Genomic DNA, 57671 nt, shown 5'->3' with positions numbered 1-57671 from the left:
TACGACGGCCAGGAGCGGGAGCCGGTGGCGCTGCCCGCCGCCTTCCCGAACCTCCTGGTCAACGGCTCCTCGGGCATCGCGGTCGGCATGGCGACGAACATGCCGCCGCACAACCTGCGCGAGGTCATCGCGGCCGCCCGCCACCTGATCAAGTACCCGAACGCGGACCTGGACGCGCTGATGAAGCACGTCCCGGGCCCGGACCTGCCCACCGGCGGCCGGATCGTCGGCCTGGACGGCATCCGGGACGCGTACGCGACGGGCCGCGGCACGTTCAAGATGCGCGCGACGGTCTCGATCGAGACCGTGACCGCCCGCCGCAAGGGCCTCGTCATCACCGAACTGCCCTTCGCGGTGGGACCCGAGAAGGTCATCGCGAAGATCAAGGACCTGGTCAACGCGAAGAAGGTCCAGGGCATCGCCGACGTCAAGGACCTCACCGACCGTGAGCACGGCCTGCGCCTGGTCATCGAGATCAAGAACGGCTTCGTGCCCGAGGCGATCCTGGAGCAGCTGTACAAGCTGACCCCGCTGGAGGAGTCCTTCGGCATCAACAACGTCGCCCTGGTCGACGGCCAGCCGCTCACGCTGGGTCTGAAGGAGCTGCTGGAGGTCTACCTCGACCACCGCTTCGACGTGGTCCGGCGGCGCAGCGAGTTCCGCCGCGGCAAGAAGAGCGACCGGCTGCACCTGGTCGAGGGGCTGCTGACCGCGCTGGTCGACATCGACGAGGTCATCCGGCTGATCCGGTCCAGCGAGAACTCCGCGCAGGCCAAGGAGCGCCTGATGGAGCGCTTCTCGCTCAGCGAGGTGCAGACGCAGTACATCCTCGACACGCCGCTGCGCCGGCTCACCAAGTACGACCGCATCGAGCTGGAGGCGGAGAAGGACAAGCTCACCGCGGAGATCGCGGAGCTGACCCGGATCCTGGATTCCGACGCGGAGCTGCGCAAGCTGGTGTCGGCCGAACTGGCCGCCGTGGTGAAGAAGTTCGGCACCGACCGGCGCACGGTCCTGCTGGAGTCCGCCGGCGCCCCGGTGGCGGCCGTGCCGCTGCAGGTGGCCGACGACCCGTGCCGGGTGCTGCTGTCGTCGACGGGACTGCTGGCCCGTACGGCGTCCGTCGAGCCGTTCCCGGAGCAGGCGGGCGCCAGGCGCGTCAAGCACGACGTGATCGTCTCGGCGGTCCCTGCGACCCAGCGCGGCGAGATCGGCGCGGTGACCTCGGCGGGCCGCCTGCTGCGGATCAATGTCGTCGACCTGCCCCAGCTGCCGGAGACAGCGGCGGCGCCGAACCTCTCCGGGGGTGCGCCACTGGCGGAGTTCGTCTCCCTGGAGGACGACGAGACGGTGGTCTGCCTGATCACGCTGGACGAGTCGTCGCCGGGCCTCGCACTCGGCACCGAACAGGGTGTCGTCAAGCGTGTGGTGCCCGACTACCCCTCCAACAAGGACGAGTTGGAGGTCATCACCCTCAAGGAGGGCGACCGGATCGTCGGCGCGGTGGAGCTGCGCACCGGCGAGGAGGACCTGATCTTCATCACCGACGACGCACAGCTGCTGCGCTTCCAGGCGTCCATCGTGCGCCCGCAGGGCCGCCCGGCGGGTGGTATGGCGGGCATCAAGCTCGCCGCGGGCGCGAAGGTCATCTCCTTCACGGCCGTCGACCCGGCAGCCGACGCGGTGGTGTTCACGGTGGCGGGCTCGCGCGGCACGCTGGACGACTCGGTGCAGACGACGGCCAAGCTGACCCCGTTCGACCAGTACCCGCGCAAGGGCCGGGCCACGGGCGGTGTGCGCTGCCAGCGGTTCCTGAAGGGCGAGGACTGCCTGGCGCTGGCCTGGGCGGGACCGGCTCCCGCGCGCGCGGCGCAGAAGAACGGCAGCCCGGCGGAGCTGCCGGAGCTGGACCCGCGCCGGGACGGCTCGGGCACGTCGCTGCCGAAGACGGTGTCGGTGGTCGCGGGGCCGGTGCTCTAGGTGTGCTGACCGGCGGATCAGGCCGGCTCCAGGCAACGCCGCAGATGGGCGTGCCATGCCCCGCGACTCCGGCATGATCCGCCGGACAGGCCCTTGGCCCTAGGACTCGCCGGTCTCCGCGCCGGGTTCCTCCTCGGAGCCCTGGACATAGCGCAGGACGCCCCACATGCCGTGCTCGTCGGCGTGTGGGGCGTCGTTCACGCACCCCTGGAGCTCCTTCTCGAGGGCTTCGGTGTCGATGCCGGAGCCGATGAGCACGAGCTGGGTCAGCCGGGCCTCGGCGGCGGGCCGGGGCTCGGGGTAGAAGCGCAGGAACCGGCCGACGGCGTGCACGGCGTACCGGTTGAGGGCGTCGTACGCTCCGAAGTCGACGTGTCCCTTGATCCGGTACAGCCCCTCGGGGCGACTGTCCAGGAACCGCATGAGCCGGCGGGGTTCCAGGGGCGTCTCGGAGGTGTAGGACAGGCTGTCGTAGCCGGTGTGCAGATGACCGGCGTGCGCGTCGTCGTCCTCGGCGTGCTGGTGCAGGTCGTCGAAGGACAGCTGCCCGATCCGCTCCTCGCTCGGCCTGCAGTCGAAGAGGAACTCCGGGTCGATTCGGCCGTAGGTGGCGGGGACCACGGCGGCACGGTCCGTGAGCGACCGCACCAGAGCGAGCACCCGTTCAGCGTCCGCGGCCCGGTCGAGCTTGTTGACGACGACCAGGTCGGCGAGGCCCAGGTGCCGGTCGATCTCGGGGTGCCTGGCACGGGTGTCGTCGAACTCGGCGGCGTCCACGACCTCGACAAGACCGCCGTAGACGACCCTGGGGTGCTCGCTGGCCAGCACCATCCGCACCAGTTCCTGGGGTTCGGCGAGCCCGCTGGCCTCGATGACGATCACGTCGATGCCGGTGCCCGGGTCGGCGAGCCGGTCCAGGTACAGGTCGAGTTCGCCGGCGTCGACGGCACAGCACAGGCAGCCGTTGCCGAGCGAGACGGTCGAGTCGCCGAGGGCGCCCGCGACGGCCATCGCGTCGATCTCGATGGCCCCGAAGTCATTGACGATCGCCCCGATACGGCTGCCTCCGGCGCGGTGCAGGAGGTGGTTGAGGAGCGTGGTCTTCCCGGAGCCCAGAAATCCGGCGAGCACGACGACCGGGATCTGCGGACCGCTGCTGTTCCCCAACGGGTGACCTCTCTCCTGTGGACCGGGTGGACCGTGTGGCCGGCTGCCGGACCAGCATAAGAGGGCGCTGCTGACGGGCCGACGCGGTCGACGGGCGCTGCTGAGGGCCCGCCGCGGTCAGCGGGCCGCCGGTACCGCGACCGGCGGCTGCGGCCCCACGTACCGCGCCACCGGCCGGATGATCTTCGAGTCGGCCGCCTGTTCCAGGAGGTTGGCGCCCCAGCCCACCACCCGTGCCGCGGCGAAGGTCGGGGTGAACATCTCGCGGGGCAGACCGCAGAGTTCCATGACCACGCCGGCGTAGAACTCCACGTTGGTGTGGAGTTCACGGCCGGGCTTCAGCTCCGCGAGGATCGCCTCGACCCGGCGCTCGACCTCCACCGCGAAGTCCACCCGCGGGCCGCCGAAACCGAGGGCGATCTCCCGCAGCATCCGTGAACGGGGGTCCTCCGTGCGGTAGACGGCGTGTCCGAAGCCCATGATCCGGTCGCCGGCGAGCACCCGCTCCCGGATCCAGGGGTCGATCCGGTCCGGGGTGCCGATGGCGTCCAGGGTGTCCAGGGCCCGGCTCGGCGCACCGCCGTGCAACGGCCCCGACAGGGCGCCCACGGCCCCGGTCAGACAGGCCGCCACGTCGGCGCCGGTGGAGGCGATGACGCGAGCCGTGAAGGTTGACGCATTGAATCCATGATCAATGGTTGAGATCAAGTATTGCTCGACGGCCCGCGCCCGCCGCGGCTCCGGCTCCTCGCCGTGCAGCATGTACAGGTAGTTGGCGGCGTACGGGAGGTCCTCGCGCGGCTCGACCGGGACGAGTCCCTGTCCGAGCCGGTACAGCGCGGTGAGCAGCGTGGGAACGGCCGCGCAGACCGCCACGGTGTCGGCGCGGCGCCGGTCCGCGTCGATGTCGTACACAGGTCGCAGCCCCTGTGCGGAACCCAGCAGCGACAGGGCCGTGCGCAGCCCGGCCAGCGGGCCGGGGACGCGGCTCGCCGCGGCGATCGCGGGCAGTGCCGCAGCGACCTCCTCGGGCAGCCGCCGCAGTGCCGCGGTCTCGGCGGTGAAGGCGGCGCGGCGCTCCGCGTCCGGGAGCGTGCCGTACACCAGGAGATGCCAGACGTCCTCGAAGCCCCGGCTCTGCGCGAGTTCGACGGCCGAGTACTGGCGGTAGTGGTAGAAGCCCTCCCGCCCCCGGACGTCACCGATCTCGGTCTCGGTGACGACGACGCCGGCGAGTCCGCGCGGTGCGTCGATGAGCGGGGTTGCGATCCTGTTGATGGCCATGGTTCTCCTCCCCTGGACTTGATCCGACTGTCCATGCTTGACTGAGTTCCTGTCAATATTGATTAGATCAATGTAAGCCGATCAAGTTGTGCAGAGGCGGCTACGGTGACCCCCATGCGCGATCACGAACCCGCTCCCGGCCGTCCCGGGCGAAGGCTGACCACGAAGGAGACCGCCGAACTGCTCGGCGTGAAACCCGAGACGGTGTACGCGTACGTGAGCCGGGGGCTGCTCAGCAGCCGACGCGAGCCCGGCAGCCGCGCCAGCACCTTCGAGGCGAAGGAGGTCGAGGCCCTGGCCCGGCGCCACCGGCGCGAGGCGGCCGCGAACCCGGTCTCGGGCGGAGACCTCTCCGTCCGGACCCGCATCACGCTGATCGAACAGGACCGGTACTTCTTCCGGGGCGTGGATGCCGTGGAACTGGCCACCCGCCACTCCTACGAAGAGGTCGCGGAATGGCTGTGGACGGGCCGGCTGACCCCGGGCATCACCTTGTCCGCGCCCGGCCCCACCGTCGAGGTCGCACGGCGCGCGGTGAACGCGCTGAGCGAGCACGCCTCCCCCACCGACCGGCTGCGCGTGGCGGCGATCGCCGCGGCGGCCGAGGATCCGCTGCGCTTCGACCTGTCGGAGGACGCCGTGCTGAACACCGCGCGGATCCTCATCCCGACGCTCGTCGACGCGCTGCCGCCGGTCCGGCACCCCCACACGGACGGCGGCCCCCTCGCCCACCGGCTGTGGGCCCGGCTGACCGGCCTCCCCGCGGACGAGGCGTCGCTTCGCGTCCTGGACACCGCCCTCGCCCTGCTCGCCGACCACGACCTGGCCGCGTCCACCCTCGCGGTCCGGGTCGCCGCCTCGGCCCGCGCACACGCCTACGCGGCCGTCTCGGCGGGGCTCGGCGTCCTGGAGGGCCCGCTGCACGGCGCCGCGAGCGGCATGGCCCACCGCATGCTGCTCGACGTGCTCGACCAGGGCACGGCGGTCCCGGTGATCGCCGACGAACTGCGCGCGGGCCGCCGCGTCCCCGGGCTCGGCCACCGGCTGTACAGCGGCGAGGATCCTCGCGCGCGCGTGCTGTTCGGCCTCCTGGAGCAGGTCCCGCGCGCGGAGTCCGCACTGCTCGCCGCCCGCGACGTCGTCGCCACGACCGCGCGGCACACCCCGCTGCACGCCAACGTCGACCTGGCCCTGGCGGTGTTCACCGCGTCCAGCGGCATGTCCGCCGCGGCAGGCGAGACGATCTTCGCCGTCGCGCGGACGGCGGGCTGGATCGCGCACGCCCTGGAGGAGTACGGCGAGCGCCCCCTGCGCATGCGCCCCGTCGGCCACTACGTCGGCCTCCGGCCTCCGCAGCCCCTCCCGGAGTAGGACACAACGGCGGCCGGAAGTCGCCCCGGGGAGAGTCAGGTTAGGCTCACCTCTGTGAGTAGGTGTGCGACCGTCTCCCGGAGCCTCGACGAGCCCGTTTCCGGTACGGCGGCCACGGCGACGACGTGGCTCCTGCTGGAACAGCCCGGGCCGTGGGGTGCCAAGGCGCTCACTTCGAGCCACCTGGACCCCGCACTGGGCCGGGCGCTGGAGGCGGCCGCCGAGGGAACGGGCGTACGCGTCGCGCTCATCCGGCGCCCCGGGCGCCACGCCGACCCCGGCAGGCCCGCCGTCCGGCAGCTGTACGCCGCCCACACCGTGCCGGGCCGTGTGTGGCTGCACAGCGCCAGGACCCGCGATCCGCGGCGGCTGCTCGGCCTCGACTTCGCCGCCCTCGGAGCGGGTGACCCCCGTTCCTTCGGCACCGCGCTCGGCGGGCGGCCGCACCGCGGCGATCCGCTCGCGCTCGTGTGCACCAACGGCAAACGCGACCGCTGCTGCGCTCTCCTGGGCCGCCCGCTGGCCGCCGAGCTGGCCTCATCGGGAGTGCGCGGCGTCTGGGAGGTCACCCATCTGGGTGGACATCGCTTCGCACCGACGGTGCTCGTCCTGCCGTACGGCTACGCCTACGGCCGCGCCGGGGCGCACACCATCAAGGAGGCGCTGCACGGCGTCCAGGAAGGGCGCGTGGTGGTCGAGGGGTGCCGCGGCTGCTCGGCCTGGGAACGGCCCGGTCAGGCGGCCGAGCTGGCCGTCCGGTCGGCCGTGGGCGAGTACCGGGCGGGGGTGCTGAGCGTCGTACGGACCGACGGTCAGGCTCCGCGCCGGGAGGTCACCGTCGCGCACGCCGACGGCCGCCGCTGGCGGGTGACCGTGGCGCTGGGCGCGTCGCTGCCGCCCCGTCCGGAGAGCTGTGGCGCGGCGGTCCTGGGGACGCCCGCGCGGATGGACGTGGTGGGCCTGCGCGAGCTGCGGCCGACGGCGCTGGCGAGCTGAGCGGCCGCCTCGTTCAAGAAGCGGTCAAGAGATCCCCACCACACCGCCTGGGGCGCGTCGGGCGCTCCCACGTACGGTCATGGGTATGAGCCCCACTCCCCCCGCACGCCGTCTGCGCCTCGGTATGCCACGCCGGGTGTTCTCACAGGTGTTGCTGATGCAGGTGGCGATCGCCGCGGGGGTCGCCGTGCTCGCGACCGGACTGTTCCTGGCGCCGCTGAGCAAGCAGCTGGACCAGGAGGCGGAGCGCCGGGCGCTGGCGATCGCGCAGACCACGGCACAGGATCCGCAGATCGCCGAGGGCGTGCTCACCACCCCGCCGACCGCGAACGGCCCGGTGCAGAGGGAGGCCGAAAGGATCCGTAAGGCCACGCAGGCCGAGTACATCGTGGTGCTGGACACCCACAAGGTGCGCTGGTCGCACCCCACCGTCGCGAACATCGGCCATGAGGTCTCCACCAGTCCCAAGGACGCCCTCGAGGGCAAGGAGGTCATGGAGATCGACAAGGGCACCCTGGGCCGCTCGGCCCGGGGAAAGGTACCGCTGTACGACGCCCGCCACCGGATCGTCGGGGCGGTCTCGGTGGGCATCGCCTACGACAGCGTGCGGGCGCGGCTGCTCAGTGCGATCCCGGGGCTGTTGGCCTACGCCGGCGGGGCGCTCGCGGTGGGTGCCCTGGCGGCCTGGCTGATCTCCCGCCGGGTCCAGCGGCAGACCCGGGACCTGGCCTTCTCCGACATCTCCGCGCTGCTGGCGGAGCGCGAGGCGATGCTGCACGGCATCCGCGAGGGCGTGGTCGCCCTCGACCGTGGTGGCCGTGTCCGGCTGTTCAACGACGAGGCGCGGCGGCTGCTGGGCATCGGTGACGAGGCCGTCGGGCAGACCCCCGACGAGGCGCTCGGCGCGGGCCGTACGACGGACGTCCTGGCCGGCCGGGTCACCGGCACCGACCTGCTCACCGTGCGGGGCCAGCGGGTGCTGGTCGCCAACCGCATGCCCACCGACGACGGCGGCGCCGTGGCCACCCTGCGCGACCGCACCGAACTGGAGCGGCTGGGGCGCGAACTCGACTCCACGCGCGGGCTGATCGACGCCCTGCGCGCCCAGGACCACGAGCACGCCAACCGCATGCACACCCTGCTCGGACTGCTGGAACTGGAGATGTACGACGACGCCGTGGAGTTCGTCGGCGAGGTGGTCGGCGACCACCGGGCCACGGCCGAGCAGGTCACCGAGAAGATCCAGGATCCCCTGCTCGCCGCCCTGCTCGTGGGCAAGGCGACCGTCGCGGCCGAGCGCGGGGTGGCGCTGTGGGTGTCCGAGCGCACCCGACTGCCGGACCGGCTGATCGATCCGCGGGGTGTGGTGACGGTGGTGGGCAACCTGGTGGACAACGCCCTCGACGCGGTCGCCGGCACTCTGCACGCGCGCGTGGAGGTCGAGTTGCGCACCGAGGGCCGTACGGTCGTCCTCAGGGTGCGCGACACGGGCCCCGGGATCCCCGCCGACCAGCGGGAGTTGATCTTCACGGAGGGCTGGTCGACCAAGAAGCCGCCCGCGCACGGCAAACGGGGCATCGGGCTCTCGCTGGTGCGCCGGCTCGCCGAACGGCAGGGCGGGAGCGCGACGGTGGGCGCCGCGGACGGTGGCGGGGCGCAGTTCACCGTGGTGCTGCCGGAGGCGCTGACCGAGCCGGGGGTGGAATCCGCGGGATCCGAGGGAACCGCCGAGGCCGCCGCCTCCCACACTGTCGCCGCTGTCGCCGATGAGGAGGCGAGATGATCGAGGTCCTGGTCGTGGACGACGACACCCACGTCGCCCGGGTCAACGCCGCGTACGTGGAGAAGGTGCCCGGGTTCCACGTCGCCGGCGAGGCGCATAGCGCGGCGGAGGCGCTGTGTCAGGTCGAGACGCTTCCCCGGCTGGACCTGGTCCTCATGGACCACTACCTGCCCGACGACACCGGTCTCTCGGTCGTGGGGGAGATGCGCCGGCGCGGCCACCAGACCGATGTGATCATGGTGACGGCGGCGCGGGACGTGTCGACCGTCCAGGCAGCGATGCGGCAGGGAGCGCTGCAGTACCTGGTGAAACCGTTCGCCTTCGCGGGCCTGCGAGCCAAGCTGGAGGCGTACGCCCAGCTGCGGCGCACCCTGGACGGCGGCGGCGAGGCCGAACAGGCGCAGGTGGACCGCATCTTCGGCGCCCTGTCCGCGCCGTCCGAGCCCCAGCTGCCCAAGGGGCACTCGCCCACGACGGCCGAGCTGGTGCGCCAGGCACTGATGAACGCCGAAGGACCGCTGTCCGCCCAGGAGATCGCCGAGCGGACGGGGGTGAGCCGGCAGACGGCCCAGCGGTATCTGAAGGTCCTGGAACGCACCGGACGGGCACGGCTGACCCTCAGGTACGGCGACGCGGGCCGCCCGGAACACCGTTACGTGTGGGCGGCCCGCGGCTGAGCGGACTCTTCTACTTGGCAGCGTTGACGAACTCGGTCGTGTAGGTCTTGCTCAAGTCGACCTTGGCGTTCTTGATGTCGGAGTTGAACGCCTTGAGGACCTTCTCGACGGTCTCGGGACCGTTCTGGGGCATCACCCCGTCGTCGGTGAACATCGGCAGGCTGCTCTTGATGGCCTGCGCGTAGAGCTCCTTGTTGCCCTGGGAGTAGTCGGCGGGCATCTTCGCGGCGATCTCGTCGGCGCTGTGGGTGGACATCCACTTGAGCGTCTTGACGAATGCGTTGACCAACTTCTGGACGGTGTCCTTGTGTCCGTTCACCCAGTCCGTCTGCATGTACAGACTTGACGACGGGTACGGCCCGCCCAGCGCCTTCTGCGAACCCTCGGGGGTGCGCATGTCGAGGAGGACCTTCCCGGCCTTCTTGTCCAGGATCGTGGCGACGGTCGGATCCGTCGTCATACCGGCGTCGATCGAGCCCTGCTGCAGCGCGGAGATGAAGGTCGGGCCCGCCCCGACGGCGACGGGGGTGAAATCACTGACCTTCAGGCCGTTCTTGACCGCCAGGTACTTGGTGAGGAAGTCGGTCGACGAGCCGAGGCCGGTGATGCCGAGCTTCTTGCCCTTGAAGTCCTTCGCCGAGGTGACGTCCTTCGCCTGCTTGGTGGAGACGACCTCCACCTCACCGGGCGCGTGCGAGAACTGCACGACGGACTCCACCGACTTGCCCTTGGTCTGCAGGTCGAGAGTGTGGTCGTAGAAGCCGACGGCGCCCTGGACCTGGCCGGAGACGAGCGCTGTCTCGGCCTGGACACCGGCGGGCTCACTGAGGAGTTCCACGTCGAGGCCCTCGGAGCCGAAGTAGCCGAGCCGCTGGGTCAGCATCGCCGGCAGATAGATGACCTTGTCCAGGCCGCCGACCATGATCTTGACCTTCGTCCCCTTGCCGTCGCCCTTGCTGCCGGCGTCGGCAGACGTGCTGCTCGCCGCGTCGTTGGCGCAGGCGGTGAGGGAGGAGAGGGCCAGCAGGCCGGAGGCGGCGAGGGCGACGTATCTGGCGGTCTTGCGCATGGCGGTTCACGTCCTTGTGAGAGGGCGGTACGGGGTGGGTGAAAGTCCAGGAGCGCTGGGCCTCGGGGCGGCGCCCGATGGGCCGGGCTCAGTCGGAGTGCGCCGGCTTCCACCGGAAGATGCGGCGCTCGGCGAAGGTCAGCAGGCCCTCGGCGGCGAGGGCGACGACGGCGAGGATGACCATCGCGGCGTAGACGCCGGCGGCGTTGAAGGTCCCCTGGGACGCGGCGACGAGCAGGCCGATGCCCTTGGTGGCGCCGATGTACTCGCCGACGATGGCACCGATGAGGGCGAAGCCGAAGCTGACGTGGAGGCTGGTGAAGATCCAGGAGGTCGCCGACGGGATGACCACCTGGAGCGTCACCCTGCGATTGCTCGCGCCGAGGATCCGGGCGTTGGCGACCAGGTTGCGGTCGACTTCGCGGGCGCCCTGGAAGGCGTTGAAGAACACCGGGAAGAACACCAGCACCACGGCCGACGCGACCTTGGAGGCGGGGCCCAGGCCGAACCAGATCAGGAAGATCGGGGCCAGCACGATCCTCGGGATGGAGTTGAGCACCTTGACGTACGGACCGAGGACGTCGGCGAGGAAGGCGATCCGCCCCAGAGCGATGCCGAAGAGCACACCGGCGACGACACCGATGATCCAGCCGAGCAGCGCTTCCTGAAGCGTGGCCCAGATCTGCTCGCCCAGCGAGCCCTGAGCCGTCCCGTGCATCACCCAGGTCCAGATCTGGTCCCAGATCTTCGACGGCATGGAGAAGTTGAACGAGTCGATGATCTTGGCCCGGGACAGTCCCTCCCAGAGCCCGAGGACGGCCACCAGCAGCAGCACGCGCGCGGCTGCGACGAGAGCCTTGCGGCGGCGGGCGGCCTGGGCGCGGGTCTGCGCGCGGTCGGGGGCCTTGGCCGTGTCGACGACCGGAGTGCTGAGAACCTCAGGCGACATGAGCGGCACCTCTTTCGCGCGTGATGCGGACCTCTTCACCGAGGGACTCCCAGATCTCGCGGTAGATCTCGATGAACCGCGGCTCCAGGCGCACCGACTCGACCTTGCGCGGCCGGGGCAGGTCGATGTCGAAGACCTGCTTCACGGTCGCGGGCCCCGCGGTCATCACGACGACCTTGTCGGCGAGCGCGATGGACTCCTCCAGGTCGTGGGTGACGAAGACGACGGAGGCGCCCGTCCCCGACCACAGCTCCAGCAGTTCGTCCGACATCAGGGCCCGGGTCTGCACGTCCAGCGCCGAGAACGGCTCGTCCATCAGCAGGATCTCGGGGTCGTTGACGAAGGTGGCGGCGAGGGCGACACGCTTGCGCTGACCGCCGGACAGCTGGTGCGGGTAGCGGTCCTCGAAGGCGGCGAGTCCGACGCGGGCCAGCCACTCCCGGGCCTTCTCCTTGGCCTCGGCCTTCGGTACGCCGCGGAAGCGGGGGCCGGCCATGACGTTGGACAGGACCGTGCGCCAGGGGAACGTGGCGTCCTGCTGGAAGACGAAGCCGACCTTGTCGCCGACGCCGTCGACCGGCTCCCCGGCCACCAGCACCTCGCCCTCGGTGGGCTCCTCCAGGCCGCTGACCAGGGTCAGCGTGGTGGACTTGCCGCAGCCGGTCGGGCCTACGACGGCCACGAACTCGCCGCGCTCGACGGTGAGGTCCAGACCGCGCACGGCCGTGTGCAGTCCCCCGGACGGGGTTCTGAAGGTCTTGCTCGCGCCCCGCAGCTCGATGGCGGGGCTGGTGTGTGCGCTCATGGCCCGGGACGGTAGGTGTGGTCCCGGCCACGGCAGGAGTCTTGTGAGCACAAGCCGTTCTTTTGCTCGCAAGCACCTGTTGTGCTCATTTTGCTCGCGCTACAACTGCGGAGCCGAAACACGGGCGTAACGCCCGTCGGCCTTGAAGGAGAGGCCTGATGATTGACGTCCTGGTCGTGGACGACGACTTCCGCGTCGCTGAGATAAACGCCAAGTACGTGGGAAAGGTTCCCGGTTTCCGGGTGGCCGCCCGCGCGCACAGCGCCGCCCAGGCCCTGGCCGCCGTCGAACGCGGCGGTGTCGACCTGGTCCTGCTCGACCACTATCTGCCGGACGAGACCGGCCTCGACCTGGTGCACCGCATGCGGGAGCAGGGTCATGGCACGGACGTCATCATGATCACCGCCGCCAGTGATGTGACGACCGTCCAGCAGGCCATGCGCCTGGGCGCCCTGCACTACCTGGTCAAGCCCTTCACCTTCGCCGCCCTGCGCACCCGCCTGGACTCCTACGCGGCTCTGCGTCGCACGGTGGACCGCGTCGGCGGCCGGGGACTGACCGGCCAGGAGCAGGTCGACCGGATCTTCGGAGCCCTGCGGGCGGCTCCCGCACCGTCCGCGCCCGGCCTGCCGAGCGGCCACTCCGAGCCGACGACCGATCTGATCTGCGGCGTCCTGCACCGCGCCGGCCAGCCGCTGTCCGCCCACGAGGTGGCCGCCAGGACCGGCCTGAGCCGCTCCACCGCCCAGCGCTATCTGCGCCACCTGGAACAGGCCGGCCGCCTCCGCCTCTCCCTCAAGTACGGCGACACCGGCCGTCCCGAGCACCGGTACGCCTGGGTGGCGCCGTAGGAACCGTGTCGCCCGTGCGGACCGGGTGCCGGCTACACGGCTCCGGCGCCGGTCAGCGACCGCACCTCCGTCTCGGCGTACTCGGCCTCGTCCGCCACCTCGTCCGAGGTGACCGTCCCGAGCCAGCCGGCGAGGAATCCGAGCGGGATGGAGACGATGCCCGGGTTCTGCAGCGGGAAGTACTGGAAGTCGACGTCCGGGAAGAGCGACGACGGGCTGCCCGAGACCACCGGCGAGAGCAGTACGAGTCCCAGCGCCGGGATCAGGCCGCCGTAGACGGCCCACACCGCGCCACGGGTGGTGAAGCCGCGCCAGAACAGCGAGTACAGCAGCACCGGAAGGTTCGCCGACGCGGCGACGGCGAAGGCGAGCCCCACGAGGAAGGCGACGTTGAGGTCACGGGCCAGCAGACCGAGCGCGATCGCCACGACGCCGATGCCGACCGCCGCCCCCCGTGCCACCGTCACCTCACTGCGCCCCCTGCCGCGCGACCGCCGCAGTGACGCGTACAGATCGTGCGCCACCGAGGCCGACGAGGCGAGCGTGATACCGGCGACCACGGCGAGGATCGTGGCGAACGCGACGGCGGCGACAACCGCGAAGAGAACCGTTCCGCCGGTGGAACCCGCGCCGCCGCCCAGTTCGAGAGCGAGCAGGGGCACCGCCGTGTTCCCCGCCGCGTTCGAACCGCGCACCGCCTCCGTCCCGACGACAGCGGCCGCCCCGAAGCCGAGCACGATCGTCATCAGGTAGAAGCCGCCGATCAGGCCGATGGCCCAGACCGCCGAACGGCGGGCGGCCCGCGCTGTGGGCACGGTGTAGAAGCGGGACAGGATGTGCGGCAGACCCGCCGTGCCCAGCAGCAGGGCGAGTCCCAGGCTGATGAAGTCGAGACGGGCGGTCCAGGTGCCGCCGTACTTGAGGCCCGGCGCCAGGAACGCGCTTCCGTGACCGCTGCGCTCCGCGGCCGTGACCAGCAGCCGGTCGAGGTCGCCATGGAAACGCAGCAGGAGGAGCGCGGTCAGCGCGATCGTGCCGCTCAGCAGCAGGACCGCCTTCACGATCTGGATCCAGGTGGTCGCCCGCATCCCTCCCAACGACACATAGATCACCATGAGCGCACCGACCCCGATGACCGCCCAGGCCTGGGCTGCCCCGCTCGTCCGCCCGAGCAGCAGCGCCACCAGGCTGCCCGCCCCGACCATCTGGGCCACCAGATACAGAACGGACACCGTCACCGAGGAAGTTCCCGCCGCGATCCGCACCGGACGCTCACTCATCCGCGCGGCCACCACGTCGGCCAGCGTGAACCGCCCGCAGTTGCGCACCAGTTCGGCCACCAGGAACAGCACGACCAGCCAGGCCACCAGGAAGCCCACGACATACAGCATCCCGTCGTACCCGTACAGCGCGATCAGCCCGGTGACCCCGAGGAACGAGGCGGCCGACATGTAGTCACCCGCGATGGCAAAACCATTCTCCATGGGAGAGAACAGTCGCCCTCCCGCGTAGAACTCCTCCGCCGAACCGTGCCGCCGACGGCTCACCCATGTCGTGATCCCGAGGGTGACGGCCACAAAGGCGCTGAACAGCAGCAGCGCCAAGGTCTGATGGTGACCGGTCACGAGGCGCCTCCCCGTGCTCCGCGGGTCAGTTCCTGGGTGTCCCAGCGCAGCTCCAGCGCCGCCCGGTCCCGGCGCAGCCGCGCATGCCGGGCGTAGGCCCAGGCGAGCAGGAACGTGGTCAGGAACTGTCCGAGCCCGGCCAGCATGCCCACGTTCACCGCTCCTGCCACGGGCCGCGCCATGAGTCCTGGAGCGGTCGTGGCGGTCACCAGATAGCCCACGTACCAGAGGAAGAAGACGGCGACGCCGGGCACGACGAACCGCCGGTACCTGGTGCGCACCTCCCGAAAGGCGGCGCTGCGCTGCACCTCGACGTACACGTCGCGGGCACGGACAGCCGCTCCGCTCCGCTCCCCGCGAGCGGGCGGCACGGCAGGCGCCGGCCCACCGGTGCCGTACAGCTCGCCCCAGCCGGAGGCCGACGCGTCGTACCAGGGGTCCTCGTACCTCACCTCGCGGGAGGGCGGCACACCGTGGTCTTCCTGGCCCCCGGCCGAACTCTCGGGATCGTCCCCGGCTCCCCGGGCACGATCATTGCTTGACTGCATGCCCAAGGATGGACAGACCGGGAAGATCCCTGACTCTTCTTCCCTCGGCTCTTCACCCCATCAGGTGACTCACCGCGTGGGCGGCCGCACCAGCCCCTTGCTGTAGGCGTAACGCACCGCCTGCGCCCGGTCCTTGAGGCCCGTTTTCGTGAAGAGGTTGTTGATGTGTGTCTTCACGGTCGCGGTCGACACATGCAGCCTGCGGGCGATCTCCTGGTTGCTGAGTCCATCGGCGATCAGCAGCAGGACCTCGGTCTCCCGGGCGGTCAGTCCGTCGGGGGCCGGCTCAGCGGTGGGCGGCGGAGGGCTGGGCTCCGGCTGCGACAGCCGCTCCAGCAACCGGCGTTGCACACTCGGCGACAGACCGGCGTCCCCCGACAGCACGCTCTCCACGGCACGCACGATCTCGTCACCGCCCGCGTCCTTGGTCAGATAGCCCCGAGCACCGGCGCGCAGCGCGGGGAACAACGACTCGTCGTCCGCGTATGTGGTGAGCACCACGACCTGAGTGGCCGGATACTGCGACCGGATCCGCCGGGTGGCCTCCACGCCGTCGCAGCGGGGCATCCTGAGATCCATCAGGACGACGTCCGGGGCCAGTTCCGCGACCAGTCGCACCGCCTCCTCGCCGTCTCCCGCGGCACCCACGACCTCCACGCCGGGCAGCAGCCCGAGCAGCATCACGATGCCCTCCCGGACCACGGTCTGGTCGTCGGCGACCACCACCCGCGCGGGCTTCCTCTCCCCCTCCGTCTCCGTCATACAGGCACCTTCAGCGTCACCACGAACCCCTCCTCACCCTGCCCCGCGTCCAGGGAGCCGCCCAGCAGCTCGGCACGCTCCCGCATACCCAGCAGACCGTACCCGGCGCCGGACCCCGTGAGTTCGCCCGGCCGGCCGCCCGAATCCCGTACGTCCAGCGTCACTTCGTGCTCGCTGTAGTCGAGTCTCAGCTGCACCTTGGCGCCCTGTGCGTGCTTGCGGACGTTGGTCAGCGCCTCCTGGGCGACCCTGCGCACGGCCTGCGAGGCCTCGGCCGACAGGGGCCTGCGCTCACCCGTCACGGTGACCTCGGCACCGTCGGCACCGCTGACGAGTTCGCTCAGGAAGTCCTCCAGCGGGGTCAGCTCACCCCGCAGCGCGGACAGGGCCTGCCGGGTCTCGGCGAGACCGTCGCAGGCCATGCCCCGGGCCGCCACGACCCGCTCCAGGATCCGCTCACGGTCCGCGCCGTTCTCGATCAGCAACCGGGCCGCCTCCAGGTGGACCAGCTGCGCCGAGAGGCTGTGGGCCAGCACGTCGTGGATCTCGCGTGCGATCCGGGCTCGCTCGCCCAGTGCCGCGGACTCCGCCTCGGCAGCCCGGGCGGCCCGCTCCTGAGCGAGCAGCCGCTGGGCGTTGCCACGGGCCTCCGCGTCCAGCCGCAGGACGTATCCGGCGAGGGCCATGCCCGTTACCGTGGCGGCGGTGGTCAGCCAGACGTCGTTGTTGAACGCGGAGAACGAGGCCAGCCCCACGCTCGCCACGGGTACGGCCGCGGCGAGCGGAAGCCGCTCGAGGGCGCTGATCCCGCACCCGCACCACAGCACCAGGGCCGGTCCTCTGAACCCCGTGACCTCGGCGACTACCGCGAGGCCCAGGAGCACGCTCATCAGCGCGAGGGAGGACACCAGCCGGTGCTCGTAGGTGGTGCGGAAGAAGGCCCAGGAGACAAACGCGGCAAGGAGGACCCCGGCGGCTGCCACGAGCGCCCCACCGATGCCGACATGCCTCTGGCTGAACGCGCTCCACAGGAGCAGCGCGAGCACGAGCAGCCTCACGGCCCAGGCGAGCATGCGCCGGGGCCGCGAGATTCCCGCACGACCGAGCGCCTCCCGCGACGGCCAGCGGATCCAGACGTTGTCCGTCACACGCGCTCCTTCCGGGCCGACCGCATGCCGCCACCGTACGCCGGGGCGGCACCGCTCGTGGCGCCGAGCGACTGCGCCCGCCAGACCAGGATCCCGCCGCGGACCAGCAGGGTGCCGGCGAGGCCCAGCATCAGGGCCGAGCTGTCCTGGTGCAGACCGAGCGCGGCGCCGACGCCGTAGATACCGATGCGCAGGGCTATGCCCACGATCCACACGGCGATGCTCGCCCTGGTGCTCTTGGTCCACACGGCGCCGTCCGCTTCCGTCCAGACGCGGGTCGTCCAGGCCCAGCCGGCGCCCGTGGCGGCACCGATGAGTATCTCCACCACGAGCAGTACGGCGGATTCCGTGCGGTGGTGGGCGTCGAGTACGCCGGGTTCGCGCAGCGCGACGACGGCGAGGATCACCGGGATGAGCCACCAGCGCCGGTCGGTGTTGATCGCGCGGGCGCGGAACTGCCGCGCGATCACTATGGCGGCGACGGCCACGATCACCAGCGCGTTGACGAGCCCGGACATCAGAGCCTCCGTGAGCGAGTACGTGGTGCCGGGAGCGGGTGCTTCCGACACCTACGAAGCTACGGAAAATCGCAGGTCGGGAGATCGGCGCCGGGGTGGATCACGGGTGGAAACCTGCGGCGGCTCGTCTCCACCCACGGGTGTAGACACCGGGCAGGTCGAAGGCGGTGGACGGGCGAAGGGGACGGACCAAAGGGAGCGGACGGACGGGCGAAGGGGACGGACCAAAGGGAGCGGACGGATGAAGGGAGTGGACGGATGAAGGCGGCGGTTGGAGAGAGCTGGGCACGGGCCGACCGGTGGCGCGGCGGATCGACGGCCGCCGGCCTGTGCCCGGGGCGCGCCTCCTGCCCGACCGGCCGAGCGGCGTGGGCATGCGGCCGCCGGCCGTGGCCGGGGCACCGATTCCCGCCCGGTCGGCGGCCGCAGGGCCACGTCGGCAGGCGGAGCTGGGCCGGGCCCCCGCCGCCCACCAGCGCCGGGGGCGCGCCCGGCCGGCACAGCGGCGCCGACCGATGCCGGAGGGGTGCCGACTCCCGCGTGACCGTGCCTGCGGCGCACATCCCGCTCGCCCACGCCCAACGGGTGAGTGGGGAGCCGGCGGACGCGGAAAGCCGTCGCGACGACCACGACCGGCCCCGGACCCCGCCCCCGACCCCGCCGGGACTCTGCCACCGCCGTCTGACCGGCGAGGATGACCAGTACACCGGTGAGGAACGACCAGCCGTCGCCCTCGACCGGCCCCAAAACCCCCTCGGCCCCGCGCGGACCCGCGCTGAGCCACCTCGGCCGGCCCCGTCGGGCCGCCCGAGGCAAGACCGGCTCAGGCCGCCGAGGAGACCCCCCTCGACCGAAGCCCGGCGCAGCGGCTACGCGTCGATGCGCGACCGGTCCAGCGTCGCCGCCGAGCTGGAGATGAACTCCTTGCGCGGCGCCACGTCGTTGCCCATGAGCAGGTCGAAGACCTGTTCGGCGGCCTCCAGGTCGGAGAGGTTGATCCGGCGCAGGGTTCGGTGACGGGGGTCCATCGTGGTCTCGGCCAGCTGGTCGGCGTCCATCTCACCCAGACCCTTGTAGCGCTGGATGGAGTCCTTGTACCGGACGCCCTTGCTCTGGAACTCCATGAGCTTGTCGCGCAGCTCGCGGTCCGAGTACGTGTAGACGTACTTGTCCTGGCCCTTCTTCGGCTGGACGATCTCGATGCGGTGCAGCGGCGGCACGGCGGCGAAGACCCGGCCGGCCTCGACCATCGGCCGCATGTAGCGCTGGAACAGCGTGAGCAGCAGGCAGCGGATGTGGGAGCCGTCCACATCGGCGTCGGTCATCATGATGATCTTGCCGTAGCGCGCCTGGTCGATGTCGAAGGTACGGCCCGAGCCCGCCCCTATGACCTGGATGATCGCGCCGCACTCGGCGTTCTTGAGCATGTCGGTCACCGAGGACCGCTGCACGTTGAGGATCTTGCCGCGGATCGGCAGCAGGGCCTGGAACTCGGAGTTCCGTGCCAGCTTGGCCGTACCGAGTGCGGAGTCGCCCTCGACGATGAACAGCTCACTGCGGTCGACGTCGTCGCTGCGGCAGTCGGCGAGCTTCGCCGGCAACGACGAGGACTCCAGGGCGGTCTTACGCCGCTGGGCGTCCTTGTGCTGCCGGGCCGCGACGCGCGTACGAGCGGCGGCCACCACCTTCTCCATGACGACCCGGGCCTGCGCGGCAGCATCCCGCTTGGTGGCGGTCAGGAACGCCTTCAGCTCCTTGGTGACCACGTTGTTCACGATGCGACGGGCCGCCGAGGTGCCGAGGACCTCCTTGGTCTGCCCCTCGAACTGCGGCTCGGCCAGGCGCACGGTGACGACGGCGGTGAGGCCCTCCAGGGCGTCGTCCTTGACGATGTTGTCCTCGGCCACCCGCAGCATCTTCTTGGCCCGCAGCACGTCGTTCATCGTCTGCGTGAGGGCCTGCTCGAAGCCGGCGACATGGGTGCCGCCCTTGGGCGTGGCGATGATGTTGACGAAGGACCGGACCGTGGTGTCGTAGCCCGTGCCCCAGCGCATCGCGACGTCGACGCCCAGCTCACGGGTGACCTCGGTGGGGGTCATCTGACCGTGCTCGTCGAGGACCGGGACGGTCTCCTTGAAGGTGCCCTGGCCCGAGAAGCGCAGCACGTCGCAGACCGGCTTGTCGGCCGCCAGGTACTCGCAGAACTCGCTGATGCCGCCGTCGAAGCGGAAGGACTCCTCGCCCTTGCTGCCGCCCTCACCGAGGCCGTACTCGTCGCGGACGACGATGGTCAGGCCCGGCACCAGGAAGGCGGTCTGGCGGGCGCGCTGGTGCAGGGTCTCCAGGGCGAGCTTGGCGTCCTTGAGGAAGATCTGCCGGTCGGCCCAGTACCGCACGCGCGTGCCGGTGCGGGTCCTGGGGATCTTCCTGGCCTTGCGCAGGCCGCTCCTGGCCTCGAACTTCGCCTCGGCGCCGTCGGCCGCGAAGGCGCCCGGCACGCCGCGCCGGAAGCTGATGGCGTGCGTGTGGCCGCCGCGGTCCACCTCGACGTCGAGACGGGCGGACAGGGCGTTGACGACGGAGGCGCCGACGCCGTGCAGACCGCCGGAGGCGGCGTACGAGCCGCCGCCGAACTTGCCGCCCGCGTGCAGCTTGGTCATGACGACCTCGACGCCGGACAGGCCGGTCTTGGGCTCCACGTCCACGGGGATGCCGCGGCCGTTGTCCCGCACCTCGACGGAGCCGTCGTCGTGGAGGACCACCTCGATGTGGTCGCAGTAGCCACCGAGGGCCTCGTCCACGGAGTTGTCGATGATCTCCCACAGGCAGTGCATCAGACCGCGGCTGTCGGTCGAGCCGATGTACATGCCCGGGCGCTTGCGCACGGCCTCGAGGCCCTCGAGGACGAGCAGGTGCCGCGCGGTGTAGTTGGAGCCGTCCCGGTCTGCTCCTGCCAGCAGCGCTGTGGACGGCACGGACGTATCGGCGGTCACGCGGTTCGCTCCTCGCTGAATTTCAGTTGGCCCCCTACTGGGTAAGGGGACGGCTTCGGTCGCCGCTCAGAGGGTACCGAGGCCTGGTAGAGCCGGTGTAACGCCACCCTCGTCGAGAACTCAGACTAGTCCAGACTCGTATGCATGTTCGATCCCTCGATGGAGTGAAGTACACATCACGTTCCCTTGGAGGCATGAACCATTTAGGCTCCGGGCACGTCCTCATGAACAACCGGCAACCCCGCCGGGAGGACCGAGACACAACACTGCGCGAAACCGTAAGCACACAAGAGACGCACTACGGCACATTCGCCGCCAACCGGCAGCAGACAGCCGCCCCTGAAGAATTTTTTCGAGGGAAAGCCACGAGCGGGAACGTTTTCGGGCTGGTTGGATGTTGACCCTGGTACGACAGCTCGTCGAGCTAGAGAAGAGGCGACGTGACTACTGTTCTGACCCCCGCGAGCCCGCTGACGGCCGCCGATCGCTGCGACCGCTGCGGCGCCCAGGCATACCTGCGCGTCGTCCTGCTGAGCGGCGGAGAACTGCTCTTCTGCGCCCACCACGGTCGCAAGTTCGAGCCGGAACTCAAGAAGATCGCCGCTGAGATACAGGACGAGACGGAGCGGCTGACGTCCGTTCCGAACACCGCTTCCGAAGAAGAGCGCTGAATCTCGCAACCACGACGAGCCAGCGCCGGCACAGGCCGGTGAACGGGCGGCCGCTCCCGTCGAGGAGCGGCCGCCCGCGCTCATGCCTTCAACCGTTCTCAGGAGCCCCCGTTCCTTCTCAGGAGCCCCCGTCCCGCTTCTGGATCCCGGAGGCCACCTTCAGGTCTCCTACGACGTCGGATATGCGCGTGTAAACGCCGGGATTGCCGGCCTTGCCGCAGCCGCTGCCCCAGGACACGAGCCCGACCAGCCGCCCCGCGGCCACCAGCGGGCCGCCGCTGTCGCCCTGGCAGGCGTCCGGGCCGCCGGCGGTTTCCCCCGCGCACAGCATGCTGTCTGCCCGGTAGGTGCCGTCCGGACCGCCCGGGTAGGCGCGGGTGCACAGGTCATCGGCCAGCACGCGCACGTGTGCGGCGTGCAGCTTGGTCGGGTAGGCGCCCGCCCCGGTGATGTCCCCCCATCCGGTGACCAGCGCCTGGGTGCCCGGGGTGTAGGCCGGGTCGCCCGCGCTCGCCATGGCGACGACCGCGCTCTGCGGCAGCTCCTGGGCGAGGGTGATGACGGCGAAGTCACCGGCGTGGGTCTCACTGTCGTACCCCGGGTTGATCCGGGCGTCCCGTACGGCGATCTCCTGGCCCTCGCCCGACAGCAGGTCGGTGCGGCCGGTGATGACCCTCAGGTCGCGCATGCGACTGGGAGGGGCTCCGAGGACATCCTCGCCGAGGCAGTGGGCCGCGGTGAGCACCGTCGTCCGCGCGACCGCCACACCCCCGCAGAACTGGCCTGCCCGCGTACCGCCGAACCGGTCACGACTGGACAGCGCGACTGTCCACGGGGCCTGGGAGACATCTATGGGAAAGCCCCCGACCACCACGCTGTCGGCGGCCACGGGTGTCGCGTTGACCAGGGGTATGACGGTCATGGTGGCCGCCAGGGCAAGCGGCCGGATCACTGACCGGGCAACGGAACGACGCATGCAGGCTCCTCACTCCGGGTGCTGCTGGGACACCCAGAGTGATCCACGAAGCGGCCGCGCGCAGCACGAAGGCCCGGCTCCCGCGGGGGAGCCGGGCCTTCGCCGTCGTACGACCGCGACCTAGTCGAGGTAGTCGCGCAGCACCTGGGAACGCGACGGGTGGCGCAGCTTCGACATGGTCTTGGACTCGATCTGGCGGATGCGCTCACGCGTCACGCCGTACACCTTGCCGATCTCGTCGAGGGTCTTCGGCTGACCGTCGGTGAGACCGAACCGCATGGAGACCACGCCGGCCTCGCGCTCGGACAGGGTGTCCAGAACGGAGTGCAGCTGCTCCTGCAGGAGCGTGAAGCTGACGGCGTCGGCGGGGACGACGGCCTCGGAGTCCTCGATGAGGTCACCGAACTCGCTGTCGCCGTCCTCACCCAGCGGGGTGTGCAGCGAGATGGGCTCACGGCCGTACTTCTGGACCTCGATGACCTTCTCGGGGGTCATGTCGAGTTCCTTGGCCAGCTCCTCCGGGGTGGGCTCGCGGCCCAGGTCCTGGAGCATCTGGCGCTGCACGCGCGCGAGCTTGTTGATGACCTCGACCATGTGCACCGGGATACGGATGGTGCGGGCCTGGTCGGCCATGGCGCGGGTGATGGCCTGACGGATCCACCAGGTGGCGTACGTGGAGAACTTGTAGCCCTTGGTGTAGTCGAACTTCTCGACCGCGCGGATCAGACCGAGGTTGCCCTCCTGGATGAGGTCCAGGAAGAGCATGCCGCGGCCGGTGTAGCGCTTGGCCAGGGAGACCACCAGACGGAGGTTGGCCTCCAGCAGGTGGTTCTTGGCCCGGCGGCCGTCCTCGGCGATGATCTCCAGCTCGCGCTTGAGCTTCGGCGCCAGCTTGTCGGCGTTGGACAGCTTGTCCTCGGCGAACAGACCCGCCTCGATGCGCTTGGCCAGCTCGACCTCCTGCTCGGCGTTGAGCAGGGGGACCTTGCCGATCTGCTTCAGGTAGTCCTTGACCGGGTCGGCGGTCGCGCCGGCCGCGGCCACCTGCTGCGCGGGCGCGTCGTCCTCGTCCTCGTCGGACAGGACGAAACCGGCGCTCTCGGTACCCTCGGGCTCGTCGGCGACCTTGGTGTCCTCGAGTACCTCGTCCTCGAGAAGCTCGACGTCGTCCTTCTTGGCCGTGGTCTTCTTCGCTGCCGTCTTCTTCGCGACGGTCTTCTTGGTGGCGGTCGCCTTCTTGGCGACGGTCTTCTTGGCGGCGGCCGCCTTCTTGGCGGGTGCGGCTTCCTCGGCGGAATCGGCCGTGACCGGAGCGGCGGGCGCCGCGGGGGCGGCCGTGGTGGCGGTGGCCTTCCTGGTCGTCACCGTCTTGGCCGCGACCGTCTTGGTGGCGGTGCGCTTCGCCGGGCTCTTCGCTGCGACGCTCTTGCGGGTGCGCTTGGGCTCTGCGGCACTGACCATCAGCGTCACACCCTCTTCCTCAAGAATCTGGTTGAGGCTGCGCAGTACGTTCTTCCACTGAGTGGCCGGAATCTGGTCAGCTTCGAAGGCCCGACGCACATCGTCGCCGGCGATCTGCCCCTCAGCCTTTCCCCGCTCAATGAGCGCCATGACAGAGACGGACTCGGCGATCTCCGGCGGGAGCGTACGGGATGTGCTGGCCGACACGAACAACCTCTCGGAACGTTGGAAAACGGCTTCCGGCACCGTCCACTGCGGACAGGAGCCGACCACCGGCCTGGGGATGGGCCGACGGCGCGGGCGGGGGCCGGGAAGATGCACAGCGCCTGTCATGGCGTCCGTATTCCCTCCGCGGCTGTCACCTCTTAGGTCATCGCGCTGTTCCCACAAGCGTTACGCCCAATCTGCGTGGCCCGAGTCACACCCCGTAAGCGAGCAAAAGCGTTCAGATGCGGACAGATGAGATCAACCTCGGCGTCACGCCCAGTCGCGCGCGGGTTCCCGGGGCCCATCGCACCGCTGGACCCCGCCGGACCGCACAGGGTCCGGCGGGGTCCGGCGACGGCCGGCATCCGAGCCCGGCGCCGCCACGAGCACCACGAGGACGCCACGCACCGGCGACCGCACCGCCTCGGCCAGCGGGGGTCAGTGCTCGCGCGGGGCGGGCACCACGCGCTCGACCTCGGGGTGCACCGTGAGCAGTTGCCGCATGGCGGCCTCGGCCGCCGCGCCGTCGCCGGTGCCGAGCGCGTCCACGATCCGGGCGTGCTGCGCCAAGCACGCCTCGTTCGGCCGGTCACACGACGTGACCGGGCCGCCGGAGACCTGCAGGGCCGCCGAGACGATGCCGGAGAGATGCTCCAGCATGCGGTTGCCGGCGATCTGGATGAGCAGGGCGTGGAACTCGCCGTCGGCGCGCGAGTACGTCAGCGCGTCGCCCTGCGCCATGGCGTGACTCATGATCTCGACCATGTCGCAGAGGCGCTGCTGCACCTCCTCGCGCCCGTGCCCGGCGGCGAGTCGGGCGGCGAGCGGCTCGATCGTCCAGCGCAGCTCGCTCAGCTCGCGGCGCTGGTCGTCGCGCTGGGGGCCGAAGGCCCGCCACTCGATGATGTCCGGATCGAGCAGGTTCCAGTCGCTGACGGGACGCACGCGCGTGCCGACGTTCGGGCGGGCGCTGACCAGGCCCTTGGCTTCGAGGACGCGGAGGGACTCACGGACGACGGTGCGGGAGACCTCGAAGCGCTGGCCGATCTCCTCGGGCACCAGCGGACGGTCCGCGCCGAGGTCGCCGGAGACGATCATCTGGCCCAGCTGCTGAACGAGTTGGCCGTGCAGTCCACGTCCGCGGCTGCCCGCGGCACGCCGGCCGACGCGGCCCAGTTCGGGGTCCGCGCCCTCCCAGGAGGGCGAGGGCGCCGCGACGCGATCACCCACCTGGGACTCTGCGAAGGGGTAGCGGTCGAGGTCGCCCGGGCCGGCCAGACCGGAGTCGGTGGAGCGGGCGGCGGTCATCATGGTGTGCGCAAGGGTACTCACGGATCCTTTGTCGGCGCCGTCTTCAACTCCCTTGAGGTCTTTGGTGAAAAGCACACGAAAGGGTGATCGCTCACCCCGTCGCAATTGACGCCTTATCGGAAAGAAATGGGCTTTCCACGGGGAGTTGTGCACAGGCCGGGATCGGAAGTGTGCTCATGCCCGTCACCGGAGCCGGGCGCGCAGCGTCGTGAACAGATATGCGCACAGCAGTGCCGACAGCGACAACACGAGTGCCCCGCCCACGGGTTGGGCGAGCACGCGCGCGAACCCGATCAGGTAACGCTCGCCTCCGAAGGGCCACTGCAACAGGTAGACCTGCCGCATCCGCACCGGGAACCCGGCCGCCATGTGCGGGGCCGGCCCCCGCATCACCTTGTGCACGAGGGGAACGACGACAACGGGTACGGCGAGTACGGCCGCCAGACCACCGGTGGTGGACCGGAACACACCGGCCGCCAGTACACCGGCCCAGGCGCAGCCGAGGACAAGACCGAACCAACTCACGCCCAGAGAAAGCCAGTCGGCGGGAACTTGCGTCAGCTCCTGTCCGTAGACGATGTAGAGCGCTTCGGCGTCGCAGCCCACGGTGAGGAAGGCCAGCAGCACCGCGGTGGCTCCGGAGACGAGCAGTTTCGCGGTGAGCAGCCCCAGTCGGCGGGGGACGGTGCCACGGTCCGCAGCGAGGGCGGGGTGGCGGAACTCGTCCCCGAAGGCCAGCGCGCCGAGCAGACCTGCCGCGAGCGCCGCGGGCGGCAGCGGCAGTGCCCGTGGCCACGCGGCGAACAGCCGCGCCTGCGGGGTGTGGCCGAGCCTGGCCAGCAGTACGGCGGTGAGCGCGGACACCACCAGTACGGCGCCGCAGACGAGGAAGCCGACGCCGATCCCGGTGGCGCGGCGGATCTCATAGCGCAGCGGGCGGAGGGGGCTGCGGGCGGGGCGGACGGAGATGGGGGGCGGGAGGGGAGGCAGGGTGTCGAGGCCACTGACGGCGTCGGGGCGCCCGGCATGCGGTTGACGGGTAATGGGGTTCCTGGCGCCGGGGAGGCGGGTGCGAAGGACGGCGGGGATACCTCGTGGCGGGGGGTTCGTGCTGCCGGTCTTCGGTTCCTGGGCGGCCGAGACCGCATCGCGCCCGTCGTTCGCCGCACTCGTCGCTTCGCCGGTCCGGCTGCCGCCGGCTCCTGCGAGCACCTCGACGGGAACTGCCGCGGCTCCCCCTTCGCCGGTCACGCCTTCACGGTCGGGCGCACCGCCGCCGGGCGCGTCTTCTCCGAGGGGTGCGTCTTCTCCGATGAGCCCATCCTCACCGGCGGGCGCATCAACACCGCTGGGCGCGCCCACACCGCCGGACGTGCCCGCGTGGCCGGGCGGGTTCTCGCGGCCGAGCGCGTCGTCACCGTCAGGCCCCGCACCCCGGGGCGCCGACCCGCCGGCCACCGCGAGCGGGCCGGCAGCCGAGGCGTCCCCGGTCGCTACCGGAGGAGTGGCGTCTGGGCACTCGGTAACCGACCGGCCGTCGGTCTTCTCTCCGGACGACGACACCTCACCGCTGTGGGCCTGCGCCCCCTCTCCCGGCGACGGCTGTTCCCCCAGGGAGCCGCTGGGCACAGTACGCTGCGGCGTCGAGGTCTCCACCGCCGTGTCCTCCCAGTTCTCGACCGAGAAGCCGAACGGCACGGCGCCCCGCTCTCTCGCCGCGGGGCCCTCCGCTGACGGGAGGCCGGACACGGTGGCGGCGGCCTGCTCCGACGCGGGCGAGTCGAGCGTCGACGCCCCCGATCCCGCCTCCGGCAGGCCAGACGCCGAAGCCCGTGACACCGACGCCGCCACACCGGCCCCCGAGGCAGCGGACACCACCGCCGGCAATGCGCGCACGGTCGACTCCCGCTCCGCCATCGGCCAGCCAGGCACGGTCGGCTCGAGCTCCACCGACGACGAGCCCGGCACGGCATGCTCCCGCTCCGCCGCCGGCTCCCTGGCCACCGCCGCGCCCGCCTCCCCCGACGAGACGACGTCGGGTCCCGCAGGCACCCCCGCCTCCCCGCCGCCGCCCGAGGGACCCGGCTCCCCCGCCGACACGCCACACACGGCCGGCTCGGACTCGCTCATCGGCGATCCCAACGCGGCATGCTCCCGTTCCCCCGCCGGCTCCCTGGCCACCGCCGCACCCGCTTCCCCGGACGGGACGACGTCGAGTTCGGTACCGGCACCCGGCCCCATGTCACCCACTTCGTCCGCGAGTTGGTGGACGAGGATGCCGTGCCGGTACGCCGCCTCGCCGATGTCGGCGGTCGTGGAGCCGTACACCGAGAGGCGGTTGCCGCCCTCCCGGACGACTTCGACGGAGCGGCGCGCGGTACGGGCCTCCTTGGTGAGCAGAGCCGCGAGACGCGCCGCGTGCGGGCTGCGTACGGCCACGCGCGGCCGCAGCCGCGTGCGGGCGAACTCCCGCGCGCCCTGGTCGGCCACGAGCCTGCCACCGTCGAGGGTGACGACCCGGTCGGCGGTGCGTGCGGCTTCCTTCGGATCGGCGGAGGTGAAGAGCACGGTGCCGCCCTGGTCGGCATGGGCCCGCAGCATCCCGTGCATCCACTGCGCCTCACGGGGCGAGAGCCCGGCGGTGGGTTCGTCCAGGACGAGCGTGTGCGGATCGGGCAGCAGGGCGCATGCCAGGCCGAGTCTGCGGTCCATACCGCGCGAGAGCGTGCCGAGGTGCTCCTCGCGGAGGCTGACGAGGCCGACCACTTCGAGGACCTCGTCGGCCCGTCGCGCGGGAACCCCCGAGGCCGCGCACAACATGCGCAGATGGCCACGGACCGAGCGGGCCGGATGTCCCGGTACGTCGCCGAGGAGCACGCCGACTTCCCGCGCCGGATGGGCGATCCGGTGCAGGGGCCGTCCTCTGAAGTAGGTGATGCCGCGGCCCGGTTGGAGCTCGAGCATCAGTCTGAGCGCCGTCGTCTTGCCCGCGCCGGCGCTTCCGAGGAGCACGGTGACGTCTCCCTCACGCGCTTCGAAGGAGACATCGTCGAGGGCGGGCGGGTGCGCCTTGCGGGGATTGCTGGTCAGTCCGAAGGCATGGATCACCTACAGCAAGATAGCGCGCAATGTCCGGTTTTTCGGGTATAACCCGATCTGCTGTCGCATGCAATGCGGGTTGACCCGGTTCGCGTCCACCGTTCGAGGGAGCGGCTCGGCACGATCGGTCCCTTTGACGGTCCGGGTGCGCCCGGTGCGGTCGGCCGCCCTACTCAGACCTCGGGACGCAGCATCGGCGGATTGAGCAGGGTGGCGCCGCCGGCCCGGAAGAGCTGTGCCGGCCGGCCGCCCTGACGCGTGGTCGTGCCCCCGGTGGGGACGAGGAATCCCGGGGTTCCGGTGACCTTGCGGTGGAAGTTGCGCGGGTCGAGCGCCACCCCCCACACCGCCTCGTACACCCTGCGCAGCTCGCCGACGGTGAACTCGCTCGGGCAGAACGCGGTGGCCAGCGACGAGTACTCGATCTTGGACCGCGCCCGCTCCACCCCGTCGGCGAGGATCTGGGCGTGGTCGAAGGCGAGCGGTGCCACGGGCTCGCCGTCCCGGTCGTAGCCGCCCGGCTGGAGCAGTTCCTCGACCGGGGCCCAGCGTGCGTTGCTGGCGTCACCTCCCGCCCGCGGGGCGGGCAGGTCGGGCGCGAGCGCGAGGTGCGCGACGCTCACCACACGCATGCGCGGGTCCCGCTTGGGGTCGCCATAGGTGGCGAGCTGTTCGAGGTGGGCTCCGTTGTCCTGGGCCGGGGCCGCGGGACCGTGTGCGCACAGCCCCGTCTCCTCGGCGAGCTCACGTGCCGCGGCCTGGGAGAGGTCCTCGTCGGCCCGTACAAAACCGCCGGGGAGCGCCCAGCGCCCCTGGAACGGCGGCTCGCCCCTGCGGACCGCCAGCGCGCACAGGGCATGGCGGCGCACGGTCAGCACGACCAGGTCCACGGTGACGGCGAAGGGCGGAAAGGCTGACGGGTCGTAGGGCATGCGGCGATCATAGTCGTCTTCCTGACGATAAACACTCCCTTCGCCGGGCGCACCGACGGGTGGTTCCGCTTCGTTCTGGTATGGGCGCAGGGCCGGGTCCCCTGCTTCATTTCCGTGCGTCGTACGAGGTCACACTCCCAGTTGCAGGCCGTCCGCGGCCTCCTCGACCATGGCGAGCCCCAGCCGGCTGACCCGCACGGCGAACGGCGCACCAGCGACACGCAGCCCGGTCAGGCCGAGTTCGCCGAGCGGCGCGCTCCGCACGGGGCACAGGGTGACCGTGCGGGCGGGGGTGTCGGGTCGGATGCCCGCGAGCGAGGTGAGCATCATGATCGCGGAGGCTGCGGCGGTGGCCGCGGGCCGGCAGGCAGCGGGGTGCGCAAGGGGAGCGCTGCCGGTGGTGCGCTGCTCGCCCGCGAACATCTCCGGCAGCCGGTGGCCGAAGTGTTCCGCCGCTTCCAGCAGGCCTCTCAGCAGGCCGCCGGCTCCCTTCTCGTAGCCGGCGGCGGCCAGTCCGGCGACGGCGACCGCGGTGTCCTGCACCCGGACCGCCCCGGTCCGGTGGCCGAACGGATTGTGTCCCGCCTCCTTGGTGCCGAGACCGCGCAGCCCCCAGCCCGCGTCCATGGCGGGGGTGCCGAGAAGTCGCGCGAGGTGTTCCGTCTGTACCGGGTCCAGCAGACCCGGGGCGAGCCGGCCCGAGCCGAGCAGGCCGGTGTCGAGGAGATGCACCGCGGTGGAGCCCAGGTGCGGCACGGGGCGGCCGTTCGGTGCCAGGGCCGCGGCTGGACGTCCGCCGCCGCGGTCCTCGACCCAGAAGTCGGCCCGGAAGGCCTCCTGCAGGGCCCGGGCCCACTGGCGTAACTCGATGGCGCCGGGCCTGTCGTACGCGTCCAGAAGATCGGCGCCGAGCAGGGCGGCCCGGTGTGCGTGGGCCTGCGTCTCGCAGCGGGCTGGGCCCCCCGGCTGGGGGTCATGGAGATAGGGGCCGTCGCCGACGGTGGTGAGCAACCAGGTGAGACAGCGTTCTGCCGTGGGCAGCAGTTCCGTCGTCTCCTGCTCGGGCAGTCCCCAGCGGCGGGCCTCGGCCAGCAGGACCGGGAAGAGCAGTGTGGCCTCCGTGCCGGTGCAACCCGGCGGGAGGAACGGGCCGGCGTCGCGTCGTGGCCCGGGGATCATGCCGGACCGTGGGGTGCGGTCCGTGACCTGGGCGCGGGCCAGGGTGCGCAGTGTGCCGGCGGCCAGCCGGGTGCCGAGCGGCAGGACCATGCGGGCGGCGGCCAGAGCCTCGGCGGGGGCCATGCCGCAGCGCCAGGGCGCGCCCGCCGCGAGGTGCGTGTCGGAGGGGTGGGCGGGGTCACGCAGGAGCAGGGCTTGGAGGTCGGCCACCGCCGCGTGCAGCAGCGGGGCCACCCGGGGGTCGTCGCCCGTCGCCCGGGCGGGAGCGAACGGGCTGGTGGTGGCGTGGCCCGCCGCCCGCAGTGGACCCGCGCCGTCGAGCCGCACCCTCAGCTCCACCGTTGCCGCACCGCCCGCGGGCACCTCCAGTTCCCAGCGCAGGAGTCCGGCTGACGCGAGGGCGTCGGCGGGCGGTGGGTCGGCCGTGACCGATGCGGCGGCACCGGTCGTGGCCCAGCGCAGGCCGGAGTCGTGGACGGTGGCCGCGAGTTCGGGCCCCGCCCTGCCGGAGGCGATGGTGCCGAGTTCGGCGAGGTCCGTACCGAGGGCGACCTCGACAGGCAGCCTCAGCGGTCGCGCGGCGGCGTTGCGGAAGGTGAGCCGTTCGGTACCGTCGGCGCGGCGGATCCGCTCGACCACGACGTCCGGATCGGGGCCCGCCGACGGGGAGACGCGCAGTGTTCCCACGAAACGGGCACGGTCGGCACCCGTCATCCTGGCCTGCACGGCAAGGGGCTCCCGGCCGGCCACGCGGACCTGGCACCGTGAGAGCAGCCGCCTGCCACCTCGGTAGAAGCCGTCCAGTCCGCGACCGGCCAGCTGTCCGTCACCGGAGATGGCGAGACCGGGCAGGGCGACACAGATCAAGGCGGTGTGCGTCGGCGGCAGCTCGGGCGCCGGGCGGCTGCTCTGCGGCGCGCGCACCGACGGGGCTGCGGTGGGCCGGCGGCCACGCTCCGGGGCCGGTGGCCTTCTGTGGCCGGCCGAGGCGTTCGGCCCGGGATTCTTGGGCGGAGGTGGAGCGACGACGGTCTGCCGTGCCCTGGCGGCACCGTCCGGCGGGAACCGGTCGTGCCTGTCCCAGGGCGGACGTTCATCGTCGGCGGTGGAGGGCGGAGTCGGCTGCTGGTACATGGAGTGGCTTCCTCTGCGCTCGGTGCGCCTGGGCCGCGCTGGGCGACCGGAGGGGCGCCCCGGAGGACAAGGGTCGTACGGTGGCAGGGCCCGTACAGGCATTCCGCCACTCAGGTGAACGGGGCGAGACTCGTCCGGGTCACGGCTCGCCTCGGGGAAGCCGACCGAACGGCGACGAGTGGGGGCGGTGGTGCCGTTCGGGCCGGTGGTGAGCCGCTGCCACCACCGGACGTGTGACGGTCCCTCACGTGCGCGCCGTGCTGTCGAGCGGGCCCGGTCGGCCCCGCCGGTCAAGCGGACCGGGAAGGGACGACCGGCATGGCGGTCGCACCGGCTCGCATGCATACGGTTTCCCGCCCGCTGGACGAGTTGTCCACCCCCGCTCCTGCGCCCGACGCTCACCCCGCCTCCTCGGACCTGCGGCCGTCGCTTCCCGGACGAGCCGCGCCGGTCGTGGTGTCACCCGGCTCCGCCGCCCGCGTGCGCGTGCCGCCCTGGCTACGACCGGCGGGGCGCGCGGGTACGGCTGCCGAGGGGCCGGGGTGGGAGCCGGCCGGCCTCCGCCGTGCGCCCGTGGACCGGGCCGGGCGAGGGGCATCGCTGCCGGTGACGGACCGCACTCGGCGCCGTCGACGCGTGCCCGCCCCCCGGACCGGCCCACAGGCGCTCTCGCCGTCCGCATCGGGACTCGTCCTGGCCGTCTCGTCTTCCGTGGCCAGGACCTCTTCGGTGACCGGGAGCTGTTCGGTGGGCAGGAGCTCTTCGGTGACCGGGAGCTGTTCGGTGGGCAGGAGCTCTTCGGTGACCGGGAGCGCGGTCCGAGCCGCCTTGTGCTCCGGGTGCGGCTGTGGGGCCTCGTCCTCCGCTGCGCACCCCGTACGTCCCGCGCGCAGGCAGCGGCGGATCGCTTCCGGATCGATGCCTTCGTTGCATGCCTGGTGCAGCAGCCGGGCGAACAGATAGTCGGGATCCGCGCCCAGGGCCATGGCCAGCGCCTCGCGGGCCTCCAACTCGTCACCGGCCGACCAGGCCACCCAGCCCGCCAGCGTCAGCGGGGCCGCGGCATGCTCGCCGTAGGGGCCGACGCAGCGGCGGGACAGGGCGCGCCAGAGCCGGAGAGCCGGACCCGCCTCGTCGCCCTCCATCCAGACGGCCGCCCGGTCGCGGGTCGTGCGGTCCTGGAGTCCGAGGATCAGCGCCGCCGCCTCGTCGTGTCCCAGGAGGGCGTCGTCACGCAGGTCCGCGGGATGTGTGCCGGACACCGGTGCCGCGGCGGCGAAGCGGCGGATGACCCGCTCGGCGAGGCCGAGGGTCTCCTTTGCCACGTCCGCGCGGGACACCTCGGCGAGAATCCGGGGCACCAGGCTCATTCCGGCCGCGTCCAGGGCGATCTCCTGCTCCAGCGCCGCGGTCGTCTCCCGGGGCTGCAGCCTGGCGCGCAACTCGCGGAGGGTGCCGCGCACTTGGATGCCGGCGTAGGTGGCCGCGGCGGCCAGCACGGATGTGCCGGGAAGGCCCATGGGTGAGCCGTCCTCGGGGCAGCAGCCCTCGATCGGGCAGCAGTACGACCAGAAGCGGCCGTCGGAGATGCACAAGGCCTCGATGACCGGCACGTCCAGCTCGCCGCACTGGATGCGCAGGAGGTGGGCCAGCCGCTCGAGCCGTCGTTTGACGTCGCGGCCGGACTCTCCCGGGCCGGGCTCCTGACAGACGTACGCCACCATCTGCTCGGGCCGGGCGCCTCGTCGTTCGCTGCCGGTCACCAGTCCCTGGACCAGTTGGCGTGCGGCCGCCTCCCAGTCCTCCTCGTTCGCCGGGATGCCGAGCCGGGCCCGGCCGCCGAACCTGCCCCGGCGATCGCGGTCGTGCAGGGCCACCAGCACCATGCTGTCCTCCGGGCGGTAGCCGAGGAGGTAGGGCAGGGCGTCGGCCAGTTCGGCGGGGGTGCGGAGCGTGACCTGCGTGTCGTGCGTGGAGGGGCCGGCGAACGGCTCCTGTCCCGAGAGGTCGCTGTTTTCGAACGGTCCGGTCGTTTCGCTGTGATTCGTCATGCGCCGACGATCTCGCGGATCCCAAAATTCCGGTTGCGCCTGTGGATAAGTCGAGTCAGGGACACGACAGGGCTGCCCCGGTTGTCCACACCCGCGCCCGGGGCCCGCCCGCTTGTCGGTCCCGTCCTGTTGTATGGAACCCATGGAGCACACGAGCAACGCGGATCTCCGGGCGCAGGCGGACGCCGTCCTCGCCCGGCTCGTCGGGGATGCCACGGGAGCGGCCCGGCTGCGCGAGGACCAGTGGCGGGCCATCGAGGCGCTGGTCGCCGAGCGGCGCAGGGCCCTGGTCGTACAGCGCACGGGATGGGGCAAGTCCGCGGTGTACTTCGTGGCGACCTCGCTGCTGCGGGCCAGAGGGAGTGGCCCCACGGTGATCGTCTCGCCGCTGCTCGCGCTCATGCGCAACCAGGTGGAGGCGGCGGCTCGGGCCGGCATCCACGCCCGCACCATCAACTCCGCCAACACCGAGGAGTGGGACGCCGTTCAGGCCGAGATCACGGCCGGCGAGGTCGATGTGCTCCTCGTCAGTCCGGAGCGTCTGAACAACCCGGACTTCCGCGACCGCGTCCTGCCCAAGCTGTCCGCCGCGACCGGCCTGCTGGTCGTGGACGAGGCCCACTGCATCTCCGACTGGGGGCATGACTTCCGCCCCGACTACCGCCGGCTGCGCACCATGCTCGCCGACCTCCCACCCGGTGTCCCGGTGCTGGCCACCACCGCCACGGCCAACGCCCGGGTGACCGCGGACGTCGCCGAGCAGCTGGGCACCGGCGGCACCTCGGACGCCCTGGTGCTGCGCGGGCCGCTGGACCGCGAGAGCCTCAGCCTCGGCGTGCTGCGGCTGCCGGATGCCGCGCACCGGATGGCCTGGCTCGCCGACCACCTCGACGACCTGCCGGGCTCCGGCATCATCTACACCCTCACCGTCGCCGCCGCCGAGGAGGTCACCGCGTTCCTGCGGCAGCGGGGGCACGGCGTCGCCTCGTACACGGGCAAGACGGAGAACGCCGAACGCCAGCAGGCCGAGGACGATCTGCTCGCCAACCGCGTGAAGGCGCTGGTCGCCACCTCCGCGCTCGGCATGGGCTTCGACAAGCCGGATCTGGGTTTCGTGATCCATCTCGGCTCTCCCTCCTCCCCCATCGCCTACTACCAGCAGGTCGGCCGAGCCGGCCGCGGTGTCGAGCACGCCGAGGTACTGCTGCTGCCGGGCAAGGAGGACGAGGCGATCTGGCAGTACTTCGCGTCGCTCGCCTTCCCTGCCGAGGAGTTGGTACGGCGCACCCTGGACGTGCTCGCCCGGGCGGACGGACCGCTGTCGCTGCCCGCGCTGGAACCCCTGGTCGAGCTGCGCCGCTCCCGGTTTGAAACGATGCTGAAGGTCCTCGACGTGGACGGAGCGGTCCGCCGCGTCAAGGGCGGCTGGGTCGCCACCGGACAGCCCTGGTCGTACGACACCGAGCGCTACGCCTGGGTGGCGCGGCAGCGCGCGGCCGAACAGGAGGCGATGCGCGCCTACGCGTCCACCACCGAGTGCCGGATGGAGTTCCTGCAGCGTCAGCTGGACGACGAGGGTGCCAAACCCTGCGGCCGCTGCGACAACTGCGCCGGCCCGCGCTTCACCGCCGACGCCTCCTCGGCGGCGGTGGACGCCGCGCGGAGCGACCTGGGCCGTGCCGGTGTCGAGGTGGAGCCCCGTCGTATGTGGCCGACGGGGCTGCCGGCCATCGGCATCGATCTCAAGGGACGCATTCCAGCCGGTGAACAGGCCTCGCCGGGGCGGGCCCTGGGTCGACTGTCGGACATCGGCTGGGGCAATCGGCTGCGTCCGCTGTTCACCCCCCAGGCGCCGGACGCGGCTGTGCCGGACGACGTGGCGCGGGCCGTGGTGGGGGTCCTGGCCGACTGGGCGAAGGGCCCCGGCGGCTGGGCGTCCGGGGCGTCCGACGCCCCGGACCGGCCGGTGGGTGTCGTCACCGTGGCCTCGCGGACCAGGCCCCTGCTGATCCATTCCCTGGGTTCCCGGATCGCCGAGATCGGCAGGATGCCGCTGTTCGGTTCCATCGAGTACGCCGAGGACGTGCCGCGGATGCCGCGCAGCAACAGCGCGCAGCGGCTGAAGGCCCTCGACGGCGCGCTGACGGTGCCGCCCGCCCTCGCAGCGGCGCTCGCCGCGGCCGGCGGCCCGGTGCTGCTGGTCGACGACTTCACCGAGACGGGCTGGACACTCGCCGTCGCGGCGCGTCTACTCAGAAGGTCCGGGGCGCGGGCGGTGCTGCCGCTGGTCCTGGCCGTCCAGGGCTGACGGCGCACCCGTCGGCGGCCGCACTACGGCGCGCCCCGGGCCTCGCGCGTCATGCGGCCAACCTTTGGGTAGGGATATAAGCCACGCACCGCCAGATAACCGTCGGTGGCCCCAATTGATCGTTGCCGCATCCAAGTTCGACAGGAAGAATTGAGGTCCGCTCCCCGCACGGCTCGTCCGTGGTCCGGTAGGGCTTTGCTGCGGTGCGCGGTCCCCCGAACCCGACCTCGCCCGCAGTGTGGGCGCGTAGCCGAAGGGAGGAACGTGACCTTCGGATTCGCCTCGTCCTCGGCGGCCTCGTTGTCGACGTCCGCGTCCGCCGCTTCCGCCAGTCGCCTGCTCGAGCCGGCCGAATGGGCCGCCGCCGGAATCCCTCTGCTGGGCAACCCCCGTGAGGTCGTCAGCGGACTGCATGCCCGCCACATGCCGAAGCTGTCCACGGCGATCGTGGCAGTGCTCGATCCGGACGAGCGGCTGTGCGCCAGCGCGTCGTTCACGCGCCGTCCGGCCCCGGCCGACGGCTGGATGTTCCGCAACGCGCTGCTCGCACAACTGCGCCGGGTCATTCCGCACGACCTGCGGCGCCGTACCCCGGTGCGCACGGCCATCCTCGTCTACTGCCGTGAGGGCGACGCGCGTTGGACGGAGGAGGACGGCGCCTGGATGTGGGGCCTGCGTGACGCCTGCACACTGCACGGGCTGCGGTGCGGGGCGTACGTCACGCTGACCCATGACGGCTGGCACGTGCTCGGCGAGGGCCGCAGCGGGCGCCGCCCCAATGCCGACTCCGCTCCGGAGCCCCTCGCGATGTCCGAGGCGCCGCCGCTCGCCCCCCGCACCGGCGGCCCGGTCTCCGAGGTCCTGCGCCGCGCGGCGGCTCGCTGAAGGACACGGGGGCGGGTCAGGCGTTACGCCCGACCGCCTATCGGGCCGCCCTCCGGCCCGCGCGGACATCGTTCCCGCCGCCCGTCGCTCGCCGCCCGTCGCTCGCCGCCCGTCGCTCGCCGCCCGTTGCTCGCCGCCCGTTGCTCGCCGCTCGGCTGCCCGGACGGCGCGGGGCGGGGCCATGCCGCCCCGGCAAGGGCAAGCCCCTGTCACGCCCCGGGAACGAGTGACGGTGGCGCCGTGCGGGGCCAAGCAGCCGGCATCTGCGCCGGGCGCAGCGGCCGCACGAGCCGCATGAGCCATACGAGGCGCACAAGCCGCGCGGGGCCACGAACCGCACGGGAGGTACGAGCCGCCCGGGCCATACGAGACCACGAGCCGCACGAGCCTTGCGAGACGCATGAGCCCTACGAGGCGCACGAGCCCCGCGGGACCATGAACCGCTCGGGACCTACGAGCCCCCCGAGCCATACGAGACCGGCCCTGCGAGATGCACGAGCCATAGAGGCCCACGGGACCACGACCCGCGAGCCTTACGAAACCCACGAGCCCTGAGCGCTACCAACCTTGCGGGACCCACGAGGCGCATGACCCCGTACGAGGCGCATAACCCCGCACGAGCCCCGAGCCATCCGACCCGCAAGAAATCCGTTCCGCGAACGCCCCTCGGCCAAGCCTGGGCGGGTGCCTGGGCGGATCCCCCGCGCCCAGGCACGGCAACGCCATCCCGGAGTTGCCCTCCGCCTGACGGCCGCTGCTCCCCATCCGGCTTCTCGGCGTAGCGCCAGAAAGCCGCCTCACCGGCGGAACGGCCGCCCGTCGTCGAGCATGCGGCGGGCACCCGTCGGGCACGCCGAAGGCCACGCCGTGCGGGTACCGCCGGAACGGCTCCCTGGCCGCCCCCGATGCCCCAGCTGCCCCGGTGCCCCAGGTGCTCCGAGGAACCGGACGCGGCTCAGACGCCGGCGCCCAGCACCGAGTTGATCTGCTGCGGGTCGCCGCAGACGATCAGCAGGGCACCGGCTTGGGCGTGGGCCAGCGGAAGGGCCGAGGCAGCAACGGAAGCGGAACCTCCGTTGACGGCCACGACGACCACGGGGCGGGACGCGGCGCGGGAGGCGACGGCGGCGTCCGTGTAGAAGACGTCGTCGCCGGCATCGTGCTGCGCCCAGTAGGAAGCTTCGCCGAAGGACAACTCGTGCTCGGCCCACGGGTGCTGGGACCCGGTCGTGATCACCAGCACGTCACCGGGGGCACGACCCGAGTCCAGGAGCAGGTCCACCGCCTCGTCGGCGGCGTCGAGCGCGCCCTCGGCCGAGGCCGGGATCAGCTGGATCTGCGGGGTGACCGCCGTGGTGGCGGGAGCGGCCGGACCCGACGGGCCCGGCGTGGCGGGACCCACGTCACGCGGCGCGCGCTGCACCGGCGGCGCGGGCCTCGGAGGGCCGGGGCGACCGGGGCGGGACGGAGCCGCGGGGCGGGGGCCGGGTACGGGGCGGGGGGTCGGCGCGGTGCGGCCGCTGGCCGGAGTGGCGCGGGGACCCTGGGCACTCTCGTGAATCTGAGGCTCCTCGGGAATGAGAGGCATGAGCTGATATTTATCAAACATTGGTGCGGCGTGGGTGACCGGGGGGCACATCAGTGCGACCGGAACCGTCAGAAATCGAAGCCGAGCTGACCCTCGATTTCCGGAACGCCTCCGTCCGCCCAGCTGCGGACCTTCTTGAGGTGCCGCCACTGAGGCAACGCATCAAGATACGCCCACGACAAGCGGTGGTACGGGGTGGGCCCCCACTCCGCCAGTGCGGCCTTGTGCACGGGCGACGGATACCCGGCGTTGTCCGCAAAACCGAAGTCTGCATGGTCGATACCCAGTTCGGCCATCAATTTGTCGCGCTGGACCTTGGCTATCACGGACGCCGCGGCGACAGCCACACAGGACCGGTCGCCCTTGATCACCGTACGCACCCTCCAGGGGGCGCCCAGGTAGTCGTGCTTCCCGTCGAGGATCACGGCGTCGGGGCGTACCGGCAGGGTGTCCAGGGCGCGGACCGCGGCGAGCCGCAGTGCGGCCGTCATCCCCAGGTCGTCGATCTCCTCGGGGGAAGCATGCCCCAGCGCATAGGCCGTCACCCACGTGTGCAGGACGTCGGCCAGTTCCGTGCGCCGCTTGATCGTCAGCAGCTTGGAGTCGGTCAGCCCCTCGGGCGGACGGCGGAGCCCGGTGATCGCGGCACAGACGGTGACGGGCCCGGCCCAGGCGCCGCGCCCCACCTCGTCGACACCGGCAATGACCTTCGCTCCGGTCGTGGCGCGCAGGGAGCGCTCGACGGTGTGAGTAGGTGGTTCGTACGGCATGGCGCCCTTAGCGTACGCCGCCCGGATCGCCACCCGACACCCTGGTCACCGGACCGCCGCACCGTTCGTCGACGTGCCGGCTCAGCCTCCGCGGGGCCAGAGCAGCGGAAGCATCAGCTGGTCGATCATCTCCTCCAGGTCCTGGTCGCTCCATTCGCTTGCACACATCTTTGAGCGGTACATCATCATGGCCGGGATGGCGTCGAAGACATACCCGTTGGCCGCGTCCGGCCGAACTTCTCCCCGCTCTATTCCACGGATGATGACGTCACTGAGGAGCTTGACGGTCGGCTCCACCACACCGCCGACGATCACCTCCTGGAAGCGCTCCGCCTGGGTCTGATCGCATTCGTGAATCACAGAGCGCAGCGCGACACCGGGGCGCGAGTACATGATCCGCCGCACCTGCCGGCACAGGGCGAGGAGGTCCTCGCGCACGCTGCCGAGGTCCGGGGCCGTCTCGACCCGGGGCAGTCCGGCGACCAGGGCGTCCGCGACGAGGTCCTCCTTGGACGGCCAGCGGCGGTACACCGCGGCCTTGCCGGTCTGGGCACCGGCCGCGACTCCTTCCATGGTCAGCCCTTTCCAGCCGACCTCGCCGAGCTGCTCCAGCGCGGCATCGAGGATCGCGCGTTCCAGCACCACGCCGCGCCGGCGAGGGGAAGCCGCGCGAGCGTGAGCGGCCGTCCAGCGCGAGGTATCCATCTGTGTCTCTCCAACGAACAAGGGAAGCGGGGATTCCGGGGCGGGCGGCACCGCGCCGCAGCAACAGGGGGACGCGAGGCGGGGCGCCGGGACAGTGAACGCGAGCGTTCACTCATGCCTTCATGGGGACATCACGGTGACGACCTCTCAGCCGCTTCAGGAGCCAAGGCCGGGCGCGGGCCACCGGGACCACACCCTCGACCAGCATGTCAGGCGACGACGGCTCTTTCGACGGTTCGGGCCCCGGCACGGCCTGAAACGTCCGGAACACCACCGACACCACCCCCGCTCACCCCCCACGCCATCCCCCGCGCCACCCCGTCGGCCTGCCGTGAGAATCCGCCATCGGCGCGCCGCCCTTCTCAACCCCTGGCGCCGCTTTCAGGTCAACTCCCTTAGAGAACGCTTGCGTTCACGAAGCAGCGCTCGCTATCGTCGCGACTAGTGAACGCATGCGTTCACTATCTCGTCTCTGGGGGATATCTGTGACGCACGATCAGATACAAACGCAGTCACCCGCACCCGCCCTGCCGGGTCCGGGCAAGCGCTCATCACATCCGGGCATCGCGCTCGCGGTCATCGCCGCCTGCCAGCTGATGGTCGTGCTCGACGCCACCATCGTGAACATCGCACTGCCCCACATCCAGACCGCGCTGAACTTCTCCACGACCAATCTGACCTGGGTGGTCAGCGCCTACACCCTCACCTTCGGCGGTCTGCTGCTGCTCGGCGGACGGGCCGGGGACATCCTCGGACGCCGCAGGGTCTTCATCACCGGCATCCTGCTCTTCACCTTCGCCTCCCTGCTCGGCGGACTGGCCCAGGAACCCTGGCAGCTGCTCGCCGCGCGGGTCCTCCAGGGCGTCGGCGGCGCGATCGCGTCGCCCACCTCTCTCGCGCTCATCACCACGACGTTTCCGGAGGGTCCGGAGCGCAACCGGGCGTTCGGTATCTTCGCGGCCGTCTCCGCGGGCGGCGGCGCGATCGGGCTCCTGGCCGGCGGACTGCTCACCGACTGGCTCGACTGGCGCTGGGTACTCTTCGTCAACGTCCCCATCGGCATCCTCATCGCCGCTCTCGCCCCGCGCTACATCAGCGAGTCCGAACGCCACCCCGGCCGCTTCGACCTCACCGGCGCACTCACCTCGACGCTCGGCATGGTCGCGCTGGTCTACGGGTTCATCAGGGCGGCGTCCGACGGCTGGCGGGACTCGCTGACGCTCGGCGCGTTCGGCGCGGCCGTGGTGCTGCTCGCCGCCTTCATGCTCGTCGAGAGCCGCGCCAAGGAACCGATCACCCCCCTGCGGATGTTCGCCGACCGCAACCGCTCCGGGACGTACGTCATCATGATCAGCCTCGCCGCGGCCATGTTCGGCATGTTCTTCTACATAGTGATCTTCGTGCAGAACGTGCTGGGCTACTCCCCCATCCGCGCCGGCCTGGCCTTCCTGCCCGTCACCGCGGTCATCGCGATCGGCGCGGGCATATCGCAGCGACTGCTGCCGGTGCTCGGCCCCAAGCCGTTCCTGATGACCGGCACCACCCTCGTCGCCGTCGGCCTGGCCTGGCAGTCCCTGATCGACTCGGGCAGTTCCTACGTCAGCGGAGTGCTCGGCCCGATGCTGGTCTTCGGCTTCGGCATGGGACTCAACTTCGTCACCCTCACCGTGACCGCCGTCTCCGGCGTCGCCCAGCACGAAGCCGGCGCGGCCTCCGCCGTGCTCAACACCACGCAGCAAGTGGGTGGTTCACTCGGCCTCTCCATCCTGACCACCGTCTTCGGCTCGGCCAGCCGCGACGAGGCGACCAAGCAGGCGGCATCGTTCATGTCCCGGGCCACACCGGAGCAGAAGGCCACGTTCGCCAAGTCCCACCAGCTGCCCGCCCCGTGGAGCCACGAGGTACTCGCACACGGCATCTCGGCGGCCTTCGTACCGGCCGCCGCCATGGCCGTCCTCGCGTTCGCCGTCGCCACGGCCGTCATACGCGTCCGCAAGAGCGACCTGGAGGCCCTCAGCGGAGCGGGGGGCGCCCCGGCCGTGTGACCAGCCGCCGTACCTCCCCGGTCACGGCGTCCGTGACCGATCGTCCCGCCCCGCGGGGCCGTCGGTCCACGGGCGTCGTGCGGCGCGGGAACACCGCGGATCAACGGGCACTGCTCCCGGAGGAAACCCGGGACTATGGTTACTGGGCATGTGGTTTGGAGAGCCGCCCGAGGGCGAGCGGAACCCTCACAGCCAGCACAGCGGGAACCGGGCAAAGGCCGTGGCGGTCGCCGCGGCCGCGGTCGTGGTCCTGGGCGTCGGCGTCACCGGCTCACTGGTCCTGGGCGGCTCGAAGGACGACAGCGCCGACGGCGGCAGCACGCACACGAAGGCGCCCACAAGTGCCCCGCCGAGCGCCACCGCCTCGGCGCCGGCGTCGAAGGACCCGCGCGGCGGCGCGACCGGGAGACCCACCGTCCCGGGCTGGAAGGTCGTCGTCAACCCCGACTTCGGCACAGCCTTCGACGTGCCGCCCGACTGGGACGTCAAGCCACCGGAGACGATGATCGGCTTCGACGACAGCAAGCTCGACTACGACGACCCCAAGAACTGGGGCAAGTTCGTCGTCGCCATGGGCGCACCGGCGATCGACCAGGAGAACTGGTGCCTGTCCGACAGCGACAAGGACGGGCTCGTGGACAGAACCCCGCTGGCGGCGGCGGGCACCAAGGGTGCCAAGGGTGCCAGGAGCACCGGCGACGCCGCCCTGAGCCAGGTGGCCCTGTGGGTGTACGGCGGTTACACACAGCCCGACAAGAAGAGCATCGTCGCCGACAGAACGGCGAAGCCGTACACGACCAGGTCCGGCATCAAGGGCGACACCGCCTGGGCCCGGTCCAGGCACACACCCGCGAAGGGCAGGTGCGCGAGCGACGGCAAGGCCGTCACCTTCGCCTTCAGGAACTCCGCCGGTGACCTCGTCGCATGGAACCTCTTCGGCGCCACGGGCGTGAGGGGTGAGCTGCCGGACTCGACGATCATGAAGATCCTCAGCACGGTACGCCTCCACGGCAAGCCGAAGGAATCCTGAGCCGGGTCCGGCGGCGGCGGGACACCGATGAGTACAGTGGGAAGGGCGACGACGGGGGCGGACGCACATGGAGAGGCAGACGGGGTCAGGCCGTGAGCCGCAGATCACCAACACCGCGGTCGACTGCACGGCCGAGTATCTGATCCAGATCGGCATCCTCCAAGGCGACCTCAATGTCACCGTGCGAGGGGACGCGGCCGTTGACGACGCCCCGCTGGCCGCGGCCGAGCGGAGACTCGCGCGCAGCCTCCTGTACCGCTGGCGGGCCGAGGCCGACGCCTGGGACATGACCGACCCGCAGCCACTGCCCGTGCGCTGGACACCCAGCCGCCGGGTGGCGTCCGCCGGTGAGTACCTACCGGCGGGCTCCGGGACGGACACCATCGCCGGGGCGTTCCTGAGGCTCGGGCCACGGCGGCGGCTGGTCGTGCTCGGCACCGCGGGCTCCGGCAAGACCGTGCTGTCCGTCCTGCTCACCCTCGAACTGCTCGCCCGCCGGCTCACCCAGGGCGAGCACGACGTACCGATCCCGCTCGTGCTGTCCCTGGAGTCCTGGGACACCCGGCGGCAGTCGCTGACCGAGTGGCTCGTGGACCGGCTGCACCAGGACCACCCCGGTCTGCCGCCCGTGGACGGGGCCCACCCGGCCCGCCGGCTGGTCCTGGACCGGCGGGTGCTCCCGGTCCTCGACGGCCTCGACGAACTCCCCGCGCACCGCCGCACCGAGGTCCTCGACGCCCTCAACACCGGCCTGGGCGGCGACGGGGACGCCGTACTGATCTCCCGCACGGGCGAGTACGCCGACCTCGACGGGACGGGCAAGGGCCTGCGGCACGCCACCGTCATCGAGTCGCTGCCGCTACGCCCCGACGAGGTGGCGGAGTACCTCCGCAGGGCCCGGCCGCGGGCCCGTGCCGCCGCCTGGGCCGACCTGCTGGACACCCTCCGCAGCCAGCCCTCCGCGCCCGTCTCGTGGGCCCTGACCAGTCCCCTGATGGTGTGGCTGGTGCGCCGCTCGTACGATCAAACCCCCTCTGGCCCGGGCGAGTTGCTGGAACGGGAGCGCTTCCCCACCCGGGAGGCCGTCGAGGCGCACCTGCTCGACCGGATCGTGCCCGCCGCGTTCCGCGCGCGGCCGCCGGACCCCGGCCGGCTGCACCCGCCGCGCGCCTGGGACGCCGAACGGGCCGACGCCTGGCTGTCGTACCTGGCGCTGCTGCTCAGCCGCCGGGAGGAGTCCGAGCTCGCCTGGTGGCGGCTGTACGCGGCGCCGCTGCCCCGGCTGCTGGCGGTACCCGCGCTGCTGACGGCCGGCATCCTGCTGTCCCTCGTCATCCGGGTGCCCATGTCCGGTTACGCGAAGGCCTCCGGGATCGGCGACCTCAGCGTGACGACCGACGTGATGTTCGGCGTCGTCCTTGCGGCCCTCGCCCGGACCGTCACCGCGGGCTGGTTCGGCCAGCGGCTCGCCGAGCCCCGCCGCAGCGCCAACCCGCTGCTGTTCATCCACGCACTGCGTTCCATCGACCGGCACGCGCGGGTCGGCCCACAGGTCCGCCTCGCGGCACTCACGGGCGGCCCCGCCCTCGTCGTCCTCCTCCTCGTGCTGTACGTCTTCGTGACGCCGGACCCGTCCCTGGTCGCCCTCGCGGTCGGTTCCGTGCTGCCGGTCCTGCTCATGATCGTGTACGCGGCACCCGCCGACACCGTGGACGCCGCCACCCCGAGCGAACTCCTGCGCGGTGAACAGACCGCGCTCGTCACGACGCTGACGCTGGTGGCTCCCCTCATCGGGGTCGGCGCCGGTTCGTTCTTCTGGCTCGACGCGCACGGTACGGGCAGCTGGTGGCCCGCGTTCGCGGCCTGGGCCGGTGCCTCCGCGATGTTCGTGCTGCTCAGTCCGTGGAGCCGCTGGTTCCTCGCCAAGTGCTCCCTGGCGGCGGCCGGGCGGGTGCCCTGGACGCTCATGACCTTCCTCAGGGACGCGCGGACGGCGGGCCTGCTGCAGCTGTCGGGCGGCACGTACCGGTTCCGCAACCGCAGGCTGCAGGATCACCTGGCGGGAAGGCGCGCCCAGGAGGGGAGCACCGTGGCCGTCCCCGAACTGCCGCGCGTCCCCGCGCTGACGGACTCCCGGCACTTCACGGTGGAGAGCACCGCGGCCCATTACCACCTGCGCGGCAGCTCGCGCCGGCTTCCGCTGGCCCACTGGGCAGTGCTGGGCCCCGTGCTGAGCGTCTTCCTCGTGCGCTTCAGCGTGAGCGGCCAGTGGCAGCACTCCATCAACTGGCTGGCGATGCTGGGCCTGCCCTTCCTCGGCACCCTGATCACCGTGATCGGCTTCCTCATGCCGCGTCGGCGGATCGAGCTGGAGCTCACCCGGGACGGCGTCACCTCCGTCACGGGGCGCAGGCACCGCTTCTACAGATGGCAACACGTCGCGGAGATCACCGTGCGCCGGATGGTCTTCCGGGGCCGGGACGCGGGCTTCTACGCCCTCCAGGTCCGGCTGGCCCCCGGCGCCCCGCGCCCACCGCGCCGCTCCCGCACGGGCGACGGCTGGTACCTGGTACTGCCGCTCGGTTTCACCCGGCACGTCGACGACCAGCTGGGCACGGCCCTGGCCGACTTCGCCGGGCCGCGCTGGACACGCTGAGGCCCTCAGCAGAGCGACTCGGACCCTCCGGCGGCCGTGAGCAGGGCCAGGCAGCGGGACGTCACCGTGTGCCCGTCCTCGGTGGCGTCGACGCCGTAGACGACGGGGGCGTGGCCCTCGGCGCCGCTCGGCGCCGTGAAACGCCAGCGCGCCTCGTACGTCTCCTCGGCCCGCAGCACGCGAGGCGGGCGGCGCACGAGCGTGGCGTGCCAGCCCGCGGGCAGCAGGGGCGGTCGCAGCACGATGGCGAGGTCGCGGGCGGTGGCGTTCTCGACGCGGAGCCGGCCACCGTCCGCCGGGTGCAGGCGCAGGGCGTCGGAGCTGGTCCAGCGGATGTTGAACTCGCGCAGGCGCAGCTTGTTCGCCTGGCCCTTGTCCAACAGGCCGCCCAGACCGATGCGGAGGGAGTCGACGGTGTGCCGGAAGGGTATGTCATAGCCGTACGTCTTGCCGAGGCCGTGATTGTCGCTTCCCGCTGTGAGGGCGTGCCCGTAACCGGAGCCGGAGTCCCGGACGTCGTCTGCGCCGACCTGGCCTTCCAAGTCGAAGTCCAACAACAAGGGCCCGTCGACGGTGTCCGGGTCGAAGTCCACCGAGACCTCGCTCAGCGGCAGCGGCATTCCGAAGTCGACCCGCAGCCAGTTGTGCTTCTTCGGAGCGCCGGTGACCGACCAGTATCCGGCGTGCCCGGGCAGTGCCGCCGAGGGCGGATGCCCCGGGGCCGCGTAACTGACGCTCAGCTTCGGCCAGTCACGGTTCGCGGTGGCCATGAGGTCGACCTGGTGGACGGAACCGCTGAGCGGGTGCCGCCACTTGTCGTAGGCGGCGGGCAGACCGAGGAACGCGTGCGGTGGCAGGGCGCCCGCCTGCAGGAGGACCAGGACGAGCGGCACGGCCAGGAACCCGGCGAGGTGGGCGAGCAGGAGGCTGTGGCGGGCCACGCGGTGGCGTGGCGGCCGGACCGCGGCACCCGCGGGGCGGCGCACCGGCGGTGGGTCGATGCTGCCGCCCGGGCCCGGGGTGCCGCGGGTTGCGGCCAGCCACTGCGGGACCCCGACGAGCGTGGAGGCCGGGACGCACCGCACGGGGATGCCCGTGGCGTCCAGGGCGCGCAGCAGATGGCCGCCGTCGGCCGCTTCCAGCTCGGCGCGTACGGCAGTGTCGTCGCCCTGCCGGACCCGGGTGTACAGCAGCGCGAGACGGCGCGGGCGCCGGCGCGCGGGCAGGGCGCTCAGGACGTGCAGGACACGGGTGACGGCCTGCACGGCGGCGCTGTGTGCCGCCGGGTCGTCCACCACCAGCAGCAGTCCGTCCGCCCGGCCCAGCACCTCCAGCCGGGCGACCGACTCCTGACTGCGGTACACGTCACCGGCCGGGTCGTACCAGAGCAGGGGCGCACGGCCCGAACGCACCAGCGGCGGTTCGATCCCGGGCGGGGCGCCCAGTTCGGTCAGGCCCTGCCGGTGGACGCCGGTGCGCTGCGCGGGGCCACCGACGAGCACCACGGCCCTGGCCCGCTCGTATCCGGCGGGCAGGGGGCTCTCGCAGTGCGGGCAGCACGCGTCCAGACGGCGGGCGCCGAGAACGGCGGGGAGGCGGGTGCCGCAGCGGCAGCGGTGGTACAGCGCGCCGTAGCGGTTCGGGGCCAGCGCACCGTGGCGGGCGCCGCAGCGCGGGCACAGGCGTACGGGCCGCGCCACGGTGCGGCCGCAGCGTGTGTACGGGCATGGCGCCGGCCCGTGGCGCAGTGCGCGTCCCACCCGCTCGACCGCGGCCCACATCGCCCACCACGGCGTCCACAGCGCGCAGCACAGGGCCCAGAACAGGAGCGAGAACAGCACCGGGAGGAGGCTCAGCGCGGTCGCGGTCAGGATGACGGCGGTCATCGTGACCACGAGGACCGGTCCCAGGACGACCGCCAGGACACGCTGTCCCCACCTCGTGCCATGCCGCGACTGGCGGGCGGACTCCCCCACGCAGCGGTCCATGAACCGCTCGGCGTCGCTCATCAGCCGGGTGTGCTCTTCGAGACCGTCCCACCAGGCCGCGCGCAGGTCTCGCAGCGCGGTGACGCGGACGTAGGCGGGGGTGGCCGGTTCGCCGTCCGGGGCGGGCGCGACGCCGGCCGCCGCCCCGAACGTCCGCCAGACGATGGCCAGTTGGGACAGCACGAGACGGGGCAGGGTCACCAGCACACCGTGGCCGACGATCAGGGCGGCCAGCATGCCGACCATCAGGAGGAGAACGACGGGGTTGGCCACCACTCACTCCTTCTCCCGCGCGGACCCGCGCCGCCACGGCAGCCGTGGCCCCCGTTCCCGCTCGGGCTCCGGCCCCTCGGCTCGCACGAGGTCGCGCAGGGCCTCGTAGGTCTCCGTCTCCTCCCACAGCCCCCGCCGGTACAGCCGCAGGATCCTCAGGCCGGCCCGGCGCGGCTCTCCGGGTGCGCGGCGCAGCACGTGCAGCGCGGTGCCGGGGGCTTCGGCGAGCACGTCCTGCGCCCCGTCCGGTGCTCCGTCGGCGAGGGAGGCGAGGAAGGCACACGCCTCGGCGTCCAGTACCTCGGCCCGCGACTCGCCGGCGGCCTCCAGCGCGGCGAGCAGCCCCGCCAGGACGGCGCCCCGGTAGGGCTCGGACAGCGACGCGAGCGCGGCCCGTACGTCGCCCAGTGGTGCCGTCAGAGCGGCGAGGCGGTGTTCGGCCGCGTCCCGGACGCGCGCGGCCGGGACACCCGCCGCCTGCGGCCGCAGCTCCGCCACCGCCCGTACGAAACCCACGAGCCCAAAGTCCTGCGAGTCCGCCGCGGCAAGGAGCCCGGCCGTGCCGTCCGGCGCGAGCAGGGCGCACGCGGCCCGCAGCCGCCGAACGCCCGCCCCGGCGTCCTCGTCGGGGGCCGCCTCCCACAGGTCGGCCACCGCGTCCACCACGTCCAGCCGCCCGCTGCCCCACGCGTCCGCGAGGAAGCGCGCCGTCGCGCACGGCTCCGGGCCTCCGTCCTCCGCCGGCCCGTCGAGATCGAACACCGGGGCCGGCGCCCGTTCCCCCGTTTCCCGCCGTGTTCCGGTCAGATGACGGTGGTCGTCCTCCGGCCGCGCCGTGTACGTGGTGAACGTCAGACGGGCGGTCAGACCCGCCGGGAGGGTGTAGGAGACCGCGGCGATCCAGTCGACGACACGTTCCGGGTCCGCGGAGACCAGGGTCGCGCCCGTGCCCTCGCCGGCGAGCGCCCGCAGGGCCACGGCGAGCAGCCGCGCCAGGCGGCGGACTCCCGCTGCACCGGTGGCGTCCAGCAGCCGGCGGACCCGGTCGGGCCCCACGGCGCTTCCGGGCACGAGTTCGGCCAGGTCGGGCAGGGCGTGGCCGTCGTCGGGCGCGGGGGACGGTGCCCACTGCGGGGTGTCCCACAGCTCGATCGGACGCAGGCCCGCCAGTTCGCCGGGGTCGGCGCACAGGGCGTGGCAGAAGTGGTTGCCGAGGCGTCCGGTGTAGTCCCGGCCGGTGAAGCGGGTGCGGGTCAGTACGGCCGTGCCGTCGTCGGGGCGGTCGTAGGCGAACGCCACGGGGTGTTCGGCGGGCCGGAGGGCGCCCGGCGGGGGCGTGTACCCCGTCAGGGGGCGCAGGACACCGAGCGCGGGGCGGGCCGCCGGGGAGACGGCGGTGAAGCGGAAACCGCCGTGGCGGCCGGCGGCCGACGGCGCGGCCGAGGTGTAGTGGGCCTGCCCGGCCATGCCGGTCACCCCCGTCCCCGGTCGAGGGAGCCGAAGCGGTGCAGCAGCCACATCAGCGGGTCCTCCACGCGGTGCGGCCGTACGACGCCGCCGTGGCCGAGGCCGCCGCCGCGCTGGGGCGCGGTGCCGAGCGTGGAGAGGGCGAACAGCTGGTAGTCCGTGCAGAACCGGCGCAGCCGCGCGTCGAGTTGGTGTTCCTGCCAGCGGTTCAGCAGGGCCTGGACTTCGGCGTGGACGGCGGCACGGTCGTCGGCGTCGAAGACGGGTCCGGGGCGGCGGGTGCGGTGCAGGGGGGAGTTGTCCGGCAGGTGGGGCCACAGCAGGTCGGCCTTGGTCAGGGCGACGGCGACCGGCACGGTCACCTTCCCGCCGCCGCCCAGGTGGCCGAGCGTCCGCGCCAGTACCTCGCCGGACCGGCCCGGTACCCCGTCCCCGTCCTTCAGGGGGGCGCCGGGCAGGTCCTGCGGGTCGATGAGGACGACGACGGCGTCGGCCGCGGTGAGGTAGCGCAGTTGGGTCTCCATGCGGTCCCGTGAGGTGAAGTGCTCGCCCGCGGTGTCGAGGAACACCAGGGTCAGCACCTGCTCGCGGGTGCGCCCGAAGCGGCCGCGCCGGGTGCGGCCGAGGCGGTGCACCAGGGGCCGGCCGCCGTCGTGCTCGGCGGTCTTGGGGACGGTGTGCTGCTCCTCGTACAGGTGCCGCTCGTACCGCTCGTGGTAGTCGGCCATGGTGTCGTCGTCGCAGGGCAGCAGGGCCGCGTCGAGTTCGGCGCCGAGGCGGTGCAGCAACTCGTGCACGAGGACGGCGATGTAGGTGCTCTTGCCCGAGCTGACGGGGCCCGCGAGCGCCACCAGTTTCCCGGGGGTGCGCAGATAGCCCTCCGGCAGCCGGCTCCCGCAGGCCGTGCAGCGCAGCCGGGTGGCGGTGCGGCCGCAGGCGCGGCACACCGCCGAACCGGTCCGGGGGTCGGCGGACTTCAGGCCCTTGCCGTCGGCGCAGGCGGCGGCGCCGCTCACGCAGACGTACGCGATCTGCGCCCTGGTGACGTTCCGGAAGCAGTGCGGGCACACCCAGGTGCGACGGCGCGTCGGTCTCATGTCCCTGCCCCCTGGGTGATCTTGAGCGTGTGGTGCGGGGGGTCCCGCAGGACGAGTCCCTCACCGACGGCGAAGCAGCGCAGCCAGCCACCCGGGCCGCGGGGCAGCCGCGCCGACAGCCGCACGTCCCGTCCCGGGCCGAGCTCCGTCTCGGCGAGCTCCGCGAGGACGTCACCGTCGGCGGGCTCCAGCGGCCAGACCGGGCCGTGGGAGCGCACCAGCAGCAGTCGCTCGGCCCGTACGGGGGCGGGCGCGGTGAACACGGCGGTGACCGTGCGCCGTCCGGGCATGCCGTGCCGCTGAAGCCGGTAGCCGGCGTCGGTGCGCGCGGGCAGCACCGCCGTGCTCGGCGGCCCGTACGCGCGCAGCCCGCCGAGCACGGCCACCGGCCGCACCTCGACCTCCACCCGGGCGCCGTCCGCGACGGGCAGCCGTACGCCCGCCTCGTGCCGGTAGGCGGCCCGGCCGACGGTGCGCCGCCGCTCGTCCTGCTCGCCGGGGGTCCGCCAGGTGACCTCGAACTCGTCGCCGGCGTCGGGCGGCCAGTCGAGGACGACGGCCACGCCCGTGCCGCCGTGCCGGGTGAGGGTGAGGGTGCCGAGGGGCCGGACGGCGGCGACGGCGTGCGCTCCGGTGACGGCACGTTCCCCGGCGACGGTGACCGCCAGCACCACCGTCGGCCGGTCCGGCGGCGGGAACCGCAGCCCCTCGGGGGCGGGCCGGGCCGTGATCGGCCGCCCGGGCAGTTCGGCCGTGCGCAGCCGGGTGCCGGGCGGCCACGGGGGTTCGTCGCCGAGGCCGTACAGGCGCACCTCGCCGCCGGGCGGCGGGTCGAAGGAGGCCAGGAGGTCGCCGTCCACGCGGTGGATCGCCAGGTCCGTGACCGGCTCGGGCGGCCCGAGGGGTGTGGCGGTGAGCGAGACGCCGTCCGTGCGCACGGGCCGCCCGTCCTCGGTGGGGTAGACGACGCGGATGCGGTAGCGGTACGTCGTGCCGTTGGTGAGCCCGCCGTCCGTGAAGCCGTCGGGGCGGGCCGCGACCCATACGTCCTCGCCGTCCGGCCCGGCGCGGACGACCTCGACGGACCGGGCCTGCGCCGGGCAGGTCCAGACGGCGGTGATCACGCGGTCCTCGGGGCGCAGCTGCACGTCGCTGACGTCGGGCCAGTACGTGACGGGTCCGCACACCGCGAGCGGTGAGGGCACGCTGTCGGGTTCGGCGGCCCGGCGCACGGCGACCGCGTAGTACAGCGGGACACAGGGGGGTGCCGAGCGGTCCACGAACGAGGTGGCCCGCGGCGACGGCAGCGGCAGCCCGGTTCCGTCGGCCGGGTCGTGCGGCGGGCGGCGTCCGGTGCGCAGCAGTACGTACTCGGGCTCGCCCGCCGTGGACGGGCTGGGCCGCCATGTCAGGGCGACGCCCGTGCCGTCGGGCGTGGCGGTCAGGCCGGAGACCGGGCGGACCGGGAGGGCCCGGCGAACGGCGTCGGCGCCCGGCACGTCGCGGGCGACGGCCTCCGCCTGTTCCAGCAGCTCCCAGGCCAGGTCGGCGTCCCGGGCCGACAGCCCCCGGGCACGGTCGACCAGGGCGCGGGCCTCGGCCAGCTTCCCCCGCACGTGGGCGACCAGGGCGCGGGCGTCTTCGGGTAACGCGTCGGCGGGCAGGCGGTCGGCGACGGCCGCCGCCTCCGCGAGCCGCCCGTCAGCCGTCAGCCGCCGCAGCCGTCCCTCCAGCGGATTCCCGGCCTCCTCGTGAAGCACCGCGAACACCAGTCGCCGCGCGTCCGGTGCGGCGATCGACAACTCCCCCGTGGCGTGGGCGAGAAGGGTGGCCGGGGTGGCGCGTGCGGCGAGCCTCTCCCGCAGCGGCACCGCCACCTCGGACAACCGCACCCGCGCGAGACCTTCGGCGCCCTGGTCGGCCAGCACCCGGCGCACGGCGGCGCAGACGGCCTGGGCGGCCGTGTGCGCGGCGCTGTGCGGGAGGCGGCCCCAGCGGCGGGCCGCCTCCTCCACGGTCGCGGCATCCACGGGCGGCGCGTCGAAGAGACGCACGGGCTGCGGGGTGCGGCCCCCCGGGGTGCCGGTCGTGAGGAAGTCGTCGAGGTGGCGCAGCCGCAGCACCTCCAGGTGGCGGGCGCAGCGGGCGTAGGCGGGGTGCGGCACGTCCCGGGGCAGCGGGTCCGGTTCGGCGATGCGCAGCCCGAGTCCGGGCAGCAGCGCCCGTACCTGTGCCTCGCTCACCCGGTGTGCCGCGGCGGCTTCCACGACGGTGGCCTCGGCGAGCAGGCCGAGCCCGGCCGCGGCCTCCCGCAGCGTCGCGCCCAGGGCAGCCCGCTCCGACTCGGCCTGCCGGTCGTGCTCGGCCACGGCCGCCCGCAGCGGGCCCGGGTCGCCGCCGGCCGCGGCGTCGAACAGCGGCCGGTGGATGAGGTGTCCGGCTTCGAGCTCCTCGATGACCGGGCGGTATTTGAGGCGGGCGCGGTTGCGGCGCCAGCAGGCGCGGACCGCGGCGACCGTCTCGGTGACCGCGGGCCCGTCCAGGTGCCGTGGCAACTGGTAGCGGGTGCGCAGGTCGTCGGTCACCGGCAGTCCGGCGTCGAGCACCTCGCGCCGGTAGCGCTGCTCGTCGAACGCCACGGCGTGGTCCCCGTCCTTCCGCCGCGTCAGCTGAAGCGCTGGCGGCTCAGAGCGACCCGTGCGGTGGCGACCGCGTCCGGTGTCATGCCCCCGATCTGCACGGTCAGTTCGAGCTTCTCGCCGCTCTCCTTCTCGATGGCGACGACACCGAGGAGCCCGGAGGAGTCCAGCGTGTAGACGCACTGGATGGGCCAGTTCTCGGGTTTGCCCGGCGGAATGGCCAGGTGGCCCTCGGCGACGCAGGTGTTGTGTGCCAGCTCCTCGGACTCCTCCACGCCCGCCTGTTCCATCACGCGGATGCGCACGCCGCGCTGCCCCGCGTGCGTGGTGTAGAACTCGTCGGTCACCGACACGGGCAGGGGGTCGTTGGCGTGCACCAGGTGGAAGACGTAGCGCCGGTCCGTGCCCCGCTCCTGGAGCTGGATGCCGTAGCCGCGCGAGGCCACGGTGGAGATCTGGTACGGGCGGTGGGTGAGGCCCGTCTCCGGTACGTCCGGCGCCTGGTCCGCGGGCAGTTCACCGCTGGAGACGATGTACGCGGCCCGGTCCAGCGCGTAGATCGCGGCGCCGCGGGCCACCGCGAGGTCCGGGTTGTGCAGCCTGGGTTCGAAGCCGAACTGGGTGCGCAGGGCCTCGGCCACCGCGGGCATCTTGGTGGCGCCACCGACCAGCAGCACCTCGTCGAAGCGCGACACCCCGCGCTCGGCGGCCAGCTCGACCGTACGGCGGGTGATGTCGATGGTGCGGTCGAGCAGGTCGCCGGTGAGTTCCTGGAGCTTGTCCCGGGTCAGCTCCACCGCCTCGACCCTGCCCCGGTGCATGACGCGGACGGTGTAGCGCTCCCGGAAGGACAGCGCCTTCTTCGCCTCCTCGGCGTCCTTGCGCAGCTGCGTCTCGGACTGGGGGTCGGACAGCGGGTCGTCGACGTCCGGGAAGCTCTCGCGGAACCGCTCCACCAGGTGCACGACGACGCGGTCGTCGAAGTCGCTGCCGCCCAGCTCCTTCGCGCCGTCCGTGCACAGCACGGTCAGTTCGCGCCCGCGCAGGGTGAGCACCGTGGTGTCGAAGGTGCCGCCGCCCAGGTCGTACACGAGGATGGCCCGGTCCCCGCGCTCCTCGTCGCCGTCCAGGGCGCCGTAGTCGAGCGCGGCCGCGACGGGCTCGGCGACCACGTCGAGGACGCGGAGTCCGGCGATCTCGCCGGCCTTGCGGGTGGCGTCCCGCTCCGCGAGCCCGAAGTAGGCGGGCACGCTGATCACCACGTCGCGCGGCTCCTCGCCGCCGGCGGCCCTCGCGTCCTCGACGAGTTTGCGCAGGATGCGGGCGGAGATCTCCTCGGGTGTGTAGGTGCGGCCGTGGAACTCGCGCGGCACCACCTCGCCCATGTCCCGCTTGATGAGCTGGACGACGTGCTCGGGGTCGAGGACGGTGGCGTCCTTGGCGCTCTGTCCCACGACGACGCTGTCGGCGCTCTCGAAGTAGACGACGGACGGCGTGGTGTCCGCCCCCTCGATGTTGCGCAGCACCGCCGGTCTGCCGACGTCGTCGATCCGTGCGACGCAGGAGTAGGTGGTCCCCAGGTCTATGCCGTACACGGCCATACGGTCTCCCGCCACCGAGACGGCCGCGCTCGCACCCGCCCCGTCTGCTGTTCGTCAGTTGTCAGGTGAGTCGTGCCCTGTGCGCCCGTCGGAGGAGGAAACGTTCACGAGGCATCCGGTTCCCACCGGGACACCACGACGTCGGCCTTGCGCACGACGCGTTCCCCCTGGACGAATCCGGCCGCCACGACGTGCGCCACTGTCCGGTCCCCCTCGGGACCTTCGGCGGCGACGCGGCCCACCGGACGGTGCAACGCCATGTCGAACGCCTCGCCGGGCGGGGGGACGTACCGCTCCACGCCGGTCCTGGCCACGGTGTCCGCCGCCTCGTCGGCCAGCGCGGTCAGCAGGGCACGCAGCTCGTCGACGCCGAGCGGCCCGGTGACGTGGTCCGCCTGGCGCAGGATCTGGTCGTGGAGCCGGATCAGGGAGTGGCGCACGAGATCGAGCGCCGTTTCCATCTCGCCCCGGCGCAGCCTCTCGACCTCGTCGTGCAGCCTCGTCACGACCTCCTCACGGCGCTCGGCGAGCTGCTGCTGACGAGCGAGCGCCGCGGTGAACTCACTTGCGAGCGCGCAGGGTTCGACTCGTTCCGCCACGTCGCTCACAGTAGACCACTGGTGCATGACGCGTCAGCAGAGGCTGTCACCGTCAGCCACCGAGGTTGATGGAGCCGTGGACGTCCCGCGCCTGGACGACGGTGCTCTGGGTGCCCCCGGAGATCGTGTTGTGCACCTCGCCGGTGCCGGTCCGCGTGACCTCCAGGGCCTCGGCCTCCCGCCGCCAGGCCGCGAGGGCCTGGGCGAACGCGGGGTCCTGCCGGGCGCGCCGAGCCAGTACCTCGGCCAGCTCGGTGGCACGCTCCGCGCTGTCGGGTGCGGCGGCGAGGGCGGTCAGCTCGCGCTGGTCGCTCGGCTCCGCTCCCGGACGCCGTCGTCTGACCAGATCCCGCAGGGACGTCCAGATCTGCTCCCCGGCCGCACCCGCGGTGCCGCTGGCCAGGGCCATGAGCAGTTCGGGGGCAATCAGGTCCACGAGGCCCTCCACCGTTTCCCACGAACAGGTCGTGGGCCCAGCGTAAGCCACGGTGGGCCCACGGTGACCGGAATCCGGGAATCCCGCCGTCCAGCGGGTACGACCGGCGGGGCCGTGCGGCATGAGCTGTGGCCCCACTTGGAGCCGTGGCCGGTGAATTGACCTCAATTCTGGGTGAATTGGATTCCGTGGCCGGAACAGTGCGCCTGGCGTGGCCCTTTGCCCGCGATACCATGTGCATGTCGATTAACGCACTCCGCGCTTATTCTTACCGATCCGGAGGTGCGTATTACCAGTTCCATACCCGCCCAGCCGGGTGAGAGGACGCAGTCGAATGGAGAAGCTTCCGGACACGCGCGTGGGCGCGGCCGAACGGGACCGTGCGGTCGGATTCCTCAGTGAGCACATGGCGGCGGAACGGCTGACCAAGGAGGAGTTCGAGACCCGGGTCGACGCGGCGTACCGGGCCACTTCGCAGTCCGATCTCCGCGTCCTCTTCGCCGACCTGCCGGCTCCCGGCTGGGAGGCCGGCGCCTCCGGCGCGGCTCCGGAGGTGGCCGTGCCCGCCGCGGTGCCCGCGCGTGACGCCCTGTCGAGGACGGAGATCGTGGCCAACGCGCTGTTCCCGGCGACCGGGCTGATCGGGATCGTGCTGGCCGTCCTCACCGGTTCCTGGTACTGGCTCCTGCTGCTGCCTCCCGCCGTCTACGGCGTCCGCCAGGCGGCCAGGAAGGCCAGGCGCCGGCGGACGGGTGAAGAAGGCGGCGGAAAGGGCCGGCCGGGCCCCCGGGCACTGGACTAGGACAGGCGCCAGGGAGCCGGCCGGGCGTCACAGCTTGGGCAGGACCTCGTCCACGAAGAGCTTCAGGCTCGGGTGCATGTGTGCGTAGGCCTGCCCCCCGAAGTCGACGTTCCACAGGAACGTGTCGACGCCGTAGGTCTCCCGGAGCTCCAGGATCTGCTCGACGACGGACTCCGGCGAACCGATGACCGCCGTCCCGTTCCGCTTCACGTCGAAGTCGCGGAGGTACTTCATCTCGCGGCCCATGCCCTCGTAACCGACGTAGTCGCTCGACGTGGTGGTCCGCCAGGACTGGGCGGCCTCCGTCCAGACCTGCAGGTACTCACGGTAGAAGGGTTCCGCGACCCGGTAGGCCTCGGCGTCGGTCCGTGCCACGTACAGCGGCGTGCTCATCGCCATGCGCGGGGTGGCGTCGGCGCCGTGGGTGGTCCGGAACACCTCCTTGTAGTGGTCGATCAGATGACGGCCCACCGAGATGTACTGCCGCGCGGGGGCCAGCGCCAGCATCGCGCCGAAGCCCTTCTGCGCGAGCCAGGTGAAGCTCTCCGGCGACTTCACCGCGGCGCCCCAGACCGGAGGGTGCGGCCGCTGGGTGACGTGGGGCAGTGAGTTGGCGTTCCGGTACGAGAAGAACGGCCCGTCCTCGGTGACGTCCTGCTCGGTCCACAGCCGTACGACCGCCTCGATGGTCGACTGGTAGCGCGCGCGGCTCTCGTCCATCGGCACCTTGAAGGTCTCGAACTCGTAGGGCAGCCAGGCGCGTCCGAAGCCGGCGTCGACACGGCCGCCGCTGATGGCGTCCACCTGGGCGATGTGGGCGGCCAGCTGGACGGGGTGGTGGAAGGCCGGCAGGAGCGCGCCCGTCATCAGCCGGATCCTCGACGTCCGGGCCGCGACGGCGGTGAGGAACGTGAGCGGGCTGGGGCAGTAGCCGCCGTAGTCGCCGAGGTAGTGCTCGGTCATCTTGACGTAGCCCAGTCCGGCCTGGTCGCTGAACTCGCTGATGGCGATGGCATCTTTGTAGTACTCGACGGCCGAACGCCGTGCCGGACGGCAGTCGGGAAGCAGGGAGATGCCGTGCTGCATGGGGTCGATCACCTTCACAGTCGTTCTCGGGAATGCGGGCGGGGGGGGGGGGGGGGGGGGGGGGGGGGGGGGGGGGGGGGGGGGGGGGGGGGGGGGGGGGGGGGGGGGGAGGAGAGGGAGGAGGGGGGGAGGGACGGACGCCCGGACGA

The 57671-nt window shown here is 72.2% G+C and carries 42 protein-coding genes (1 of these 42 cut by a window edge); 13 read left to right on the top strand and 29 right to left on the bottom strand.

The window, feature by feature from the left end; genetic code table 11:
- On the top strand, nt 1–1980 hold the 3' portion of the coding sequence (locus ACZ7HQ_RS06465; RefSeq protein WP_470985519.1) for a DNA gyrase/topoisomerase IV subunit A. The gene continues 480 nt to the left of window position 1, outside the view; only the last 1980 of its 2460 coding nucleotides appear in the window; its start codon lies beyond the left edge, outside the window; it ends in the stop codon at nt 1978–1980.
- A gap of 99 nt (nt 1981–2079) precedes the next feature.
- On the opposite strand, the gene ACZ7HQ_RS06460 is transcribed toward ACZ7HQ_RS06465, so the two are convergent.
- Together ACZ7HQ_RS06460 and ACZ7HQ_RS06455 are read right to left on the bottom strand one after the other, a co-directional pair.
- Nucleotides 2080–3147: a CobW family GTP-binding protein gene (locus ACZ7HQ_RS06460; protein ID WP_470985516.1), complete on the bottom strand. Its 1068-nt coding sequence runs from the start codon at nt 3145–3147 to the stop codon at nt 2080–2082.
- 117 nt (nt 3148–3264) lie between these two features.
- Nucleotides 3265–4431 (bottom strand): citrate synthase, encoded by a 1167-nt coding sequence (locus tag ACZ7HQ_RS06455; protein ID WP_470985513.1) that lies wholly within the window; start codon nt 4429–4431, stop codon nt 3265–3267.
- Nucleotides 4432–4545: 114 nt separating this feature from the next.
- Between ACZ7HQ_RS06455 and ACZ7HQ_RS06450 the strand changes: the two genes are divergently transcribed.
- From ACZ7HQ_RS06450 to ACZ7HQ_RS06435, 4 genes are all read left to right on the top strand, one after another.
- Nucleotides 4546–5802, top strand: a complete 1257-nt coding sequence (locus ACZ7HQ_RS06450; protein WP_470985510.1) for a citrate/2-methylcitrate synthase — start codon at nt 4546–4548, stop codon at nt 5800–5802.
- A gap of 54 nt (nt 5803–5856) precedes the next feature.
- Nucleotides 5857–6798 carry a sucrase ferredoxin gene (locus tag ACZ7HQ_RS06445; RefSeq protein ID WP_470985508.1) on the top strand — a complete coding sequence of 314 codons (942 nt, stop codon included), beginning with the start codon at nt 5857–5859 and terminating at the stop codon, nt 6796–6798.
- Nucleotides 6799–6883: 85 nt separating this feature from the next.
- Nucleotides 6884–8581 carry an ATP-binding protein gene (locus tag ACZ7HQ_RS06440; protein WP_470985505.1) on the top strand — a complete coding sequence of 566 codons (1698 nt, stop codon included), beginning with the start codon at nt 6884–6886 and terminating at the stop codon, nt 8579–8581.
- On the top strand, nt 8578–9258 hold the full coding sequence (locus tag ACZ7HQ_RS06435; protein WP_470985502.1) for a response regulator: 681 nt from the start codon (nt 8578–8580) through the stop codon (nt 9256–9258). Before ACZ7HQ_RS06440 ends, ACZ7HQ_RS06435 begins: the two co-directional genes overlap by 4 nt.
- 10 nt (nt 9259–9268) lie before the next feature.
- Here the strand turns inward: ACZ7HQ_RS06435 and ACZ7HQ_RS06430 are convergent, their stop codons facing one another.
- From ACZ7HQ_RS06430 to ACZ7HQ_RS06420, 3 genes are all read right to left on the bottom strand, one after another.
- On the bottom strand, nt 9269–10327 hold the full coding sequence (locus ACZ7HQ_RS06430; RefSeq protein WP_470985499.1) for an ABC transporter substrate-binding protein: 1059 nt from the start codon (nt 10325–10327) through the stop codon (nt 9269–9271).
- A gap of 88 nt (nt 10328–10415) precedes the next feature.
- Complete coding sequence (locus ACZ7HQ_RS06425) at nt 10416–11276, bottom strand: ABC transporter permease (protein ID WP_470985497.1); 861 nt, start codon at nt 11274–11276, stop codon at nt 10416–10418.
- On the bottom strand, nt 11266–12081 hold the full coding sequence (locus tag ACZ7HQ_RS06420; RefSeq protein WP_470985496.1) for an ABC transporter ATP-binding protein: 816 nt from the start codon (nt 12079–12081) through the stop codon (nt 11266–11268). The genes ACZ7HQ_RS06425 and ACZ7HQ_RS06420 overlap by 11 nt, the downstream gene beginning before the upstream one ends.
- 158 nt (nt 12082–12239) lie before the next feature.
- Between ACZ7HQ_RS06420 and ACZ7HQ_RS06415 the strand changes: the two genes are divergently transcribed.
- On the top strand, nt 12240–12932 hold the full coding sequence (locus ACZ7HQ_RS06415) for a response regulator (protein ID WP_470985493.1): 693 nt from the start codon (nt 12240–12242) through the stop codon (nt 12930–12932).
- Nucleotides 12933–12964: 32 nt separating this feature from the next.
- Here the strand turns inward: ACZ7HQ_RS06415 and ACZ7HQ_RS06410 are convergent, their stop codons facing one another.
- From ACZ7HQ_RS06410 to ACZ7HQ_RS06385, 6 genes are all read right to left on the bottom strand, one after another.
- A complete protein-coding gene (locus tag ACZ7HQ_RS06410; RefSeq protein ID WP_470985491.1) occupies nt 12965–14557 on the bottom strand; it encodes a solute symporter family protein in 1593 nt (530 codons plus the stop codon).
- Nucleotides 14554–15105 (bottom strand): DUF485 domain-containing protein, encoded by a 552-nt coding sequence (locus tag ACZ7HQ_RS06405; protein ID WP_470985489.1) that lies wholly within the window; start codon nt 15103–15105, stop codon nt 14554–14556. Before ACZ7HQ_RS06405 ends, ACZ7HQ_RS06410 begins: the two co-directional genes overlap by 4 nt.
- Before the next feature lie 69 nt (nt 15106–15174).
- Entirely contained in the window at nt 15175–15867 is a 693-nt protein-coding gene (locus ACZ7HQ_RS06400) for a response regulator transcription factor (protein WP_470985487.1), read from the bottom strand.
- Entirely contained in the window at nt 15864–17015 is a 1152-nt protein-coding gene (locus ACZ7HQ_RS06395) for a sensor histidine kinase (protein WP_470985484.1), read from the bottom strand. The genes ACZ7HQ_RS06400 and ACZ7HQ_RS06395 overlap by 4 nt, the downstream gene beginning before the upstream one ends.
- Complete coding sequence (locus ACZ7HQ_RS06390; protein ID WP_470985481.1) at nt 17012–17533, bottom strand: DUF1453 domain-containing protein; 522 nt, start codon at nt 17531–17533, stop codon at nt 17012–17014. Before ACZ7HQ_RS06390 ends, ACZ7HQ_RS06395 begins: the two co-directional genes overlap by 4 nt.
- An 869-nt stretch (nt 17534–18402) precedes the next feature.
- Nucleotides 18403–20526: a DNA gyrase/topoisomerase IV subunit B gene (locus tag ACZ7HQ_RS06385; RefSeq protein WP_470985479.1), complete on the bottom strand. Its 2124-nt coding sequence runs from the start codon at nt 20524–20526 to the stop codon at nt 18403–18405.
- A gap of 440 nt (nt 20527–20966) precedes the next feature.
- On the opposite strand from ACZ7HQ_RS06385, the gene ACZ7HQ_RS06380 reads away from it, so the two are divergent.
- Entirely contained in the window at nt 20967–21197 is a 231-nt protein-coding gene (locus ACZ7HQ_RS06380; RefSeq protein ID WP_030735014.1) for a DUF7455 domain-containing protein, read from the top strand.
- A 118-nt stretch (nt 21198–21315) separates the two neighbouring features.
- Here the strand turns inward: ACZ7HQ_RS06380 and ACZ7HQ_RS06375 are convergent, their stop codons facing one another.
- The 7 genes from ACZ7HQ_RS06375 to ACZ7HQ_RS06345 form a co-directional block, all read right to left on the bottom strand.
- On the bottom strand, nt 21316–22173 hold the full coding sequence (locus tag ACZ7HQ_RS06375; protein ID WP_470985477.1) for a serine protease: 858 nt from the start codon (nt 22171–22173) through the stop codon (nt 21316–21318).
- Nucleotides 22174–22293: 120 nt separating this feature from the next.
- Nucleotides 22294–23841, bottom strand: coding sequence for an RNA polymerase sigma factor (locus tag ACZ7HQ_RS06370; RefSeq protein ID WP_470985475.1), 1548 nt, complete (start codon nt 23839–23841; stop codon nt 22294–22296).
- A gap of 438 nt (nt 23842–24279) precedes the next feature.
- Entirely contained in the window at nt 24280–25173 is an 894-nt protein-coding gene (locus ACZ7HQ_RS06365) for a FadR/GntR family transcriptional regulator (RefSeq protein WP_470985472.1), read from the bottom strand.
- 162 nt (nt 25174–25335) lie between these two features.
- Nucleotides 25336–28260 carry an ATP-binding cassette domain-containing protein gene (locus ACZ7HQ_RS06360; protein WP_470985470.1) on the bottom strand — a complete coding sequence of 975 codons (2925 nt, stop codon included), beginning with the start codon at nt 28258–28260 and terminating at the stop codon, nt 25336–25338.
- A gap of 164 nt (nt 28261–28424) precedes the next feature.
- Entirely contained in the window at nt 28425–29183 is a 759-nt protein-coding gene (locus tag ACZ7HQ_RS06355; protein ID WP_470985467.1) for an NUDIX hydrolase, read from the bottom strand.
- A 129-nt stretch (nt 29184–29312) separates the two neighbouring features.
- Nucleotides 29313–31496: a glycogen debranching N-terminal domain-containing protein gene (locus tag ACZ7HQ_RS06350; protein WP_470985465.1), complete on the bottom strand. Its 2184-nt coding sequence runs from the start codon at nt 31494–31496 to the stop codon at nt 29313–29315.
- A gap of 398 nt (nt 31497–31894) precedes the next feature.
- Complete coding sequence (locus ACZ7HQ_RS06345; RefSeq protein WP_470985463.1) at nt 31895–33547, bottom strand: DUF4192 domain-containing protein; 1653 nt, start codon at nt 33545–33547, stop codon at nt 31895–31897.
- Between the two features lie 142 nt (nt 33548–33689).
- On the opposite strand from ACZ7HQ_RS06345, the gene ACZ7HQ_RS06340 reads away from it, so the two are divergent.
- Nucleotides 33690–35855, top strand: coding sequence for a RecQ family ATP-dependent DNA helicase (locus tag ACZ7HQ_RS06340; RefSeq protein ID WP_470985461.1), 2166 nt, complete (start codon nt 33690–33692; stop codon nt 35853–35855).
- 264 nt (nt 35856–36119) lie between these two features.
- Nucleotides 36120–36740, top strand: a complete 621-nt coding sequence (locus ACZ7HQ_RS06335; protein ID WP_470985459.1) for a hypothetical protein — start codon at nt 36120–36122, stop codon at nt 36738–36740.
- A gap of 955 nt (nt 36741–37695) precedes the next feature.
- Here ACZ7HQ_RS06335 and ACZ7HQ_RS06330 read toward each other — a convergent pair.
- The 3 genes from ACZ7HQ_RS06330 to ACZ7HQ_RS06320 form a co-directional block, all read right to left on the bottom strand.
- Nucleotides 37696–38328, bottom strand: coding sequence for a hypothetical protein (locus tag ACZ7HQ_RS06330; RefSeq protein ID WP_470985458.1), 633 nt, complete (start codon nt 38326–38328; stop codon nt 37696–37698).
- 68 nt (nt 38329–38396) lie between these two features.
- Nucleotides 38397–39098: a ribonuclease HII gene (locus ACZ7HQ_RS06325; RefSeq protein ID WP_470985456.1), complete on the bottom strand. Its 702-nt coding sequence runs from the start codon at nt 39096–39098 to the stop codon at nt 38397–38399.
- Nucleotides 39099–39179: 81 nt separating this feature from the next.
- Nucleotides 39180–39803, bottom strand: a complete 624-nt coding sequence (locus tag ACZ7HQ_RS06320) for a TetR/AcrR family transcriptional regulator (protein WP_470985453.1) — start codon at nt 39801–39803, stop codon at nt 39180–39182.
- Nucleotides 39804–40255: 452 nt separating this feature from the next.
- On the opposite strand from ACZ7HQ_RS06320, the gene ACZ7HQ_RS06315 reads away from it, so the two are divergent.
- The 3 genes from ACZ7HQ_RS06315 to ACZ7HQ_RS06305 all read left to right on the top strand — a co-directional run bounded on the left by ACZ7HQ_RS06315 (nt 40256) and on the right by ACZ7HQ_RS06305 (nt 45534).
- Complete coding sequence (locus ACZ7HQ_RS06315; RefSeq protein WP_470985450.1) at nt 40256–41848, top strand: MFS transporter; 1593 nt, start codon at nt 40256–40258, stop codon at nt 41846–41848.
- A gap of 148 nt (nt 41849–41996) precedes the next feature.
- Nucleotides 41997–42878 carry a DUF8017 domain-containing protein gene (locus ACZ7HQ_RS06310; RefSeq protein WP_470985447.1) on the top strand — a complete coding sequence of 294 codons (882 nt, stop codon included), beginning with the start codon at nt 41997–41999 and terminating at the stop codon, nt 42876–42878.
- A 67-nt stretch (nt 42879–42945) separates the two neighbouring features.
- The gene (locus ACZ7HQ_RS06305) at nt 42946–45534 is read left to right on the top strand and encodes an NACHT domain-containing protein (RefSeq protein WP_470985445.1); all 2589 of its coding nucleotides are present in this window, start codon (nt 42946–42948) and stop codon (nt 45532–45534) included.
- 5 nt (nt 45535–45539) lie between these two features.
- Here ACZ7HQ_RS06305 and ACZ7HQ_RS06300 read toward each other — a convergent pair whose 3' ends face one another.
- From ACZ7HQ_RS06300 to ACZ7HQ_RS06270, 7 genes are all read right to left on the bottom strand, one after another.
- Nucleotides 45540–47795, bottom strand: coding sequence for a hypothetical protein (locus ACZ7HQ_RS06300; RefSeq protein ID WP_470985443.1), 2256 nt, complete (start codon nt 47793–47795; stop codon nt 45540–45542).
- 3 nt (nt 47796–47798) lie between these two features.
- Nucleotides 47799–49262 (bottom strand): GAP1-N2 domain-containing protein, encoded by a 1464-nt coding sequence (locus ACZ7HQ_RS06295; protein ID WP_470985441.1) that lies wholly within the window; start codon nt 49260–49262, stop codon nt 47799–47801.
- 5 nt (nt 49263–49267) lie between these two features.
- Nucleotides 49268–50359 (bottom strand): TRAFAC clade GTPase domain-containing protein, encoded by a 1092-nt coding sequence (locus ACZ7HQ_RS06290; RefSeq protein ID WP_470985439.1) that lies wholly within the window; start codon nt 50357–50359, stop codon nt 49268–49270.
- Nucleotides 50356–52998 carry a fibronectin type III domain-containing protein gene (locus tag ACZ7HQ_RS06285; protein ID WP_470985436.1) on the bottom strand — a complete coding sequence of 881 codons (2643 nt, stop codon included), beginning with the start codon at nt 52996–52998 and terminating at the stop codon, nt 50356–50358. The genes ACZ7HQ_RS06290 and ACZ7HQ_RS06285 overlap by 4 nt, the downstream gene beginning before the upstream one ends.
- A gap of 26 nt (nt 52999–53024) precedes the next feature.
- Nucleotides 53025–54599 carry an Hsp70 family protein gene (locus tag ACZ7HQ_RS06280; protein ID WP_470985433.1) on the bottom strand — a complete coding sequence of 525 codons (1575 nt, stop codon included), beginning with the start codon at nt 54597–54599 and terminating at the stop codon, nt 53025–53027.
- Nucleotides 54600–54703: 104 nt separating this feature from the next.
- A complete protein-coding gene (locus tag ACZ7HQ_RS06275) occupies nt 54704–55198 on the bottom strand; it encodes a nucleotide exchange factor GrpE (RefSeq protein ID WP_470985431.1) in 495 nt (164 codons plus the stop codon).
- Between the two features lie 52 nt (nt 55199–55250).
- The gene (locus ACZ7HQ_RS06270; protein ID WP_470985428.1) at nt 55251–55634 is read right to left on the bottom strand and encodes a hypothetical protein; all 384 of its coding nucleotides are present in this window, start codon (nt 55632–55634) and stop codon (nt 55251–55253) included.
- Between the two features lie 334 nt (nt 55635–55968).
- Here ACZ7HQ_RS06270 and ACZ7HQ_RS06265 point away from each other — a divergent pair, with 334 nt between their 5' ends.
- Complete coding sequence (locus ACZ7HQ_RS06265) at nt 55969–56436, top strand: DUF1707 SHOCT-like domain-containing protein (protein WP_470985426.1); 468 nt, start codon at nt 55969–55971, stop codon at nt 56434–56436.
- Nucleotides 56437–56463: 27 nt separating this feature from the next.
- Here ACZ7HQ_RS06265 and ACZ7HQ_RS06260 read toward each other — a convergent pair whose 3' ends face one another.
- Nucleotides 56464–57522, bottom strand: coding sequence for an LLM class flavin-dependent oxidoreductase (locus ACZ7HQ_RS06260; RefSeq protein WP_470985423.1), 1059 nt, complete (start codon nt 57520–57522; stop codon nt 56464–56466).
- Nucleotides 57523–57671 lie beyond the last annotated feature (149 nt).

It is taken from the genome of Streptomyces sp. NPDC037290, from assembly GCF_055603245.1.
The sequence above is the reverse complement of the archived record's forward strand: the minus strand, read 5'-3'. Positions and strand labels throughout refer to the sequence as shown.

What these genes read in the sequence shown, in the direction of transcription:
- ACZ7HQ_RS06455 (WP_470985513.1), bottom strand. Translation starts at nt 4,431, where the DNA reads ATGGCCATCAACAGGATCGCAACCCCGCTCATCGACGCACCGCGCGGA.
- ACZ7HQ_RS06450 (WP_470985510.1), top strand. Translation starts at nt 4,546, where the DNA reads ATGCGCGATCACGAACCCGCTCCCGGCCGTCCCGGGCGAAGGCTGACC.
- ACZ7HQ_RS06440 (WP_470985505.1), top strand. Translation starts at nt 6,884, where the DNA reads ATGAGCCCCACTCCCCCCGCACGCCGTCTGCGCCTCGGTATGCCACGC.
- ACZ7HQ_RS06435 (WP_470985502.1), top strand. Translation starts at nt 8,578, where the DNA reads ATGATCGAGGTCCTGGTCGTGGACGACGACACCCACGTCGCCCGGGTC.
- ACZ7HQ_RS06430 (WP_470985499.1), bottom strand. Translation starts at nt 10,327, where the DNA reads ATGCGCAAGACCGCCAGATACGTCGCCCTCGCCGCCTCCGGCCTGCTG.
- ACZ7HQ_RS06425 (WP_470985497.1), bottom strand. Translation starts at nt 11,276, where the DNA reads ATGTCGCCTGAGGTTCTCAGCACTCCGGTCGTCGACACGGCCAAGGCC.
- ACZ7HQ_RS06420 (WP_470985496.1), bottom strand. Translation starts at nt 12,081, where the DNA reads ATGAGCGCACACACCAGCCCCGCCATCGAGCTGCGGGGCGCGAGCAAG.
- ACZ7HQ_RS06415 (WP_470985493.1), top strand. Translation starts at nt 12,240, where the DNA reads ATGATTGACGTCCTGGTCGTGGACGACGACTTCCGCGTCGCTGAGATA.
- ACZ7HQ_RS06405 (WP_470985489.1), bottom strand. Translation starts at nt 15,105, where the DNA reads ATGCAGTCAAGCAATGATCGTGCCCGGGGAGCCGGGGACGATCCCGAG.
- ACZ7HQ_RS06400 (WP_470985487.1), bottom strand. Translation starts at nt 15,867, where the DNA reads ATGACGGAGACGGAGGGGGAGAGGAAGCCCGCGCGGGTGGTGGTCGCC.
- ACZ7HQ_RS06390 (WP_470985481.1), bottom strand. Translation starts at nt 17,533, where the DNA reads ATGTCCGGGCTCGTCAACGCGCTGGTGATCGTGGCCGTCGCCGCCATA.
- ACZ7HQ_RS06375 (WP_470985477.1), bottom strand. Translation starts at nt 22,173, where the DNA reads ATGCGTCGTTCCGTTGCCCGGTCAGTGATCCGGCCGCTTGCCCTGGCG.
- ACZ7HQ_RS06355 (WP_470985467.1), bottom strand. Translation starts at nt 29,183, where the DNA reads ATGCCCTACGACCCGTCAGCCTTTCCGCCCTTCGCCGTCACCGTGGAC.
- ACZ7HQ_RS06350 (WP_470985465.1), bottom strand. Translation starts at nt 31,496, where the DNA reads ATGTACCAGCAGCCGACTCCGCCCTCCACCGCCGACGATGAACGTCCG.
- ACZ7HQ_RS06345 (WP_470985463.1), bottom strand. Translation starts at nt 33,547, where the DNA reads ATGACGAATCACAGCGAAACGACCGGACCGTTCGAAAACAGCGACCTC.
- ACZ7HQ_RS06340 (WP_470985461.1), top strand. Translation starts at nt 33,690, where the DNA reads ATGGAGCACACGAGCAACGCGGATCTCCGGGCGCAGGCGGACGCCGTC.
- ACZ7HQ_RS06330 (WP_470985458.1), bottom strand. Translation starts at nt 38,328, where the DNA reads ATGCCTCTCATTCCCGAGGAGCCTCAGATTCACGAGAGTGCCCAGGGT.
- ACZ7HQ_RS06325 (WP_470985456.1), bottom strand. Translation starts at nt 39,098, where the DNA reads ATGCCGTACGAACCACCTACTCACACCGTCGAGCGCTCCCTGCGCGCC.
- ACZ7HQ_RS06320 (WP_470985453.1), bottom strand. Translation starts at nt 39,803, where the DNA reads ATGGATACCTCGCGCTGGACGGCCGCTCACGCTCGCGCGGCTTCCCCT.
- ACZ7HQ_RS06315 (WP_470985450.1), top strand. Translation starts at nt 40,256, where the DNA reads ATGCGTTCACTATCTCGTCTCTGGGGGATATCTGTGACGCACGATCAG.
- ACZ7HQ_RS06310 (WP_470985447.1), top strand. Translation starts at nt 41,997, where the DNA reads ATGTGGTTTGGAGAGCCGCCCGAGGGCGAGCGGAACCCTCACAGCCAG.
- ACZ7HQ_RS06305 (WP_470985445.1), top strand. Translation starts at nt 42,946, where the DNA reads ATGGAGAGGCAGACGGGGTCAGGCCGTGAGCCGCAGATCACCAACACC.
- ACZ7HQ_RS06295 (WP_470985441.1), bottom strand. Translation starts at nt 49,262, where the DNA reads ATGGCCGGGCAGGCCCACTACACCTCGGCCGCGCCGTCGGCCGCCGGC.
- ACZ7HQ_RS06290 (WP_470985439.1), bottom strand. Translation starts at nt 50,359, where the DNA reads ATGAGACCGACGCGCCGTCGCACCTGGGTGTGCCCGCACTGCTTCCGG.
- ACZ7HQ_RS06280 (WP_470985433.1), bottom strand. Translation starts at nt 54,599, where the DNA reads ATGGCCGTGTACGGCATAGACCTGGGGACCACCTACTCCTGCGTCGCA.
- ACZ7HQ_RS06265 (WP_470985426.1), top strand. Translation starts at nt 55,969, where the DNA reads ATGGAGAAGCTTCCGGACACGCGCGTGGGCGCGGCCGAACGGGACCGT.
- ACZ7HQ_RS06260 (WP_470985423.1), bottom strand. Translation starts at nt 57,522, where the DNA reads ATGCAGCACGGCATCTCCCTGCTTCCCGACTGCCGTCCGGCACGGCGT.